This is a genomic window from Microbacterium sp. MAH-37 (assembly GCF_009758255.1).
In the GTDB taxonomy this organism is placed as follows: domain Bacteria; phylum Actinomycetota; class Actinomycetes; order Actinomycetales; family Microbacteriaceae; genus Microbacterium.
In genome coordinates this window covers 169,745-226,817 of sequence record NZ_WSEN01000010.1, presented here as the reverse complement: position 1 = coordinate 226,817, position 57,073 = coordinate 169,745, and the positions used below count along the sequence as shown (strand labels likewise).

50 protein-coding genes and 1 pseudogene (2 of these 51 cut by a window edge) are annotated in these 57,073 nt (G+C 69.7%); 25 read left to right on the top strand and 26 right to left on the bottom strand.

Translation table 11 applies throughout. From position 1 onward, the window contains the following. Together GON06_RS15305 and GON06_RS15300 are read left to right on the top strand one after the other, a co-directional pair. Positions 1-172, top strand: partial view of an enoyl-CoA hydratase-related protein gene (locus tag GON06_RS15305; protein ID WP_157313175.1) — the end only. It extends 605 nt beyond the left edge of the window; the window shows 172 of its 777 coding nt (coding positions 606-777); its start codon lies off the left edge, out of view; it ends in the stop codon at positions 170-172. Beyond that, on the top strand, positions 169-618 hold the full coding sequence (locus tag GON06_RS15300; RefSeq protein WP_157313174.1) for a putative immunity protein: 450 nt from the start codon (positions 169-171) through the stop codon (positions 616-618). The genes GON06_RS15305 and GON06_RS15300 overlap by 4 nt, the downstream gene beginning before the upstream one ends. Here the strand turns inward: GON06_RS15300 and GON06_RS15295 are convergent, their stop codons facing one another. The 3 genes from GON06_RS15295 to GON06_RS15285 all read right to left on the bottom strand — a co-directional run bounded on the left by GON06_RS15295 (position 619) and on the right by GON06_RS15285 (position 2,170). Next, positions 619-1,068, bottom strand: coding sequence for a YdeI/OmpD-associated family protein (locus GON06_RS15295; protein ID WP_157313173.1), 450 nt, complete (start codon positions 1,066-1,068; stop codon positions 619-621). It abuts the gene before it with no gap. A gap of 110 nt (positions 1,069-1,178) precedes the next feature. Further along, positions 1,179-1,637: an SRPBCC family protein gene (locus GON06_RS15290; RefSeq protein WP_157313172.1), complete on the bottom strand. Its 459-nt coding sequence runs from the start codon at positions 1,635-1,637 to the stop codon at positions 1,179-1,181. Beyond that, the gene (locus GON06_RS15285; RefSeq protein WP_157313171.1) at positions 1,637-2,170 is read right to left on the bottom strand and encodes a MarR family winged helix-turn-helix transcriptional regulator; all 534 of its coding nucleotides are present in this window, start codon (positions 2,168-2,170) and stop codon (positions 1,637-1,639) included. Before GON06_RS15285 ends, GON06_RS15290 begins: the two co-directional genes overlap by 1 nt. 106 nt (positions 2,171-2,276) lie before the next feature. Between GON06_RS15285 and GON06_RS15280 the strand changes: the two genes are divergently transcribed. From GON06_RS15280 to GON06_RS15270, 3 genes are read left to right on the top strand one after another with little or no spacing between them, the layout of a single operon-like run. Then, positions 2,277-3,050 (top strand): electron transfer flavoprotein subunit beta/FixA family protein, encoded by a 774-nt coding sequence (locus tag GON06_RS15280; RefSeq protein ID WP_157313170.1) that lies wholly within the window; start codon positions 2,277-2,279, stop codon positions 3,048-3,050. Positions 3,051-3,052: 2 nt separating this feature from the next. Further along, on the top strand, positions 3,053-4,021 hold the full coding sequence (locus GON06_RS15275; RefSeq protein ID WP_157313169.1) for an electron transfer flavoprotein subunit alpha/FixB family protein: 969 nt from the start codon (positions 3,053-3,055) through the stop codon (positions 4,019-4,021). Positions 4,022-4,026: 5 nt separating this feature from the next. Beyond that, on the top strand, positions 4,027-5,586 hold the full coding sequence (locus GON06_RS15270) for a cytochrome b/b6 domain-containing protein (RefSeq protein WP_157313168.1): 1,560 nt from the start codon (positions 4,027-4,029) through the stop codon (positions 5,584-5,586). A gap of 187 nt (positions 5,587-5,773) precedes the next feature. Here GON06_RS15270 and GON06_RS15265 read toward each other — a convergent pair whose 3' ends face one another. Beyond that, on the bottom strand, positions 5,774-6,280 hold the full coding sequence (locus tag GON06_RS15265) for a GNAT family N-acetyltransferase (protein WP_157313167.1): 507 nt from the start codon (positions 6,278-6,280) through the stop codon (positions 5,774-5,776). Between the two features lie 119 nt (positions 6,281-6,399). Between GON06_RS15265 and GON06_RS15260 the strand changes: the two genes are divergently transcribed. From GON06_RS15260 to pntB, 3 genes are all read left to right on the top strand, one after another. Continuing rightward, positions 6,400-6,960: an acyl-CoA thioesterase gene (locus GON06_RS15260; RefSeq protein WP_332837615.1), complete on the top strand. Its 561-nt coding sequence runs from the start codon at positions 6,400-6,402 to the stop codon at positions 6,958-6,960. A 234-nt stretch (positions 6,961-7,194) separates the two neighbouring features. After that, positions 7,195-8,721 carry a Re/Si-specific NAD(P)(+) transhydrogenase subunit alpha gene (locus GON06_RS15255; RefSeq protein ID WP_332837613.1) on the top strand — a complete coding sequence of 509 codons (1,527 nt, stop codon included), beginning with the start codon at positions 7,195-7,197 and terminating at the stop codon, positions 8,719-8,721. After that, positions 8,718-10,118 (top strand): Re/Si-specific NAD(P)(+) transhydrogenase subunit beta, encoded by a 1,401-nt coding sequence (pntB, locus tag GON06_RS15250; RefSeq protein WP_332837612.1) that lies wholly within the window; start codon positions 8,718-8,720, stop codon positions 10,116-10,118. Before GON06_RS15255 ends, pntB begins: the two co-directional genes overlap by 4 nt. A gap of 161 nt (positions 10,119-10,279) precedes the next feature. On the opposite strand, the gene GON06_RS15245 is transcribed toward pntB, so the two are convergent. Both GON06_RS15245 and GON06_RS15240 read right to left on the bottom strand, forming a co-directional pair. Further along, positions 10,280-10,936 (bottom strand): response regulator, encoded by a 657-nt coding sequence (locus GON06_RS15245; protein ID WP_157313166.1) that lies wholly within the window; start codon positions 10,934-10,936, stop codon positions 10,280-10,282. Then, complete coding sequence (locus GON06_RS15240) at positions 10,933-12,609, bottom strand: sensor histidine kinase (protein WP_198346723.1); 1,677 nt, start codon at positions 12,607-12,609, stop codon at positions 10,933-10,935. Before GON06_RS15240 ends, GON06_RS15245 begins: the two co-directional genes overlap by 4 nt. A 152-nt stretch (positions 12,610-12,761) precedes the next feature. Between GON06_RS15240 and GON06_RS15235 the strand changes: the two genes are divergently transcribed. Together GON06_RS15235 and GON06_RS15230 are read left to right on the top strand one after the other, a co-directional pair. Continuing rightward, on the top strand, positions 12,762-14,291 hold the full coding sequence (locus GON06_RS15235) for a CitMHS family transporter (protein WP_378735380.1): 1,530 nt from the start codon (positions 12,762-12,764) through the stop codon (positions 14,289-14,291). Positions 14,292-14,329: 38 nt separating this feature from the next. After that, the gene (locus GON06_RS15230; RefSeq protein ID WP_157313165.1) at positions 14,330-15,697 is read left to right on the top strand and encodes a hypothetical protein; all 1,368 of its coding nucleotides are present in this window, start codon (positions 14,330-14,332) and stop codon (positions 15,695-15,697) included. Here the strand turns inward: GON06_RS15230 and GON06_RS15225 are convergent. The 3 genes from GON06_RS15225 to GON06_RS15215 are packed head-to-tail and all read right to left on the bottom strand — an operon-like array spanning position 15,672 to position 17,424. Beyond that, on the bottom strand, positions 15,672-16,205 hold the full coding sequence (locus GON06_RS15225; protein ID WP_157313164.1) for a hypothetical protein: 534 nt from the start codon (positions 16,203-16,205) through the stop codon (positions 15,672-15,674). The genes GON06_RS15230 and GON06_RS15225 overlap by 26 nt on opposite strands. After that, the gene (locus GON06_RS15220; protein WP_157313163.1) at positions 16,193-16,738 is read right to left on the bottom strand and encodes a hypothetical protein; all 546 of its coding nucleotides are present in this window, start codon (positions 16,736-16,738) and stop codon (positions 16,193-16,195) included. The genes GON06_RS15225 and GON06_RS15220 overlap by 13 nt, the downstream gene beginning before the upstream one ends. Next, complete coding sequence (locus GON06_RS15215; protein WP_157313162.1) at positions 16,735-17,424, bottom strand: hypothetical protein; 690 nt, start codon at positions 17,422-17,424, stop codon at positions 16,735-16,737. Before GON06_RS15215 ends, GON06_RS15220 begins: the two co-directional genes overlap by 4 nt. Positions 17,425-17,608: 184 nt before the next feature. Between GON06_RS15215 and GON06_RS15210 the strand changes: the two genes are divergently transcribed. The 6 genes from GON06_RS15210 to rocD all read left to right on the top strand — a co-directional run bounded on the left by GON06_RS15210 (position 17,609) and on the right by rocD (position 25,281). Beyond that, positions 17,609-21,334 (top strand): bifunctional proline dehydrogenase/L-glutamate gamma-semialdehyde dehydrogenase, encoded by a 3,726-nt coding sequence (locus GON06_RS15210; RefSeq protein WP_157313161.1) that lies wholly within the window; start codon positions 17,609-17,611, stop codon positions 21,332-21,334. Between the two features lie 62 nt (positions 21,335-21,396). Continuing rightward, positions 21,397-21,846, top strand: a complete 450-nt coding sequence (locus GON06_RS15205; RefSeq protein WP_232528508.1) for a hypothetical protein — start codon at positions 21,397-21,399, stop codon at positions 21,844-21,846. After that, positions 21,846-22,061, top strand: a complete 216-nt coding sequence (locus tag GON06_RS15200) for a helix-turn-helix transcriptional regulator (RefSeq protein ID WP_157313160.1) — start codon at positions 21,846-21,848, stop codon at positions 22,059-22,061. The genes GON06_RS15205 and GON06_RS15200 overlap by 1 nt, the downstream gene beginning before the upstream one ends. Before the next feature lies 1 nt (position 22,062). Continuing rightward, a complete protein-coding gene (locus tag GON06_RS15195) occupies positions 22,063-23,043 on the top strand; it encodes an NAD(P)-dependent alcohol dehydrogenase (RefSeq protein ID WP_157313159.1) in 981 nt (326 codons plus the stop codon). Positions 23,044-23,201: 158 nt separating this feature from the next. Continuing rightward, entirely contained in the window at positions 23,202-24,083 is an 882-nt protein-coding gene (gene ddaH, locus GON06_RS15190) for a dimethylargininase (RefSeq protein ID WP_378734965.1), read from the top strand. A gap of 1 nt (position 24,084) precedes the next feature. After that, the gene (rocD, locus tag GON06_RS15185; protein ID WP_157313158.1) at positions 24,085-25,281 is read left to right on the top strand and encodes an ornithine--oxo-acid transaminase; all 1,197 of its coding nucleotides are present in this window, start codon (positions 24,085-24,087) and stop codon (positions 25,279-25,281) included. A gap of 40 nt (positions 25,282-25,321) precedes the next feature. On the opposite strand, the gene GON06_RS15180 is transcribed toward rocD, so the two are convergent. The 9 genes from GON06_RS15180 to GON06_RS15140 form a co-directional block, all read right to left on the bottom strand. Beyond that, entirely contained in the window at positions 25,322-25,624 is a 303-nt protein-coding gene (locus GON06_RS15180) for a hypothetical protein (protein WP_157313157.1), read from the bottom strand. A 94-nt stretch (positions 25,625-25,718) separates the two neighbouring features. Further along, positions 25,719-27,596 carry a BCCT family transporter gene (locus tag GON06_RS15175; protein WP_157313156.1) on the bottom strand — a complete coding sequence of 626 codons (1,878 nt, stop codon included), beginning with the start codon at positions 27,594-27,596 and terminating at the stop codon, positions 25,719-25,721. A 116-nt stretch (positions 27,597-27,712) separates the two neighbouring features. Beyond that, a complete protein-coding gene (locus GON06_RS15170; RefSeq protein ID WP_332837609.1) occupies positions 27,713-28,213 on the bottom strand; it encodes a GbsR/MarR family transcriptional regulator in 501 nt (166 codons plus the stop codon). Between the two features lie 90 nt (positions 28,214-28,303). Continuing rightward, positions 28,304-29,917: an ABC transporter permease gene (locus tag GON06_RS15165; RefSeq protein ID WP_157313154.1), complete on the bottom strand. Its 1,614-nt coding sequence runs from the start codon at positions 29,915-29,917 to the stop codon at positions 28,304-28,306. Beyond that, positions 29,917-30,906, bottom strand: a complete 990-nt coding sequence (locus GON06_RS15160; RefSeq protein ID WP_157313153.1) for an ABC transporter ATP-binding protein — start codon at positions 30,904-30,906, stop codon at positions 29,917-29,919. The genes GON06_RS15165 and GON06_RS15160 overlap by 1 nt, the downstream gene beginning before the upstream one ends. Positions 30,907-30,960: 54 nt before the next feature. Then, positions 30,961-32,544, bottom strand: coding sequence for a molybdopterin-dependent oxidoreductase (locus GON06_RS15155; RefSeq protein WP_157313152.1), 1,584 nt, complete (start codon positions 32,542-32,544; stop codon positions 30,961-30,963). Positions 32,545-32,688: 144 nt separating this feature from the next. Further along, entirely contained in the window at positions 32,689-33,879 is a 1,191-nt protein-coding gene (locus GON06_RS15150) for a multidrug effflux MFS transporter (RefSeq protein ID WP_157313151.1), read from the bottom strand. 3 nt (positions 33,880-33,882) lie between these two features. After that, a complete protein-coding gene (locus GON06_RS15145; protein ID WP_157313769.1) occupies positions 33,883-35,253 on the bottom strand; it encodes an MFS transporter in 1,371 nt (456 codons plus the stop codon). Positions 35,254-35,270: 17 nt separating this feature from the next. Next, entirely contained in the window at positions 35,271-35,711 is a 441-nt protein-coding gene (locus GON06_RS15140; protein ID WP_332837607.1) for a MarR family winged helix-turn-helix transcriptional regulator, read from the bottom strand. Between the two features lie 105 nt (positions 35,712-35,816). Here GON06_RS15140 and GON06_RS15135 point away from each other — a divergent pair, with 105 nt between their 5' ends. The 4 genes from GON06_RS15135 to GON06_RS15120 are packed head-to-tail and all read left to right on the top strand — an operon-like array spanning position 35,817 to position 40,061. After that, entirely contained in the window at positions 35,817-37,352 is a 1,536-nt protein-coding gene (locus GON06_RS15135) for a glycoside hydrolase family 43 protein (RefSeq protein WP_157313150.1), read from the top strand. 2 nt (positions 37,353-37,354) lie between these two features. Beyond that, positions 37,355-38,371: a LacI family DNA-binding transcriptional regulator gene (locus GON06_RS15130; protein WP_198346722.1), complete on the top strand. Its 1,017-nt coding sequence runs from the start codon at positions 37,355-37,357 to the stop codon at positions 38,369-38,371. Next, on the top strand, positions 38,368-39,177 hold the full coding sequence (locus GON06_RS15125; protein WP_157313148.1) for a DUF6807 family protein: 810 nt from the start codon (positions 38,368-38,370) through the stop codon (positions 39,175-39,177). Before GON06_RS15130 ends, GON06_RS15125 begins: the two co-directional genes overlap by 4 nt. Next, positions 39,174-40,061 (top strand): serine hydrolase domain-containing protein, encoded by an 888-nt coding sequence (locus GON06_RS15120; RefSeq protein WP_157313147.1) that lies wholly within the window; start codon positions 39,174-39,176, stop codon positions 40,059-40,061. Before GON06_RS15125 ends, GON06_RS15120 begins: the two co-directional genes overlap by 4 nt. Here the strand turns inward: GON06_RS15120 and GON06_RS15115 are convergent. The 6 genes and pseudogenes from GON06_RS15115 to GON06_RS15090 all read right to left on the bottom strand — a co-directional run bounded on the left by GON06_RS15115 (position 40,051) and on the right by GON06_RS15090 (position 47,927). Beyond that, positions 40,051-40,986 carry a carbohydrate ABC transporter permease gene (locus GON06_RS15115; RefSeq protein ID WP_157313146.1) on the bottom strand — a complete coding sequence of 312 codons (936 nt, stop codon included), beginning with the start codon at positions 40,984-40,986 and terminating at the stop codon, positions 40,051-40,053. The genes GON06_RS15120 and GON06_RS15115 overlap by 11 nt on opposite strands. A gap of 79 nt (positions 40,987-41,065) precedes the next feature. Next, positions 41,066-42,586 carry an extracellular solute-binding protein gene (locus GON06_RS15110; protein WP_157313145.1) on the bottom strand — a complete coding sequence of 507 codons (1,521 nt, stop codon included), beginning with the start codon at positions 42,584-42,586 and terminating at the stop codon, positions 41,066-41,068. Continuing rightward, entirely contained in the window at positions 42,583-43,260 is a 678-nt protein-coding gene (locus tag GON06_RS15105; RefSeq protein ID WP_157313144.1) for a YesL family protein, read from the bottom strand. The genes GON06_RS15110 and GON06_RS15105 overlap by 4 nt, the downstream gene beginning before the upstream one ends. After that, on the bottom strand, positions 43,260-44,264 hold the full coding sequence (locus GON06_RS15100) for an ABC transporter permease (RefSeq protein ID WP_198346721.1): 1,005 nt from the start codon (positions 44,262-44,264) through the stop codon (positions 43,260-43,262). Before GON06_RS15100 ends, GON06_RS15105 begins: the two co-directional genes overlap by 1 nt. A gap of 176 nt (positions 44,265-44,440) precedes the next feature. Next, positions 44,441-46,473 (bottom strand): annotated as a pseudogene (locus GON06_RS15095) (pectinesterase family protein). Continuing rightward, on the bottom strand, positions 46,470-47,927 hold the full coding sequence (locus GON06_RS15090; protein WP_198346720.1) for a pectinesterase family protein: 1,458 nt from the start codon (positions 47,925-47,927) through the stop codon (positions 46,470-46,472). Before GON06_RS15090 ends, GON06_RS15095 begins: the two are co-directional and overlap by 4 nt. 226 nt (positions 47,928-48,153) lie before the next feature. On the opposite strand from GON06_RS15090, the gene GON06_RS15085 reads away from it, so the two are divergent. Genes GON06_RS15085 through GON06_RS15070 form a run of 4 tightly spaced genes read left to right on the top strand, consistent with a single transcriptional unit; the run spans position 48,154 to position 51,784 of the window. Next, positions 48,154-48,876, top strand: coding sequence for a copper homeostasis protein CutC (locus GON06_RS15085; protein ID WP_157313141.1), 723 nt, complete (start codon positions 48,154-48,156; stop codon positions 48,874-48,876). 44 nt (positions 48,877-48,920) lie between these two features. Continuing rightward, positions 48,921-49,787, top strand: coding sequence for an alpha/beta hydrolase (locus tag GON06_RS15080; protein WP_157313140.1), 867 nt, complete (start codon positions 48,921-48,923; stop codon positions 49,785-49,787). 9 nt (positions 49,788-49,796) lie between these two features. Next, positions 49,797-50,846, top strand: coding sequence for a lipoate--protein ligase family protein (locus tag GON06_RS15075; protein ID WP_157313139.1), 1,050 nt, complete (start codon positions 49,797-49,799; stop codon positions 50,844-50,846). Beyond that, positions 50,843-51,784, top strand: coding sequence for a DNA-methyltransferase (locus tag GON06_RS15070; RefSeq protein WP_378734950.1), 942 nt, complete (start codon positions 50,843-50,845; stop codon positions 51,782-51,784). Before GON06_RS15075 ends, GON06_RS15070 begins: the two co-directional genes overlap by 4 nt. A gap of 84 nt (positions 51,785-51,868) precedes the next feature. On the opposite strand, the gene GON06_RS15065 is transcribed toward GON06_RS15070, so the two are convergent. Both GON06_RS15065 and GON06_RS15060 read right to left on the bottom strand, forming a co-directional pair. Continuing rightward, positions 51,869-53,614 carry a PHP domain-containing protein gene (locus GON06_RS15065; RefSeq protein ID WP_157313138.1) on the bottom strand — a complete coding sequence of 582 codons (1,746 nt, stop codon included), beginning with the start codon at positions 53,612-53,614 and terminating at the stop codon, positions 51,869-51,871. Between the two features lie 104 nt (positions 53,615-53,718). After that, positions 53,719-54,600 carry a LysR substrate-binding domain-containing protein gene (locus GON06_RS15060; RefSeq protein ID WP_157313137.1) on the bottom strand — a complete coding sequence of 294 codons (882 nt, stop codon included), beginning with the start codon at positions 54,598-54,600 and terminating at the stop codon, positions 53,719-53,721. Between the two features lie 159 nt (positions 54,601-54,759). Here GON06_RS15060 and GON06_RS15055 point away from each other — a divergent pair, with 159 nt between their 5' ends. Next, positions 54,760-57,073 carry the 5' portion of a bifunctional proline dehydrogenase/L-glutamate gamma-semialdehyde dehydrogenase gene (locus tag GON06_RS15055; RefSeq protein ID WP_157313136.1) on the top strand. The gene runs 1,127 nt beyond the window's last position, so the window shows 2,314 of its 3,441 coding nt (coding positions 1-2,314); its start codon is at positions 54,760-54,762; the stop codon falls past the right edge of the window.

The window sequence follows — 57,073 nt, the reverse complement described above, 5'->3', positions numbered from 1 at the left end:
TCCGTCGGTGTACGCCGCGAAGGCGACGCTGGATGCCGCGATGGAGACGCCGCTCGCCGAGGGGCTCGAGATCGAGCGGGCGCAGTTCGCCGCGCTGTTCGACACCGCGGATCAGAAGGAGGGCATGGCCGCCTTCCGCGAGAAGCGCGAGCCGGACTTCGTGCACCGATGAGCGAGCGCACCGAGACCGCACCGGATGACGCGGATCTGAAGCTCTCAGAGCAGGACCGGCGAGAGCTGGTGGCGTGGACCCTGGCATGTGCCGAGCGGATGCTGCCGATGTTCCTCGCCGAGCATCCGGAGGACGCGCGTCCGCGCGCGGCGCTGGATGCCGCGTACGCGTTCCTGCGCGGCGACATGGACATCGACGACGTGCGCAACTGGGCGTTCGCGTGCCATGCCGCAGCGCGCGAGGCGACGGATGCCGCGGCCGTGGCGGCCGCCCGCGTGTGCGGGCAGGCCGCGGGCGTCGCGCACATGGCCGCGCACGCCAGGCAGGTGCCGCGGCACACGGCGAAGGCGTTCCCCGGCGACCGCGAGCGCCGAGACGAGGAGCTGGCCTGGCAGCGCGCGCAGATCCCGCCGCGCTTCGAGCACTACGTCTACGACGGGGACTGATCAGGGCTGCGCGCGCAACTCGTCGAGCGCCTTCTGCAGACGTCGCTCACGAGTGTCCTCCTGCTTCGCCTCGGCGATCGACCTTGCCATCTCCTTCCGGCGAGAGAACGACAGGTTCTCGAACTCGGCGCGGATGGCGGGGTCGGATGCCAGGGCGTCGGCGAGCTCCTGGGGGAGTTCGACTGTGCGCTCGGCCGTGTCGGGGGCGATGATCACGTCGAACTCGTCGCCGAGCTCGACGGCCATCTCCTGGCGCACAGCCTTGCTGAACCCGATGAGGTTCTGCCCGCCCATGCGGGCCAGGCGCAGCCGCGCCGTGCGGCCGGCGATGGTGACGGTGACGGGGAACGCCTTGGCGCTGCTGAGCGTCGCGACCTGTTCCTCGTCGAGCACGATCGCGCCGGCCGGTCCCATCGGCTGAAGTGTGGTGTGCAGTCTCAACTCGCTCATCCCGCCACACTAGGCGCGCACCGATCCGTGAGGAAGGTCTCCCGGGATGAGAAACGTGCTCCTGCGCCGTTTCCCATCCCGGGAGGCGTTTCTCACGGGCGGAGGACGTGTCAGGCGTCGGGGCCGGAGAAGTGTGCGCTGATGCCGTCGTTGCGCTCGGTGATCACGCGGATCAGGTGGCGGCGCATGACCAGGGCGTCGACGAGCCGACCGACGATCCAGAACGGCGAGCGGAACACGAGCTCGTCGCGCATCAGCGTCCCTCCCGCCGCCGGGGAGAACTCGTGCGTGTGCTGGAACTGCGCGAACGGGCCGCGCACCTGCCGGTCGCGGAACCGGTGCGGCCGATCGACGTCGTAGACGAGCGAGGTCATCCGGAACCGCACGCCGAAGTGCCGGGCGCTCCAGGTGATGCGGTCGCCCTCGGTGAGCATTCCCGAGGTCGGGCCGCCGGCGACGCGCTCGCCGTGGGACCTCTGCGAGTCGACATGCAGCCCGACGTCGAGCGAGATGTCGAAGACCTCTTCCGGGGCCGCCGGCACCACCCGCTCCAGCACGAACGACGCCATCAGAGCGGGTCGGGCACCGGGCGGGGGTCGGCGAAGTCGCCGGCGTTCTTGCGCAGGCGGGCGACGATCGAGACCAGGTCCGAGGCGTCCTCGGAGGTCAGGCCCGGGCGTGAGAAGACCTCGCCGTTCAGTGCATCCGTCGCGCGGGCCACGAGGTCGCGCCCGGCATCCGTCAGGGAGAGCAGCGCGGCGCGACCGTCGTGCGGATGCGGCTCTCGCAGAGCCAGCCCGTCGCGCACCAGGCGCTCGGCGGTGCTGGACAGGCTGGTCGGATGCACCTGCAGACGCGCCACGATGCTCGACAACGGCATCGATCCGGTGCGGGTGAAGGCAAGCAGGCGCAGCACCTCGTAGCGGGCGAAGGTGAGGCGGAACGGCTTGAGTGTGGCATCCACCCGTGCCAGCAGCAGCTGCTGCGCACGCATCACGGAGGTCACGACGGCCATGCCGTCGGCGGCTTCGGTCCAGCCGTGCGCAAGCCACTGTCTCCTCGCCTCGGCGAGGGGATCGATCGGCAGGGGGCGGTGCGCCATGGTCCTACGGTACTGTGTACTCGAGGGTGACACTCAATTTCACGGGTGGTGGGATTCAATCCCATGGAATTGCCCCGCTAGGATCAAGTCAGGCATAGGAGGTTCGATGAAGATCTACGTCCTGGTGAAGGAAGTGCCCGACACCTACGGTGACCGCAAGCTGGACCTGGAGACGGGACTGGCCGATCGAGGCGGCGACATGGTGCTCGACGAGATCACCGAGCGTGCGCTCGAGGTCGCCCTCGCGTACGCAGACAAGAACGCCGGCACCGAGGTGGTCGCGCTGTCGATGTCGCCCGAGTCGGCCACGGCCTCCGTGCGCCGCGCGCTCGCGATCGGCGCGGCATCCGCTGTGCACGTCGTCGACGAGGAGCTGCGGGGCGCCGACCTCACGCTGACCGCCGAGGCGCTCGCCGCAGCCGTCCGGCGCGGTGAGCCCGACCTGGTGATCACCGGCAACCTGTCCACAGACGGTTCGGGCGGCGTCATCCCCGCGATGCTCGCCGAGCACCTCGGTTACGCGCAGGCCACCGCGCTCAACGCGGTCGAGATCGGCGAGGGCCAGGTCTCCGGCACGCGCGCGGCGGATGCCGGGAACCAGCAGGTCACGGCTTCGCTTCCGGCGGTCATCTCGATCACCGAGGCGCTGCCGGATGCCCGGTTCCCCAACTTCAAGGGCATCATGGCCGCGAAGAAGAAGCCCCTCGAGGTGCTCTCGCTCGCCGATCTCGGCGTCTCCGCCGACCCGGCCGCGGCACCCCGCGCGATCATGACCACGGTGGCCGAGAAGCCGCCGCGGGCGGCGGGCGTGAAGATCGTCGATGAGGGGGACGCCGGCACGCAGCTGGCGGAGTTCCTTGTGCAGAACAGGCTGGTGTGATCATGGCTTACCCCGAGAACCCGATCCTCGTCCTCGCCGACCTCGAGCCGTCCGGCGAACTGGCCGGCAGCACCGCCGGGCTCATCGGCGCCGCCGCACAGGTCGGTGCGCCGGTCGTGCTGGTCGTCGGCGGAACCCCGGCTGCCGCTGAGGCCGCCGCGACCATGGGCGCGCAGGCAGTGCTCACCGCCGAGGGCGACGCCGGCGCGCTGACCGTCCCGGTCGTCGACGCGCTGCAGGCCGCCTACGCGCAGGTGCACCCCGACGCCGTGCTGATCTCGAACTCGATCGCAGGGCGCGACGTCGCCGGGCGCCTCGCGGTGCGCGAGAAGCTCGCCCTCTCGGTCGACGCCGTCGGCGTCTCCCGAGACGACGAGGGCGTCGTGGCACACCACTCCGTATTCGGCGGATCGTTCCTCACCCAGTCCGCTCCGACGTTCGGCGCACCGGTGATCACGGTGCGTCTCGGCGCGATCGATGCCCGCGCCGAGGCTGCTTCGGCGGCTCCAGAGGCGCTCTCCGTCACCGCATCCGGGGCCGTCGCCGCGACGGCGGGCCCCGTCGACGCCGTCGAGCAGACCTCGTCCCGCCCCGATCTGCGCGGTGCGGCCAAGGTCGTCTCGGGCGGACGAGGCCTGGGCTCGAAGGAGCAGTTCGTGCTCGTCGAGCAGCTCGCCGACGCGCTCGGCGCCGCGATCGGCGCCTCCCGCGCCGCGGTCGACGCGGGCTACATCCCCTACGCGCACCAGGTCGGCCAGACCGGCGTCTCGGTGTCGCCCCAGCTCTACGTGGCCCTCGGCATCTCCGGTGCGATCCAGCACCGCGCCGGCATGCAGACCGCGAAGACCATCGTCGCGATCAACAAGGACGGTGACGCGCCCATCTTCGACATCGCCGACTTCGGCATCGTGGGTGACGTGTTCACGGTCGTCCCGCAGCTGATCGAGGCGCTCGAAGCGCGGAAGAAGTAGTCACGATGGCGGAGAGGATGCTGCGCCGCGGACTGCCGCGGGTGAAGGGCGGCGAGCCCTGGCCCGCCGCTGTCTCGGTCGAGGTCGCTGCCCCCGCGGTCGCTGCGCCGTCGGCGGCCGGTCACGGATCGGTGGCCGACACGCCAGATGTCGCACCGATTGCGGCATCCGGGCCTGCAACCGGCGTGTCTGCCCCCGAAGTGTCCGTCTCTGCCGTCGAGGCATCGGCGGCTCCGAGCGGAGTCGCGCTGCGCCGCGGCCTGCCGCGCGTCGCCGGCGGCGAGGCCTGGCCTCCTGCCGCGGCCGCAGCAGCACCTGCTGCGGCCGCTCCCGCAGCAGCGGCGGCCAGCTCGGCCGCCGAGAGTGTGCAGCGGGTCGAAGCGCCCGCTGCCCCCGCAACCGCCGCACCCGCTGTCACCGCAGCAGCCGCCACCGACGGTTCCGTGCTGCGCCGCGGCCTGCCGCGTACTGCGGGCGGCGATCCGTGGCCCCCGGCCGGCACTCTCGTGGCCGTCCCGGCGGCCGTGGCGCCCGCCGTCGAGGTGGAGGTCGTCGACGACACCCCGGTCGCCACGCTGGTGCCCGCCGGCCCCGACGTCTCCACGCCGCTGCCGTTCACGCGCACCGTCTGGGCGGGCACGGCTCCGCGCCGTGTCGCAGAGCCCGCCGCGTCCCGCCGCCCGACCTGGACCCAGGCCATCGCCGGACTCTTCGGCGCAGCCGGACTCGGTCTCGTGGCGATCGCCGGCATCTTCCTGGTGCGCGCGTTCCTCAGCCTGCCCTTCATGCAGGACTTCCTCGCAGCGTTCCCGGGGGAGTACCACACCGAGGCGGCGCCCGGCATCCCCGGCTGGGTGGGGTGGCAGCACTTCTTCAACATGTTCCTGATGCTGCTGATCATCCGCTCCGGTCTGCGGGTGCGCACCGAGAAGCGCCCCGAGGCGTTCTGGGCACCGCGCAACAATCCGAAGGGCAAGACCAGTCTGACGATCTGGTTCCATCAGTCGCTCGATCTCCTGTGGATGATCAACGGCGTGGTCTTCGTCGTGCTGCTGTTCGTCAGCGGGCACTGGATGCGGATCGTGCCGACGAGCTGGGAGGTCTTCCCCAACGCGCTGTCGGCGCTGCTGCAGTACGTCTCCTTCGACTGGCCGACGGAGAACGGCTGGGTGAACTACAACAGCCTGCAGGTGCTGGCGTACTTCACCACCGTGTTCATCGCCGCACCGCTGGCCGCGATCACCGGATTCCGGATGTCGGGGCTCTGGCCGAAGAACGCCGAGGGCCTCTCGAAGGCGTACAAGATCGAATGGGCGCGCAAGCTGCACTTCCCGATCATGCTGTACTTCGTCGCGTTCATCGTCGTGCACGTCGCGCTGGTGTTCCTCACCGGGTTCCAGGCCAACCTCAACCACATGTTCGCGTCGAGCGACAGCACGACCTCGTGGGCCGGATTCTGGTTCTTCGTGCTGGCTCTGGTGGTCATGGCCGGCGGCTGGATCGCCGCCCGCCCGCTGGTGCTCGCGCCGATCGCGCGGCTGTTCGGCACAGTCTCCGGGCGCTGACGTGCTCGTGGCGGCCCGGTGGGTCGTTGGTGTGCTCAATTTCGGATGCCGCGGGTGACACCCCGCGGCATCCGCTGTGTGGCCCGGCGCGTCGCGCCTGAGACCCGAAGTTGGGCACGCAGACCGACCTCCCGAACACGAAGAAGCCCCCTCCGGCCGGAGGGGGCTTCTTCGTGAAGACCGCGGATCAGCGCACGAAGCGCACCTCGGTGAGCGTCTCGCCGAGGAAGGGCTCGGTGTGGCTCGCGCCGTCGAGTGCGAACCCGTTGCGCACGTAGAAACGGTGCGCGCGGGGGTTGTCGTCGGCGACCCAGAGGTAGACCTCCTCGCCCTCGTCGACGGCGGCGTCGAACAGGCGCTGACCGAGGCCGGTGCCGTGCCACTTGTCGAGCAGGTAGATGAAGTAGAGCTCGCGGTTGCGCGGGGCGTCCTTGTCGCGGGCCGGGCCGGAGCCGACGAAGCCGACGATCTCTCCGTCGACGAGCGCGGCGCTCATCCGGAAGTCGTCGCCCTGACGGGCCCAGTTGACCCAGAGTTCGGCGAGGCGCTTGGGCGACACCTTCTCCAGGGCGGCCTTGCTGATGAGGTGATCGTAGGTCTCGTGCCAGGTCTGTGCGTGGACGCGGCCGAGTGCTTCCGCGTCCGCATCGCGGACCGGTCGGACGATGGTCTCGGGCTGGGCTTCGGCGCTCATGCCGCGACTCTACGCGCGGTCGCCGTAGAGGTGAAATCGACCAGGACACACAGGGTCCGAATGTGCCCCTCCTACAACCGCTTTGCGGCAACCGTTGCCGATAGCTACTGTCGAACCTCGTGAACGTGATCTGGCGCACCCTCCTCGTCATCCTGCAGGCCCGGCGCCGGGTGCGCCGCGGTGCGGTCCTCGAGCCTGCCGAGGTGGGCCGCGTCCGGCTCACCACGCTCCCCACGGACATCGACATCCTGCGGCACATGAACAACGGCCGGTACCTGTCGCTGTTCGATCTGGGTCGCTGGGATCTCCTGATCCGCACCGGCCTGTTCGACGAGATGAAGCGCCGCGGCTGGTACGCGGTGGTCTCCAGCGAGACCGTCACCTTCCGCAAATCGCTCGAGCTCTGGCAGCGCTTCGACGTCGAGTCTCGCCTGATCGGTCACGACGACAAGGCCATCTTCCTCGAGCACAGGGCCGTCGTCGACGGCGAGGTCTACGCGCGCGTCATCGTCCGGGCCCGGATGCTGCGCCGCAGCGGCGGCACGGTGTCGCACGACGAGCTGTTCGCCGCGGTCGGGCATCCGGAGGGCGTGCCGGGCGTCGACGAATGGATCCACGACTGGGCGGGCGCTTCCGCGCTACCGCCGACGAAGGCCGCGGCACCCAGCATCTGGCGTTGACAGATTGCAGATTGCGTAAGTTTCCTCGTTCTTTCCCCGTCATACGTGGCGGAATGCGCGCTGACGATCAAACGCGTCAGTAACCTGAGCACACCCCCGACACCGCTATTGGCGGCGGTTCCCCGATGCTGCGTGCTGCGTGCAGCCGGGGGTGACGGAAGGAACACTGTGGTTCAAGATGACAACGTGGTTCACGACCACGTGACACCAGCGCGAGGAACACGGCTCGGTGTCGTGCGTGAAACCGGCGGTGAGGCGCGCGTCGCCGCGACGCCCGCCACGGTGCGCACGCTGCAGGCGCTCGGCTATCGCGTCGTCGTCGAGAAGGATGCCGGCGCCGCCGCCTCCTACCCCGACGACGCGTACGTCGAAGCGGGCGCGACGATCGTCGATCGCGAGCCGGCCTGGGGGAGCGACGTGGTGCTCGGCATCAACGCCCCCGGTCCCGACGAGATCGCGCTGCTCGCCGACGATGCGACCGTGGTCGCGCTGCTCTCACCGGCGCTGCGACCCGACCTCGTCGAGGCGCTGGCGCAGCGCGGCATCACCGCGGTCGCGCTCGACGCGGTGCCACGGATCTCGCGCGCCCAGTCGATGGACGTGCTGAGCTCGATGGCGAACATCGCCGGCTACCGCGCGGTGGTCGAGGCCGCCCACGAGTTCGGCCGGTTTTTCACCGGACAGGTCACTGCCGCGGGCAAGGTGCCCCCGGCCAAGGTCCTCGTCGCCGGTGCGGGCGTCGCAGGACTCGCGGCGATCGGCGCGGCATCCAGCCTCGGCGCGATCGTGCGCGCGACCGACCCCCGGCCGGAAGTCGCCGACCAGGTCACGTCGATCGGCGGCACCTATCTGCCCGTCGACGTCGAGGTCGCGGCATCCACAGACGGGTACGCGAAGGCGACCAGCGCCGACTACGATCGCCGCGCCGCGGAGATCTACACGGAGCAGGCGGCGGACGTCGACATCATCATCACCACCGCGCTCATCCCGGGGCGCGCAGCGCCCCGCCTGATCACCGCCTCTGATGTCGCACTGATGAAGCCCGGCAGCGTGATCGTCGACATGGCAGCCGCCCAGGGCGGCAACGTCGAGGGGTCGGTCGCAGGGGAGCGGATCGTCACAGCGAACGGCGTGATCATCCTCGGCTACACCGATCTTGCCTCGCGGTTGGCGGCGCAGGCGTCCCAGCTGTACGGCACGAACGTGGCCAACCTCGTCGCCCTGCTCACGCCGGGCAAGGACGGCGCACTGACACTCGACTTCGACGATGTCGTGCAGCGCTCGGTCACTGTCGTCCGCGACGGGGAGGTCACCTGGCCGCCGCCGGCGGTGCAGGTCGCTGCGGCGCCTGCCAAGCCTGCGCCGGCTCAGGACGCCGCGCCCGCGGCCGCTCCTGACAAGAAGATGAGCGTCGGACGCAAGGCTCTGCTGATCGGCGCCGGCATCGTCGCGCTCTTCGTCGTGAACCTGTTCGCGCCGCCCCCGCTGCCGCAGCACTTCACCGTGCTGATGCTCTCCGTCGTGATCGGGTTCTACGTGATCGGCAAGGTGCACCACGCCCTGCACACGCCGCTGATGTCGGTGACCAACGCCATCTCGGGCGTGATCGTCGTCGGCGCGATGCTGCAGGTGACGAGCGCGAACCCGGTCGTGCAGGTGCTCGCCGCGATCGCGATCCTGCTCGCCAGCATCAACATCTTCGGAGGCTTCGCGGTGACCCGCCGAATGCTCGCCATGTTCACCAAGGGAGCCGACAAGTGACCGTCGACGCCCTCGCCGGCGCGGCCTACATCGTCGCTGCGCTGCTGTTCATCCTGAGCCTCGCGGGGCTCAGCCGCCACGAGTCGGCCCGCGCGGGCGTGATCTACGGCATCGCCGGCATGGCGATCGCCCTGCTCTCGACGCTCGCGCTGACCATCGCCGACGCCTGGGGCGGATCGGGATCCACCCTCGGGCTGATCCTGCTCGTGGTCGCCGTGATCGTCGGCGGCGCCATCGGCCTGTGGCGCGCCCGCGTCGTGCAGATGACCGGAATGCCGGAGCTCATCGCCCTGCTGCACAGCTTCGTCGGCCTCGCCGCGGTGCTCGTCGGCTGGAACGGCTACCTCGCGCACGAGGCGATCGCACCCGAGCTGGTCGGCATCCACAACGCCGAGGTGTTCATCGGCATCTTCATCGGCGGCGTGACCTTCACCGGGTCGATCGTCGCCTACCTGAAGCTGTCCGCGAAGATGTCGTCGAAGCCCCTCATGCTGCCGGGCAAGAACGCGCTGAACATCGGCGCCCTGGTGGCCTTCGTCGCGCTGACCGTGTGGTTCGTCGCAGACCAGCAGCTCTGGCTGCTGATCGCCGTCACGCTGCTGTCGTTCGCGCTCGGATGGCACCTGGTGGCCTCGATCGGCGGCGGCGACATGCCGGTGGTCGTGTCGATGCTGAACAGCTACTCCGGCTGGGCGGCGGCCGCGGCGGGCTTCCTGCTGAACAACGACCTGCTGATCGTCACCGGCGCTCTCGTCGGCTCCTCCGGTGCCTATCTGTCGTACATCATGTGCAAGGCGATGAACCGGTCGTTCCTGTCGGTGATCGCCGGAGGCTTCGGCATCGTGGCATCCAGCTCGGGTGACGAGGAGTACGGCGAGCATCGCGAGGTCACCGCCGACGCGGCGGCCGGCATGCTGGCCGACGCGCAGAGCGTGATCATCACACCCGGCTACGGCATGGCCGTCGCGAAGGCGCAGTACCCGGTGGCCGACCTGGTCGCCAAGCTTCGCGAGCGCGGCGTGGACGTGCGGTTCGGCATCCACCCCGTCGCCGGCCGTCTGCCGGGGCACATGAACGTGCTGCTCGCCGAGGCGAAGGTGCCCTACGACATCGTGCTGAGCATGGAGGAGATCAACGACGACTTCGCGAAGACGTCGGTGGTGCTCGTGATCGGTGCGAACGACACCGTGAACCCCGCCGCCGCGGAGGATCCGGGCAGCCCGATCGCCGGCATGCCCGTGTTGCGGGTCTGGGAGGCCGAGAACGTGATCGTGTTCAAGCGCTCGATGGCCGCCGGCTACGCGGGTGTGCAGAATCCGCTGTTCTTCCGCGACAACGCGCAGATGCTGTTCGGCGACGCCAAGGAGCGGGTGGAGGACATCATCCGGGCGCTGTGACGCGAGACCCCGACTGCCGCATGAGACCCACGTCCAGGACGTGGGTCTCATGCGAAAGTGGGGAGGTCGCGTGGGCCTCAGTCGACCTGGATGCCGGGGTGAGGGCCATTCCGGGGCGAACTGCGACCGGGATGGGCGGGGGAAGGGAGCCGCCAGGCGGCTCAGGACCCGGGGCGGATGTACCGGTGCTCAGGGCGGCCGGTCGAGCCGTAGCGCAGACGCACGTCGATCAGCCCACGGGTCGCGAGCCCGGCGAGATGCCGCTGCGCGGTGGCCCGTGAGACGCCGGCGCGTTCGGCGACCTCGGCCGCGGATGCCTCGTCGCCGCCGAGATGGGAGAGGATCAGCGTCTCGGTGGCCGAGCGCCCGACCGAGGCGGAGTCGCCGCCACCGTGCAGGATCGCGAGGGCGCGGTCGATCTGCTCCTGGTTCGTGGAGCGGTCCTCGGGGAGCAGGTTGCGGAACCGCGCATATGCATCCAGCCGGGCCTCGAGCACGCGTGCCTCGAAGGGCTTGGTCAGCACCGACAGCGCTCCCGCGCGCAGCGCCCGGCGCACGGTGCTGCCGTCGGTCGCGGCCGAGATGAGGATCGCGTCGATCCGCTGGGAGGCGATGAACTGCACGCCGTCGCCGTCCGGCAGGTAGGCGTCGACGAGCAGCAGGTCGGGGGAGTGCTCCTGCACTCCGCGCACCGCGGCGGCGAGAGTCGGCGCCGTGCCGACGGTCTGGAAGCCGGGGCGTGCGTCGACGATGTCGCGGTGCAGGCCGGCGACGCGGAAGTCGTCGTCGACGATCAGGACGCGAAGCGGATCGGTCATTCTTCCTCCTGATCGCGGATGGCGGGATCACCGGCGTCGGTTCGGTCGAGGTCGTCGGACGTGCCCTGGATGCCGGACGGAGCCAGCGCACCGGGGATGCGGGCGCCGAACACCGCGCCGCCGTCCTGGCCGCCGCGATCGATGATCCAGACGTCGCCGCCGCGGCGCCTGGCCAGGTCGCGGGACAGCGCGAGCCCGAACCCGCGCCCGTGTACGGCATCCGGACCGAGCCCGGTGCGCTCGCCGCGGGTGAAGGGATCGACGCCCTCATCGATCCCGGTGCCGGAGTCGGAGACGGTCATGACGAGCTCCGCGCCGTCAGCGAACAGTCCGACCTCGACCCATGGCTCTGCCGCGGAACGAGCCGCCCGCACCGCGTTGTCCACGAGATTCCCCAACACCGCGGCGACATCCTCGACGGCCAGTACGGCACCGGGCACGAGTGTGTCCTCGGACACGCGCACCTGCACGCCGCGCTCGCGCGCGGCATCAGCTTTGGCGCCGAGGACCGACTGCAGGAACGCATCGGGCACGCGCTCGATGCCGGGGACCGCCGGGTCGACGGCTCCGCGGGAGAGCAGCTCGCCGAGAAACGCCCTCGCGTCTGGTGCGCGCTGCGCATCGAGCAGGCCTGCGGCCACATGCATCCGATTCGCGAACTCGTGCCGCTGCACGCGCAGCGCCTCCGTCATCGCCTGGACGGAGGCGAGTCGTGCGGCCAGCGCCTCCACATCGGTGCGGTCGCGCAGTACGATCACCTCGCCGAGGTCGCGGCCGTTGCGAACGACCGGATGCACGTCCAGGTAGGCGACACGTCCGCCGATCACCGTCTCGATGCCGTCGCGATCTCGTGCCGCATCGAGCAGCTCGGCATCGAGCCCCAGATCCGCGAGCGGGCGGCCGACGGCGTCGGAGCCCAGCATCCGCTCCGCCGCGCGGTTGCACACGCGGACCGTGCCCTCCGGGTCGGCCGCGACGACTCCGTCGCCCACGCCGTCGAGGACTGCGGCCTGGTTCTGCACCAGGGCGACGAGCTCCTCCGGCTGAAGGTCCAGGGTCAGACGCCTGAACCGGCGGCGCACCAGTGCCGCCGCGATCGCCGCCAGAAGCAGCGCGGCGGCGGCGGCGACCGCGATGCCGCCGACCAGCAGAGGCAGATTGCTGAACACGCTCGCCCGCTCGAAGCCGACGCTGACCTCTCCGATCGGCTCACCGCCGCCGACCGGGAAGACCGGGACCTTCGCGCGCGCGGACTCGCCGAGCGTTCCCGTCTCCCAGGCGACCACTTCGTTCCCGGCGAGGGCCTGCTGATAGCCCGTGCTGACGCGCTCGCCCAGCTGCTCGGGCCGCGGGTGCGCGAGTCGGATGCCGTGATCGTCGGTGATCACGACGAAGAGAGCTCCCGTGCGTGCCGAGACGTCCTGTGCGATGCGCTGCAGTTCGTCGTCGCGCAGATCCGCGGCGCTCGGGGTGCCGGGGTCGGCGGAGTAGTACGCCACCCGGCGCTGCACGTCGTGGTCCTCGGCGAGGGTGCGGGCGATATTCAGAGCGGACTGCTCCGCCGACGTGCGCAGCTGCTGCACGGAGATCCAGCCGAACACCAGTGAGCAGACGGCGACGACGGCGACCACGGTGATGAGCTGAGTGACCAGCATCCGGGTCGCGAAGCGCATCGGCGCACCTCCTGTCGAACACCTGAGTTTAATGCGCAGAACGCGATTCAATGCGCTCTAGCGCGCGCGGCGGATCAGCGGTTCGTACTCTCGCTCAGATGCACCACGCGGTGCACCCCGACACACACGACAAGGGAGTCGACATGCTCACGATGTCCGGCCTGCTGGCCGCCGCGGACGAGGCACCGGTCTACGACACCGCGTTCACCCCGCCGGACGGCGTGCTCGTCGTCCTCGGCTTCGCCATGGTGCTCGTCTTCATGACGCTGATCATGACCAGGCGCCTCACCCCGATGGTGGCCCTCATCCTGGTGCCCACGGTCTTCGGCCTGTTCGCCGGCGCGGGGCTCGGCCTCGGTGACATGGTGCTCGACGCGATCGGGAGCATGGCTTCCACCGCGGCGCTGCTGATGTTCGCGATCATGTTCTTCGGCCTGATGATCGACGTCGGGCTGTTCGACCCGCTCATCCGGCTCATCACCAGACTGCTGGGCGACGACCCCGCCAAGATCGTGCTGGGCACGGCCATCCTCGCGGCGGCCGTCTCGCTCGACGGCGACGGGTCGACGACCTTCATCATCACGACTTCGGCGATGCTGCCCCTTTACCTGCGTCTGGGTATGAGCCCGGTCGTGCTCACCTGCGTCGCCGGCCTCATGAACGGAACGATGAACATCGTGCCCTGGGGCGGTCCGACCGTGCGTGCGGCCACCGCCCTGAAGCTGGACGCCACGGACGTGTTCGTGCCGATGGTCCCCTCGATGATCGCCGGCATCGTCATCGCCCTCGTCTTCGCCTGGTTCCTCGGGCTGTCCGAGCGCCGTCGTCTGGCAGGCAGCGTGGACACCTCGCGCATCTCGGGCGAGCCGGGCGCCGTGACCGGCGGGGTGCAGCGGATCCTGCGCAAGGCCGACCCGAAGCCCGGCGCCCGTGCCGAGCTGCACACCGGCAACATCGTCACGATCGCCGGCGGTCATGGCGGCATCGCGACGGCGGAACTCGTCGATGCCACCGACACCGCTATGGCCGACACGATGCTCGACCCCAACCGCCCGACGCTGCGGCCCAAGCTGATCTGGTTCAACCTCGCACTCACCATCGCGGTGATGGTGCTGCTGGTGATGGACATCTTCCCGCTCGCCTACGTGTTCATGGTCGGAGTGGGCCTGGCGCTGGTGATCAACTTCCCGAAGCTGAAGAGTCAGGCGGACGAGATCGTGCAGCACGCGCCGTCGATCGTCGGCGTGGTCTCGATGGTGCTCGCCGCCGGCGTGCTGGTGGGCGTGCTGAACGGCACCGGGATGGTCGACGCCATGGCCTCGTGGATCACCACTGTCATCCCCGCATCGATGGGTCCGTACCTGGCTGTGATCACCGGCGTGCTGTCGATCCCGTTCACGTTCTTCATGTCGAACGACGCGTTCTACTACGGCATCCTGCCGGTGCTCTCGCAGAGTGCGGCGCACTTCGGCATCGACCCGGTCGAGATGGCCCGCGCCTCGATCACCGGCCAGCCGGTGCACCTGCAGTCGCCGCTGGTGCCCGCGATCCTGCTGCTGGTGTCCCTGGCGAGCGTCAACCTCGGCGACCACCACAAGAAGGTGCTGTGGCGCGCGGTCATCGTCTCGCTGGTCATGCTGGCGGTCGGCGTGCTGTTCGGCGCGATCCCGTTCGCCGCCTGATCGCCCGGCGGGGATGGCCGGCGCGCTAACGTGTTCTCGTGCTGGCCATCCTCTCCTCCACCGGGCGCGTGCTCTGGCGGCATTGGCCTGCCCTGCTGGCCTGGTACCTGGCGGGTGTTCTGGTGCAGTACGGCATCGTCGAGCTCTCGGGTTGGATCGGTGCCCGGTCCGCGACGATCGGACTGCTCATCCTGCCGATCGGCATCCTTGCGCGGCTGATCGCCTTCGTCGCGATGTTCCTCGTGCTGCGCGACGGTCTGCGCTCGCTGCAGGCGATCGCGCCCCTCCCCGAGTCCGCCGCCGCACGGCGAAACACTCTCCTCACAGCCTTGCTGGCCAGCATCCTGCCGTTCTTCGCCGTGTATCTCGGGCAGGGGATGCTGCGCGATGACGTCGCGGCGTATACGGCCAGGGCGCTCGAGGTGCGCGACATCCTGCGCAAGACGGGCGTGGAACTGGCTGAGACCGACAATGCGACCAATGTCGGCCTCACAATCTGGACGGGGGTGATCATCGTGATCGCCTTCTCCGCGCGCTGGGCCTGGTCGCGCTGGTCGGCGAAGCTCCCGCGGTCACTCGCGGTGCTCGCCGTGTACTTCGAGGTCGTGTGGGTCTTCTTCTCCGCGTTGGTGGTCAGCGACCTCGTGGACGGTGTGAACAGCTGGATCGACCACCGTGCGGCGATGGTCTGGCTCGGAGATGCGCGCGCCTGGCTGGGGGAGCATGTGCTCGCCTTGGTGTGGGTGTCGGATGCGATCGGCTGGCTGCTCGCGCAGGCCGGACCGATCCTGCTCGCGCCCCTGGTCTGGCTGACCATCGCCGGTGTGATCTACGGGCAGGCGATCGTCGCTGAGAAGCTGCAGGTCGAGCACCGGCTCCTCACCCGTCTTCGTCGACAGGCCGCCCGTGTTCCCAACCCGGTGATGCGGCGTCTGCAGGATCTCGGCGATGAGCTGAGCTCGCGGTTCAAGCCGATCGGCCGTGCGCTCCTGCTCATGTGGCGAGCCGGGCCGGTGATCATCTCGTCGTACGCCCTGATGTACGTCGCGGTTCTCGCGCTGCAGTCGTACCTGCGATTCTGGGTGACGAGGCTCGTCGGCCCGCACGATCTGCTGAGCTTCTGGATGGTGTTCGACACGGCCATCCTCCTGATCCCCGTCCTGATCATCGAGCCGCTCCGCGTCGCACTCGCTGCCGGCGCCTACGACACGACGCTCGGGATGCTGCGCCGAGCTCAGCCGTCGGCACTCGGCAGCGCCCAGGGCGATGCCGAGGCGGCGGCCGCGGCGGCGGGCGTACTCCCTGAGGACATCACGCCCGCGGCAGAGGCAATGGCCGTGGCAGGTGCGGAGCTGGACGACGAGCAGGAAGCCGGTGAGGCTACCTCTCGATCGGGAACCGCATGACCGTCGCATAGCCGTCGCCCGCTGCGATCTCGACCCAGAACGGTCCGGTCGCATCCTCGGGAATCACGTACGGCAGGATCAGCTCGTACGGTTCGACGTCACTTGTGCTGCACGACTCCGGTTCCGTCGGATCGAAGTCCAGGCCGATCTCCGTCCGCATGGGTTCCCATTGCCGGCCGGTGCCCTGTTCGATGAGCACCGGCCAGTCGCATCCGACGCCCTCATCGTCCGGTGCGACGGGGACGCCCGCGGCGAGCACGATCGCGCCTCTCGGGACGTCGAGGCCGGTGACATCCTTCAGCTCGCCCCCGCGGGCCGGCCCCCACGTCGCGCCGGCAGCGTGCACTGTCTCGCCGTCGTCAACGATCCGCACGGGATGCGAGGACGGACCGTACGCCTCGTTCCACTCGTTCCAGGTCAGCGCGCCGAACGTGAGGGGGATCAGCACGATCGCCGCAGGCAGGGCGAGGCGATTGGTGCGCCACCATCCGGCCATCAGTCCGCCCATCCGTTCGGCTGCAGCGTCGTCTCGTGCTGCACAGCGATGTCATCGAGGTCGATCGCGATCTCGAGCACGGAATCGGTGCGGGTGTCGCCCTGCGGAGCCAGCCGCAGCACGGCATCGCCGGTGCGCGCATCCGGAGCGAGCTCGAAGGCCAGGCTTCCTGACCGCGGAACGCCCGGAACGAGCTGGCTCTGGAAGAAGGTCGTCCCGCGCTCCGTCGCCCGGTAAGTGCGGCCCCCGGCGGTCAGTTCGGCGCTGCTGAGGCTGCGGCCGTACTGGTCGAGGACGGATGCCGCATCCAGATCGACGACGACCCAGGTGCCCTCCGCCGACCAGCCCTCGTCGTCGGAGATCCGATCGGCAGCGCGCACGTCGGTGACGGTGACGACCAGATTGCGGCCGGCCACCGGATCGCCCACTTCGCCCGCGGTCACGAAGCTCGCCTCGATCGAATTCTCGGGTAGCGTCACGAAGTTCAGCAGCCAAGCGCCGGCGAGGAACGCGCCGGTGAGCAGCCAGGGGAGTACGCGCTTCACGATGCAGGCACCTCCTCGATCGAAGTGAGCACACGGGCGCCGACATGGACGTCGCTCCAGTACTCCTCGCTCGTCACGAAGCTGCCGACAGTATGCTCACCGTCGGGGAGCGTGACCGTCACCTCATCCCCATCGGCGAAGTCTCCCGGTTCTACCGCCCACGACACCATGAGGCGCGCGGGCACATCGGGTTGCAGCCAGGTCGCACCATCACCGTCGTCGACACGGCTGATCTTGGGTGTCTCGTCGAGGCCCTCCACCCGGATGCTGTCCACGGCGGCGGCGGTGTCGTTGCCGCCGAAGACCGGCCGAGCCCGATCGAACAGGTTCGTCGCGTCGATGATCACGACGAGCACGCGCTGGCCCTCGTCGGGGACCACCCCGGCGGTCTGCCGGGTGTCCGACAGCTCGACCGCGACCACCGACATGTCGATGTCGGCGCCGATGAAGTGCTCGCCCGGCGCTAGCTCGACGGGCCCGGCTTCAGGAACCGTCTGGAGTCCGCCGAAGGCAGCGGTCGCACCGAGCAGGATGGCACCGGCGCCGGTGATGAGCCACCCGGTCGGCACCTTGTCGGTCGTCTTCCTCACCCAGGAGGTCAGGCGCGCCTCGGACTCCGCGCGCTTCGTCGCGCCGGCGTCCGCCGCACTCGTCGCGCCGGCGTCCGCCTCGTCGTTCTCCCCCACGGGCGCCCCTCCTTCGGCATAAGCATAAGGTTCCCGTGGCCCACCTCCTGCCGCTCCGGTCTCGACGGTTGCGGATGCTGCGGTCGAAACACCCGCAACCGTTGAGACCGGAAACAGAGGGAGCAGGTAGGAGGTGAGGCATGAGGTCCCTGATCGGAGCGAGTGCACGTCATAGGCTGGATGCATGCCAGAGCCGTCTTCGTCCGCAGGGGCCGGCCTCGCCGACTCCGCCGTCGAACTCGCCCGCCGCTGGGTGGCGGAGGAGGCCGCGGAGCAGATCGACCCTGCTGCGGCCCGCCTCGCCGGGGTGCTGCAGGACCGCAACGGGCTGCCGTTCACGCTCGGCTTCGTCGACGGCGTGATGCGCCCGGAAAGCCTCGGCGCCGCGGCATCCACCCTGCATCGGGTCGCGCCGCTCGCGCCGGACTTCCTGCCCTGGTACCTGCGCGGCGCCGTGCGCGTCGGCGGAGCCGTCGCCCCCGTGCTGCCGATGCCGACCGTGCCGATCGCCCGCCGGGTGCTGCGCGAGATGGTCGGGCACCTCATCGTCGACGCCAGGCCCGAGAAGCTGGGTCCCGCGATCGAGAAGCTCCGCGAGGACGGCTCACGGCTGAACCTCAATCTGCTCGGCGAGGCCGTGCTCGGCGAGGCAGAGGCGAAGCGCCGGCTCGACGGCATCCACGAGCTGATCCGGCGTCCCGACGTCGACTACGTCTCGGTGAAGGTCTCCGCAGTGACCAGCCGCATCTCGATGTGGGCGTTCGACCAGGTCGTCGAGGAGACCGCGAAGCGCCTGCTGCCTCTGTACGTGACCGCGGCGATGACGAACACCTTCATCAACCTCGACATGGAGGAGTGCCGCGACCTCGACCTCACGATCGCGGTGTTCACCCGCATCCTCGAGGACCCGCGGCTGCGCGACCTGGAAGCCGGGATCGTGCTGCAGGCCTACCTGCCCGACGCCCTGCCCGCGCTGCGCGAGCTGACCGCGTGGGCCCGCGAACGCGTCGCGCGCGGCGGTGCGCGCATCAAGGTGCGACTCGTCAAGGGCGCGAACCTCGCCATGGAGCACGTCGACGCCGTCATGCACGGCTGGACGCCCGCTCCCTACGACACGAAGCTCGACACCGACGCGAACTACCTGCGCTGCCTCGACGAGGCGCTGTGGCCGCGGAACACCGAAGCAGTGCGGATCGGTGTCGCCGGGCACAACCTCTTCGACATCGCCTACGCCTGGCTACTGGCGGGGGAGCGCGGAGTGCGCCCCGACATCGAGTTCGAGATGCTGCTCGGCATGGCGCAGGGGCAGGTGAAGGCCGTCTCCCGCGAGGTCGGCAACGTGCTGCTGTACGTGCCCGTCGTCGCGCCCGCCGAGTTCGACGTCGCGATCAGCTACCTGGTGCGCCGCCTCGAGGAGAACGCCTCGTCGTCGAACTTCCTCTCCGCCGCGCTCGAGCTCGGCACCGAACCGCGACTGTTCGAGCGCGAGAAGATGCGGTTCCTCGACTCCGTCACGCGTTCCCGCGATCACTCGCTGCGCATCGGCCCTCGTCGCACGCAGGACAGGTCGGCTCCCGCGCACGAGTCCGTGCGCCCGGCATCCGCAGCTCCCGTCGCCGACGCCGATCTGACCGGCGTCGTGCTCGGCATCGCCGCAGGCGCCGAGACGGATGCCGAGGACGACGACTACCTGCAGACCGCCGTGTACGCGCGGCGTGAGGCGACCAGGGCGCAGACCACCGGATCGGCGGACGGCCTGCGCCGCAGTCGCGGGATCGCGGCACCGGGCGAGGGTGCTCCCGGGTTCACGAACACCGCCGACAGCGATCCGTCGCTTCCGGCGAACCGGGAGTGGGCGCGCGGCGTGTTCGAGCGCATCACCGCCGCAGGCCTGTCGCAGTTGGGGCTGTCGACGCTCGCCGCAGCGCGCATCGACGACGCCGACGTGCTCGCACGCGCCGTCGGACGGGTGCGGGATGCCGCGGCGTCGTGGGGTTCCCGCTCGGCGGCGGAGCGCGCGGAGATCCTGCTGCGCGCAGCTGCCGCCCTCGAGGCACGGCGGGCGGATCTGATCGAGGTCGCGGCGATCGAGACCGGCAAGGTGTTCTCGGAGGGGGACATCGAGGTCAGCGAGGCCGTCGACTTCGCCCGTTACTACGCGTCCACGGCCAAGGAACTCGACGCGATCGCGGGTGCCGCATTCACCCCGGCGCGCGTGACCGTCGTCACCCCGCCGTGGAACTTCCCGCTGGCCATCCCAGCCGGAGGCGTGCTGGCCGCGCTCGCCGCAGGCTCGGGCGTCGTCTTCAAGCCCGCCCGTCAGGCGCGTCGCTGCGCCGCGGTCATCGCCGAGTGCCTGTGGCAGGCCGGCGTGCCGCGCGACGTGCTGACGCTGGTGGACATCTCGGAGAGCGGGCTGGGCAAGCAGCTCATCACGCATCCTGACGTCGACCGGGTGATCCTGACCGGGTCGTGGGACACCGCTGCGCTGTTCCGCTCCTGGCGACCGGACCTGCCGCTGCTCGCCGAGACCAGCGGCAAGAACGCGATCATCATCACTCCGACGGCCGACCTCGACCTGGCAGTCGCCGACCTGGTCAAGAGCGCGTTCAGCCACGCGGGCCAGAAGTGCTCGGCAGCCTCGCTGGCGATCCTGGTAGGGCCGGTCGGGCACTCCAAGCGGTTCGCCCGGCAGCTGGTCGACGCCGTGCGGTCGCTGCACGTCGCCTGGCCGTCCGACCCTGAGGCCGAGATGGGCCCGATGATAGAGAAGCCGCAGGGCAAGCTCGAGTGGGCGCTCACCACGCTCGAGGGCGATGAGAAGTGGCTGATCGAGCCGAAGCGCGTACCGGGCGACGAGACGGGGAGGCTCTGGACACCCGGCATCCGCACGGGTGTGCGACCCGGCTCCCGCACCCACCTGGAGGAGTTCTTCGGGCCCGTGCTGGGCATCATGCACGCGCACACGCTGTCGCAGGCGATCACCCTGCAGAACCAGGTGGCTTACGGCCTGACCGCCGGCCTGCACACGCAGGATCCCGATGACCTCGCCGTCTGGCTCGACAGGGTGCAGGCCGGGAACCTCTACGTGAACCGCGGCATCACCGGTGCGATCGTGCAGCGGCAGCCGTTCGGCGGCTGGAAGCGCTCCTCTGTCGGCGCCGGTGCGAAGGCCGGCGGCCCGAACTACCTGATCGGGCTCGGCACCTGGCGGGCGCAGTCCCGCGGCAAGACCTCGAAGACCCTGCACCTGCGCGGCCTGGACAGCCGCATCTCGGCGGTGATCGAGGCCGCACAGCCCTCTCTGGAGTTCGAGCAGTTCGAGCGCCTGCGCCAGGCTGCGTTGTCCGACGCCGTCGCGTGGGACCGCGAGTTCGGCCAGGTCCGCGACGTCTCCCAGCTGGTCGTGGAGCGCAACCTGTTCCGCTACCGCCCGGTGCCCGTCGCGGTGCGTGCGACGGCGGATGCCGGGCTCGCCGACGTGCTGCGGGTCGTGATCGCCGGCATCCGCGCCGGCGCGCCGTTCCTGCTGTCCGTCCCCGACGGCCTGCCGGCCGCGGTGCGCCGCTTCCTCGGCATCCTCGATCTGCCGATCTCGGTCGAGACGGATGCCGAGTGGATCGATCGCATGCGCGGAGCGGATGCTGCGGAGGAGGAAGGCGTCGAGGCCGTGATCGAGCAGACGCCGATGCCGGGCCGGGTGCGGCTGGTCGGCGGACGCGACGCGGTCGCCGAGTTGCACGCGGCGCTCGCGACGGCAGTCGCGGGCGACCCGGACATCGCGGTGTACGACGGCGAGGTCACGACGGCCGGACGCATCGAGCTTCTGCCCTTCGTGCACGAGCAGTCGGTGACGATCACCGCGCACCGCTTCGGCAACCCCGACGACTGGAGCGCCGGCATCATCTGATGTAAAAAATTCTTGACATCGATGATGGGGCGGGCTTACCTTCCATGTAAAGAATCTTTGACATGGAGGTGCCGGTCATGGTGTACCAGGAACGCGTCGCGTGGGCCCAGCTGATCGCTTCGGTCCTCACACTCGCGGGCTACGTCGTCATGGTGCTCGTCCAGGCCGACGGCGCCGAGCTCACGACGGTCGACTGGCTGCCGCTGATGCTCTGGACGATCGGTGCGGGCATCGTGCTGAGCATCGTCATCTCCGTCGGGTGGGGGATCATCGCCGGGATGCGCGACCGTGAGGCCACCACGGCATCCGACATCCGTGATCGCGACATCAGCCGGCTCGGCGGCCGGGTGGAGCATGCGTTCCTCGTGATCGCAGGTCTCGGCGTGATCGTGCTGTGCGGGATCAGCGCCGACCTGTTCTGGATCGCGAACACGATGTTCCTCGGCTTCGCGGTGTCCGCCCTCATCGGCGGCATCGCGCGCGTCATCGCATACCGCCGCGGGCTGGTCTGATGGTCAAGCCCACCCTCGTCACCAACACGATCCGCGCTCAGCGCGAGCAGGTCGGGATGACCCAGGCCGAGCTCGCCCGCCTGATCGGCGTCACCCGGCAGACGCTCATCGCGATCGAGCAGGGGAAGTACTCGCCCACGCTCGAGCTCGCCTTCCAGATCGCGCGCGCGTTCGACGTGCGCCTCGAGGACCTGTTCCAGTACCCGGAGGGGTGACATGAACGAGACGATGAACGCGTGGGTGCAGAACGCCTACGGCCCCGCGTCGGGGGTCCACCGCGCCGAGCTGCCGACACCCGTCCCGCGCACGGGGGAGGTGCTGCTCAAGGTGCGCGCCACCGCGCTCAACGCCGGTGACGTGCGGATCATGCAGGGCGACCCGCTGCTGGTGCGCCCGGTGTTCGGGCTGCGGCACCCGAAGCAGCCGGTTCGGGGGATGGACGTGAGCGGCACGGTGGTCGCCGTCGGGCCCGATGCCACTGCCGAGCTCGGAGACGAGGTCGTCGTCGAACTGCCCGGCGGGGGAGGACTCGCCGAGTACGCCGTGGCACCCGTTGCACGCCTGGTGCCACGGCCGGCGACGGTGTCGCCGGCGGACGCCGCCTGCCTTCCCATCGCGGCCGGCACGGCGCGTCAGGCGCTCGACGCCGCGGGCGTCGCAGACGGCACCCGTGTGCTCGTCATCGCCGCCTCCGGCGGTGTCGGCACCTTCGCCGTGCAACTGGCCGCGGCCGCCGGCGCCGAGGTGCACGCGACCTGCTCCGCCCTCAACGCCGCGTCGATCGGGCGACTCGGCGTGACGACGGTGCTCGATCGCGACCAGCCGCTGCGCGAGCTCCCCGCCGGGAGCTACGACGCCGTGATCGACATCGCCGGCACGGCGCCGCTGCGCGACCTGCAGCGGCTGGTCGCCGATGGCGGCCGTGTCGTCCTCGTCTCGGGGCATGGCGGCCGTGTGCTCGGCCCTGTCGCACGGATGCTGGGCGCGGCCGTGCTCTCTGTCGGTTCGCGGCGCCGCATCCGTCCGCTCGCCGCCGTCGCGAAGCCCGGGATGCTGCGCGAACTGCTGTCACTCGTCGAGACCGGCACGATCTCCCCGCTGATCGAGGCCGAGTACCCGTTCGAGGAGGCCGGGGCGGCGCTCGCGCGGGTCGAGGCCGGTCACGTCGTCGGTAAGGTCGTCGTCCACGGAGCATGAGCTCGGCCGGCCGGGCGTTGGCGCGCGGAGCATCCGGCGTGCGAAAATAGAGTATGGCGTGCCCTCGCGCATCTTCCCCGGCTCTGAGTCGAGTACGGGTCGAACTTCCGCCGGGCCCCTGGACAGCGTCCGCCGCATCCTGATTTCGAGGAGCACCCATGTCCACGCCTGAGACCGCGACACTGATGAACTCGGTCCCTGAGCCCGCCGAAGGGCGCGTCGCCCACCACCGCCGTTACTTGATGTGCCGTCCTGAGCACTTCACGGTGAACTACAGCATCAACCCGTGGATGGAGCCGGCCAATCCGACCGACACGGCCAAGGCCGTCGAACAGTGGCAGAAGCTGTACGACCTGTACCTCGAGCTGGGCCACGAGGTGGAGCTCATCGAGCCGCTCGCCGGCTATCCCGACATGGTCTACACGGCCAACGGCGGCTTCGTCATCGACGGTCGCGCCTACGTGCCGTCTTTCTACTACGAGGAGCGCAAGGGCGAGGCACCTGCGTTCGCCGACTGGTTCCGGGCCAACGGCTTCGACACCGTCATGCCCAAGGAGATCAACGAGGGCGAGGGCGACTTCCTGCTCGCCGGCGACGTGATCCTGGCCGGCACCGGCTTCCGCTCCGCCGGTGACAGCCACCGCGAGGTGCACGAGGTCTTCGGCCGCGAGGTCATCACGCTCAAACTCGTCGACGCCCGGTTCTACCACCTCGACACCGCGCTGACGATCCTCGACCCCGTCGTCGAGCCCGGCCAGACCGCGGGCATCGCCTACCTGCCGCACGCCTTCGACGAGGCATCCCAGAAGATCCTCGCCGAGCGCTTCCCCGACGCGATCCTCGTCGCCGATGAGGACGGCGCGGTGTTCGGCCTGAACTCCGCCAGCGACGGCTACAACGTGATCATCTCGCCGCGCGCGACCGGCTTCGAGAAGCAGCTGCGCGAGCGCGGCTACAACCCGCTCATGGTCGACCTGTCCGAGCTGCTGCTCGGCGGCGGCGGCATCAAGTGCTGCACGCTCGAACTGCGCGGTGCCTGACATGGGCGGCATCGTGGACACGACACTCGAGCCTCATGTCGCCACCAACTACGCGCCGTTGCCGGTCGTCATCGCGCGCGCTGAGGGCGCGTGGGTGACCGATGTCGAGGGCAAGCGCTACCTCGACCTGCTGGCCGCCTACTCGGCCGTGAACTTCGGCCACCAGCATCCGGCCGTCGTCGCCGCTCTCACCGAGCAGCTCGGACGCGTGGCGCTCACCAGCCGCGCGTTCATGAACGACCGGCTCGAGCCGTTCGCCGAGGCACTGGCCCGGCTGAGCGGCAAGGAGATGGTCCTGCCGATGAACACCGGCGCCGAGGCCGTCGAGACCGGCATCAAGGTCGCGCGCGCCTGGGGGTACCGGGTCAAGGGTGTCGAGGACGGCAAGGCCCGCGTCGTCGTCGCGAAGGGCAACTTCCACGGCCGCACCACCACGATCGTCAGCTTCAGCGACGACGAGGAGGCGCGTGCGCCGTTCGGACCGTTCACGCCCGGTTTCGACCAGGTGCCGTACGGCGACGCGGAGGCCATCGCCGGCGCCATCACCGACGACACGGTCGCTGTGCTCGTCGAGCCGATCCAGGGCGAGGCCGGTGTCATCATCCCGCCGGAGGGCTATCTGCGCCGCATCCGCGAGATCTGCGACGAGCGCAACGTGCTGTTCATCGCCGACGAGATCCAGTCCGGCCTCGGCCGTGTCGGCGAGACCTTCGCCTGCGACCGCGAGGGCGTCGTGCCCGACCTGTACCTGCTGGGTAAGGCGCTCGGCGGCGGCATCCTGCCGGTGTCGGCCGTCGTGGGGAACCGCGACGTGCTGGGCGTGATCCGACCCGGCGAACACGGCTCGACCTTCGGCGGCAACCCGCTGTCGGCTGCCGTCGGCCTGCGCGTGGTCGAGATGCTCGAGACCGGTGAGTTCCAGGAGCGCGCCCGCGCGCTCGGTGACCATCTTGCCCGCGCTCTGCAGCCGCTGATCGGCCACGGCGTGACCGCAGTGCGCATCGCCGGCCTGTGGGCCGGCGTCGACATCGACCCGGCGCAGGGCACCGGCCGCGAGGTGGCGGAGAAGCTCATGGAGCGCGGCGTGCTCGTCAAGGACACCCACGGACAGACCATCCGCATCGCGCCGCCGCTGGTGGTGCGCGCGACGGAACTGGACTGGGCTGTCGAGCAGCTCCGCCTGGTCCTGGGGGCCTGAGCCTCCGGCATTCCTCCGCTCGGCCAGGCGCGGCGGTCGTTCAGGCCGGGGTGTCGTCGGGGTCGAGGCTCTTCAGAGCATCGGCCTCGACGGCGGTGTCCGCCTCGAGCTGCTCCTCGGTGGTCTCGTCGCCCCCGAGCGGCGCGTCGTGCTCGTCGCCGGGAAGCTCTTCCTGACCTCCGCCGTACCGTCCGTCCGGGGCGGTGTTGTGCGCGGGGTTGTCCTCGGGCACGCCGGAGTGGCTGCCGGGAAGGCGGGGCTCGCCGCTGCCAAGCGGATCCTGGCCCGGGGTGTGCGGATACTGACCGGCATCCCGGCTTCCGTTGCTCTGCTGATCACTCATGCCAGGACGGTAACCGCGGTCGCCGGGGTCGGAAAGGGCGTTGACAACGTGCATCCGCCCGCCCGCCGATCTTGTGCGTCCCCGTCCGCCGCGCTCAGTCCTTGAGGAAGGGGCCGGTGTCCTGCTGCGGAACGGTCGGATCGTCGAGGCCCGCCAGCTCGTCCTCTCCGACGAGCTCGTCGACGTCGAGCGTCGACGGCGAAGCGTCGCCGTGGCTCTCGGCCGACAGCGCTCCCGTGGTGATGCGGATCGGCTCGGTCGGTGCCACGGGCAGGCCGAAGCGTCGCTGGATCCTGCGCATCCACCGCGGCTGTGCGCCCAGTACACCCTTCTCGTCGTGCGATTCGACCTCGAGGCCGTAGTACTCGCCGATCCTGTCGATGAACTGCGCGCGCTCCGCCTTCGCGTACGCGCGCCGCTCGCGGGTGAATGCGACGACCGTCGACCAGCACATCAGCAGCATCACCACGCTGAACGGCAGGGCGATCGTGATCGCCGCCGTCTGCAGCGCGGTCAGGCCGCCCGAGAGCAGCAGCGAGATCGCGAGCAGCGCGGTGATCACGACGAAGAAGGTGCGGATCCAGCGCTTCGGCTCCGGCTTGCCGCCGGTGGCGATCATCCCCATCACGAGCGCGCCGGAATCGGCCGAGGTGATGAAGAAGATCGCGAGCAGCAGGATCGCGCCGACGCTGACGATCGCGGAACCGGGCACGTTCTGCAGCATCTCGAACAGCGCGCCCTGCAGATCGACCGAGCCGTCCGGCCCGGTCAGGGTGCCCGGGTTCGCGAGCTCCATCGCGAGCGCGGAACCGCCCAGCACCGAGAACCAGAGGATGCCGATCAGAGTCGGCACGAGGATGACGCCGACAACGAACTCGCGCACCGTGCGGCCCTTCGAGACCCGCGCGATGAAGATGCCGACGAACGGCGCCCATGAGATCCACCAGCCCCAGTAGAACGAGGTCCAGGACGCCTGCCACTGCTCGCCCGCCTCGCCCTGGAAGGCGCTGACGTTGAACGACAGCCCGACGAAGTTCTGGATGTAGTACCCGATCGACTGCACGAAGTCGCGCAGCAGGAACTCGGTGGGACCGACCGCGAGCAGGTACAGCACGAGAAGTCCGGCGAGCACGAGGTTCGCGTTCGAGAGCCACTTCATGCCCTTGGTCACACCGGACAGCACCGACATCAGCACGAACACCGAGATGATCAGGATGAGGATGACCTGCGTCGTCTCGTCGGGGTCGGCGATGCCGGCGGTGTGCAGGCCCGAACTCATCTGCAGCACGCCGAGGCCGAGCGAGGTCGCGACGCCGAAGAGCGTGCCGACCAGCGCGATCACGTCGATCGCATGCCCCCAGCCGCCCTCGACCCGCTTGCCGAGCAGCGGCTCGAGCGTCCACCGGATCGACACCGGGCGGCGTCGGCGGTGGATCGCGTACGCGAGTGCCAGGCCTATCACGACGTAGATCGACCAGGCGTGCACGCCCCAGTGCAGGTAGGTCTGTCCCAGCGCGGCCTGGGCCAGCTGCTCGGGGGTGCCGGTGACGCCGGGGCGCGGATTCGCGAAGTGGCTGAGCGGTTCGCTGACGCCGTAGAACACCAGACCGATGCCCATGCCCGCGGCGAACAGCAGTGAGAACCAGCTCATCAGCGAGAACTCGGGCTCTTCGTCGTCGCGCCCGAGCTTGATGTCACCGAACCGGCTGAAGCCCAGGAACAGGCAGAACGCGACGAAGAACGCCGCGATCAGGACGTAGTACCAGTTGAAGGCGTTCACGATCGTGGTCTGGATCGTCTGGAACAGCGCCTCGGCGATCTTCGGAGTGACCAGTGCGAACAGCACGAAGAGCACGACGATCGCCGCGGATGGCCAGAACACCCACCCCAGCACCTGTGGGCTGCGCTTCGCGCTGCCCTTCGTGCTCGCCGCCGTGCCCCTCGGATCAGCCCCGCCTGTGTCTCCGGTCATGGCTCCACGCTATCCGGGGCCTCACCACAGCGACAGGCCACCCGGGGAGTGTCGCAGATGGTCGCGTCGGAGCGCCGGATGCGGCAATCTGCGACATTCCTCAGCGAGGAGAGAGCTCAGGGCTTGCGGCGCTCGGCGCGCAGCGCCTCCCACTCGTCGATGAGCTCCGGCATCCGCCTGGCCATATAGCGGAAGAACTCGGCCATCTCCGCCGCGCGGTCGCGAGCGGCGTGCTCGTCGGCGTGCGCCGCGCCGATCGCCTCGATGTGCGTGGCGAGGCTCTCGTAGATCGGGCCGTTGTTGGTCATCAGGCCGTACCAGGTGTCGGGGATGATCACGTAGTGGTCGCGACGCCGGTCGGGCCGGGCGACACGGCGCACGACCTGGATCGTCTGCAGATAGCGGACCGCGCCGGAGACGGCGGCGGCGCTCACGCCGAGTCTGGCGGCGAGGTCTCCCGCGGTGTATCCGTCAGCGGGCGCGGCGATGAGCGCCATCATCACGCGTGCCGGCATCCTCGGGAATCCGACGACCGTGATCATCGCGGCAGCGCTCTCGGCGGCGTCGACGCCCAGGTGCTCCTGCGCGCCGTCGTCGGTCGTCGTCTCGTCTGCCACGGTTCGATCCTCCCAAACATTCCGCTCCGGTCGCACGGATGGCCGGTCCTGCGCCCCCGCGCCGGCCATCCGTACGACCGGAGGCGCCGATCACCCCACCGGATGCAGCTCGCGGCGGCGCATCAGCGACAGGGATGCCACGGCGCCGACCGCCACCGCGAGGACGAGCCACCACAGGCCGCGCAGGTCGACGTCGCCGTTCGACACGATCGGCGAGACCGCGAACGGGGAGAACCTCGTGGTCCATTCCGGCAGCCCGAACAGCGGGCCGAACATGCCGAACACCGTCGCCAGCAGCACGGCGGCCCAGGCCAGCGGGATCGCCGCCCGCGGGATCAGCACGAACAGCACGGCGGCGATGACGGTGAAGACGCAGGCAGCGAGGGCCTGCCCGAGTCCCACCACGGTGACCACGCGGAACAGGTCCGCCTCGCCGTCGTTCGCGGCGAGCCCGAGGTAGGCCGCTGCCATCGCGCTGGCCGCGATGATGAGCACCGCGAGCGTGGCGACGAGCACGTAATCGGCGAGCCAGCGCACCCGTCCGACGGGCTGCGCGAGCACGCTCTCCGCGGTGCCGTGCGCCTCCTCCTGCCGTGCCCTGACCACGATCTGCACGGCTGCGCACGCGGCGAGCACCCCCAGCATGGTGAAGAACACCGTGATCAGGGTCTCGTCGATCGAGCCCGCCTTGGCGATCTTCTCCAGGATGTCGGCCACCGCCGGGTTCTCGCCGGAGATCTCGCCGGCGAGGCCGCTCAGGGTGGTCGCCAGGATGCCGAGCAGGGCACCGCCGATGGCCCAGCCGATGATGCCGCCATAGGTGAGCCGCCACACCAGCGCGTGCGGTCCGGCCAGGGCAGGGCGGGCATAGCGGCGTCCGGGGCGGGCGGGCACGAAGCCCTCGCCCATGTCGCGCACCGACTGCAGCGCGATGGCGAGGATCGCCAGGACCAGGCCGAACGCGAGCCCGAGCAGCGCCGGCCACCAGTTGTCGGTGTCGTACGGGCGGGCCTGCTCTGCCCAGCCGAACGGCGACAGCCACACCGGCCAGGCGCTGTCGATGCGGGTGAGGTCGTCGCTGGGCGTGCCCGCGACGTTGCCGATCCCGTTCACGAGGAACGTGGCGACCAGGATCCAGATGGTGAGGGCGTTCGCGCCGCGCGAGGTGCGCATCAGCTGGGCGGCCATGAGTCCGATGCCGAGGAACGCGATGCCCGCCGTCGCCGTGACGGCGCCGGTGAGCCAGGAGCCCTCCGCGTCGAGGCCGGAACCGATCAGGGATGCGGCGATGAGCAGCCCGAGCACGACATTCGCGGCAAGGCCGAGGAGGAGCGTCGCGGTGGTCGGCCTGGTGCGTCCGGCAGGAGTGGCGGCGACGAGCTCGGAGCGTCCGGCCTCCTCGTCGCCGCGTGTGTGCCGCACGGCGAGGAAGGCGCTCATGAGCGCCGCGAGCATGGTCAGCCACGGCAGGATCTCGAACGAGAGGAACGCGCCCTCGGATGCCCCGGAGGGCAGACCCCGGAACATCATGATGACAGGGTTGGCCATCACCGCGGCGAGGACCTCGACGCGGTCGGTGTGCGTGCTGTACGACTGGGTGACGCCGGCGAAGCCGGCGTAGGCCATCATCACGGTGGCGAGGATCCAGAGCAGCAGCTGCAGCCAGTCGCGGCGCAGACGCTGCCGGAACAGGGTGGGGAACATCAGTGGGACACCTTCTCCTGGGCGCGACGAGACGCGCGCGAGGCGGTCCCTGAGCCTGAGGAAGGGTCCTCCTCGGCGGCGCGCAGAGCGGCGAGGTCGTCGCCGTAGTGGCGCAGGAACAGCTCCTCGAGGGAGGGCGGCTCGATGCGCAGACCCTCGACCGACCGCTGTGCGAGCACAGGGAGGACGGCGGGGATCGCATCGCTGTCGACGGTGAACCTGGCGCGGCCGTCCTCGACGGTGCCGTCGTGCGCCTCGGAGATGCCGGCGAGCGCCGCGGCATCCGTCGCTGCGAACGAGACCTCGGTGCGCGTCAGGTGGCGCAGTTCGGAGAGCGTGCCGGACTCGACGATCCTCCCCGCGCGGATGATGCTGACGCGGTCGCAGAGCAGTTCCACCTCGGAGAGGATGTGGCTGGACAGCAGCATGGTCGCACCGGCCCTGTGCAGTCGCTGCACCTCCTCGCGGAACACGACCTCCATCAGCGGGTCCAGCCCGCTGGTCGGCTCGTCGAGGATGTACAGGTCGGCGGGGACGGCGAAGGCGGCGATCAGCGCGACCTTCTGCCGGTTGCCCTTCGAGTACGCGCGGCCCTTCTTGCGCGGGTCGAACTGGAAGGCGGTCATGAGGCGTTCGCGCTCGGCGCGGTAGGCGGCTGACTTGGTCTTCGCGCCGCGCAGGCGCGCGAGGAAGTCGATCGCCTCGCCGCCGGACAGGTTCGGCCAGACGCTGACGTCGCCCGGCACGTAGGCGATGCGCCGGTGCAGGCGGGATGCCGCGTGCCACGGCTCTTCGCCGAACACGGAGGCCTCCCCGCCGGACTTGCGGGCGAGCCCCAGCAGGATGCGGATGGTGGTGGACTTTCCCGCGCCGTTCGGGCCGAGGAAGCCGTGCACCTGGCCGGCTTCCACCTCGAGGTCGAGTCCGTCGAGGGCGTGCACGCGACCGTAGGTCTTCGTCAGACCGCGCGTGCTGATGATGGTGTTCATGAGAGGCGACGGTACACCTTTTTCACGAATTCGTGAACTATGTGAATGCGATCCTCACGAAACGCTCACGGCCACCGTGTGCCAGCCCGTGGCGCCGTCCGGCGCCGGGGGAGCGGATGCCCCGGTCTGCGGCTCTCCGTCGGAGCCGATCGCGCGGCAGCGGAGCTCGTGCTCACCGGCATCCGCCTGCCAGGGCAGCAGCCACTGCACCCAAGTGTCGTCCGAGATCGCCGTGGCCAGCTCGGCGCGCTGCCAGGGACCGTCGTCGATCTGCACCTCGACGCCGGAGACGCCGGAGTGCGGCTGCCAGGCGACGCCCGCGATCACCGTGTCGCCGGACGGGATCGGCGTGCGTGCGCGCGGCACGTCGATGCGGGACTGCAGCTTGATCGGCCCCTTCGCCGACCAGCCGCGGTCGGTCCAGTAGGCCGTCGCGCGGTCGTATCGGGTGACCTCGAGGTCGGTGACCCACTTCGTCGCAGACACGTAGCCGTACAGGCCAGGCACGACCATCCGCACCGGGAAGCCGTGCTCGAGCGGCAGCGGCTCACCGTTCATGCCGATTGCGAGCAGCGCGTCGCGGTCGTCGGTGAGCGCCTCGAGCGGAGTGCCCGCGGTGAACCCGTCGACCGAGGTGGAGAGCACCATGTCGGCGTCGGCATCCGGCTGCGCCCGCTTCAGCAGTTCGCGGATCGGGTAGCCGAGCCACACGGCGTTCCCGACCAGGTCTCCGCCGACGATGTTCGACACGCACGACAGAGTGACGGCCGACTCCTGGAGCGGCAGCGCGAGCAGGTCGTCCCAGGTCAGGGTCACCTCATGGGCGACCATGCCGTGGATGCGCAGTCGCCAGTCCGCGGGATCCACGGAGGGCACGACGAGGGCGGTGTCGATCCGGTAGAAGTCCTGGTTCGGCGTGATCACCGGTGTGAGGCCGGGGGTGCCGAGTTCGGCGTCCGCCGGGATCGCCGGGGCGGGAACTGCCGCGCGGGGAAGGCGGATGGCGTCGCGGACCGCCGTCACGGCGGTCGATCCGGCGCGTGCCAGCGACCCGGCCGCGGCGAGGACGACCCCGGCCACTGCGGTGCCGGCCACCCACACCAGGAACCTGCGGCGGGAGACACCGTCGCCGGAGACGGATGCAGGCACGCTGTCACGTTCGTCGGCGGACACGCCGGGGGTGCGGCCTGCAGGCGTGCTCTCGGCCTGCATCCGTACGCGGTTCAGCAGCCGCAGGGCGATCGCGGCGACCGCGCCGGCGAGCACAGACGGTACCCAGGCCGTGAATCCGGCATCCGGCCTGGTGAGCGCCAGAACGCCGACGCCGACCCCGAGAACGGCGAACGCGATCACTCCGGACCGAGCCCAGCGCGCCTCGCAGAGACCGGCGATGGCGGATGCCGCGAGCAGCACGATCGCGATGCCGACCAGCAGCGCGGCCTTGTCGTTCGTGCCGAACCACGCGATCGCGGTGTCCTTCGCCCAGGCGGGTGCGACGTCGATGAGTGCGCCGCCGACGACCGCGAACGGGCTCGATGACGGTGCGAACAGCGCGGCGACGAGTTCGCCGGCCCCCGCGCCGAGCAACGCCGCCGCGACTCCTGCCGCCGCGGCCGCCCAGCGCATCGTTCGGCTCATGACCTCAGCGTACGAGCGCTCGGCACCGCCATCCCCGTTTCTCACGGATCCGTAAGCTCCGGTCCCAACGGATGCGGGTGCGCCCGGACCTGGCACCCGCAACGAGTGGGACCGGAACCGGGGAGAGACGAGCCCTGAGCAGAGTCAGTCTCGCGCCTCAGGGCGCAGCGCCGGGGAGAGCATCGCCATCAGCAGTGCCGCGGCGAACGCCGCGAGCATCGTCGCGCCGAGCAGCGTCGCCGAGACACCGAACGCCGACACCAGTGGCGGCACGAGCGCGCCGACCAGCAGCGTCATCGTGCCCAGCACGGCCGATGCCGATCCCGCTCCACGGGTGATCCGCGCGAGTGCGAGGGCCGTCAGCGCCGGGTTGTTCACGCCGTGCGCCGACACCGCGATGAACAGTGGCACGAGCAGCCACGGCAGCGCAGAGGACGTCACCGCGGCGAGCACCACCGCGATCGCGGCGGCGAGGCCGACCGAGATCGCCAGACGCACCATCCGTGCGCCGGGCGCCCGCCCGGCCATCCGCCGGTTCAGCTGGGCCGCGCCGAGGATGCCGAGCGCGTTCACCGCGAACACCGCGGCGAAGCCCTGCGGGCTCAGCCCGTACTGCTGCTGCAGCACGAACGGCGACAGCTGCAAGTAGACGAACAGCACGACTCCAGCCAGCGAGAGCGTCAGCGCGGTCAGCATGAATCCGCGGTTGCCGAGGGCGGCGCCGATCCCGCGGAAGTCGTTGCGGATGCCGCCGCTGGTGCGTTCGTCGCGGGGCAGCGACTCCGGTACGAACAGCGCAGACACCAGCAACAGGAGCACGCCGACCACTGCGAGCGTGACGAAGACGCCGCGCCAGTCGCTGAGCGTCAAGACGGCGCCGCCGATCAGCGGGGCGAGCACCGGCGCCACGCCCATCACCGCGGCGAGCGTCGAGAAGGCGACCATGGCCTCGGCGCCGGAGAACAGGTCGTGCACGACCGCCCTGGCGATCACCATGCCGCCGGCGCCGCACAGACCCTGCACCAGGCGGATCGCGATCAGCACTCCGATCGTCGGGGCGAAAGCGCAGAGCACCGAGGTGATCACGAATCCGGCGACGGCGATGATCAGCGGCATCCGCCGGCCGTAGCGGTCGCTGATCGGTCCCCACAGCAGCTGCCCGATCGCGAGGCCGATCATGCAGGCGCTCATCGTGAACTGCGTGAGCGACTCGGATGCGCCGAGATCGGCGCCCAGCTGCGGCAGCGAGGGCAGATACACATCGAGCGAGATCGGGCCGAAGGCCGTCAGCGCGCCGAGCGCGAGCATGAGGGAGCGCGGATGCCCGTTCGCCATCCGTCAGGCCTCGGACGGCTCTGCGCCGGGCCGCGGTGCACGTCCCGGCTCCGGCTCCGGAAGGCGCAGCGGCGTGGTCGAGGCGGCGGGGTCGCTGTACGAGGTCGGCTCCATCGCCCGCACCACCGAGACCGGCCTGGTCTCGTCGAGGGTCAGCAGGAACCGCCTGTCCTCATGGCGGTGCAGGCGGCCCGACCACAGCATCCAGCTCACGCCGATCGCACAGGCCAGCAGGCCCGCGACTCCGCCGACGTCGATCGCGGCACGCGGACCGAACGTGTCGGAGACCCAGCCGGCGATCGGCGCACCGATCGGAGTCGATCCCATCACGACGGCCATGTACAGGGCGAGCACCCGCCCGCGCAGGGCCGGGTCGGTCGTGGTCTGCACGTACCCGTTGGCCGTGGTCAGCATGGTCACGGTCGAGAATCCGACGAACACCAGCATCACCGCGTAGAGCGCGTACGCGGGCATCAGTGACGAGATGACGGATGCCACGCCGAACCCGCCCGCGGCGATCACGAGCACCCGTACCCGGGCGCGGTCGCGCCGCGCGGCGAGCAGGGCGCCGGCCAGTGATCCGATCGCGAGCACCGAGCTGAGCAGGCCGTAGCCGTCGGCTCCGCGGTCGAATTCGAGCGCCATGGTCGAGGCGAAGATCGGGAAGTTCATGCCGAACGCGCCGATCAGGAAGACCATCACGAACACGACCTTCAGGTCGCTGCGGCCCATCACGTAGCGGAAGCCGGCGGCGAGACCGCCTCCGCCGCGGCGGCCCTTGGCCCGCGGGATCAGCTCATTCCTTCGCATCAGCATCAGCGCGATGAGCATCGCCAGGAATGTAACGGCGTTCGCCACGAACACCCAACCAGACCCGATCGCGACGATCAGCACGCCGCCGACAGCCGGTCCGATCATGCGGGCCATGTTGAACGACGCCGAGTTCAGCGCGACCGCGTTCGAGGCATCCTCCATGCTGACCATGTCGGAGACGAAGGCCTGCCTGGCCGGCGCGTCGAACGCGTTCGTGATCCCGAAGCACAGCGCGAAGCCGAACATCATCGGCAGGGTCAGCACCCCGGTGAGCAGCGTCCCGGCGACGCCGAGCGCCAGCAGCATCAGCACCGTCTGCGTGATCAGCAGCACTTTGCGCCGGTCGAAGCGGTCGGCGACGTAGCCGGTCAGTCCGACCAGCAGCAGCGGCGGCCCGAACTGCAGCGCCATCGTGATGCCCATGGCCGAGGCGTCGTTGTCGGTGAGCTCGGTGAGCACGACCCAGTCCTGCGCGGTGGACTGCATCCAGCCGCCGATGTTCGAGATGACGGCGCCGATGAACCACGTGCGGTAGTTGAAGTTCGCGAAGGAGCGGAACATCGGTGACGTCGTGAGGCTCATCGCTCGGCCACCTTCCGCATCAGGGCGCTGGCGTCGCGCAGGGTCTGCAGCTCGTCCTCGGTGAAGTCGAGTCCGGCGAGGGCGACGGCGAGTGCGGTGTCGCGCCTGCTGATCGTGTCGGCGACGACGGCGTTGCCCTCGGGGGTGATGTCGATCTGCACGCGGCGGCGGTCGTCCTCGTCGGGTACGCGCACCACCAGGCCGGACTCCTCGAGGCAGTTCACGGTGCGATTCATCGACGGGGCCGAGACGTGCTCGCGCTCGGCGAGTGACCCGAGCGTCGCGCGACCGTGGGCGCGGAGTGTGGCCAGCACGGCGAACTGCGCGTCGCTCATCGAGTCGACGGCGCGCTCGCGGCGCAGCCGCCTGGCCAGGCGGAAGGTCGCCAGCCGAAGGTCGACGGCGGCGGCGTGGAACGAATCTTCGGAGGCAGTCACTATTTAGCTAGTCTAACTAAATGTCGACAGGAAAGCGATGTCCAATCTCGGACCCGGCTGCCGGTCACGTGGACAGGAACCGGTTTCTCGACTAGCGTGGTGCGGGTGAACCTCGTCGACGATGCGAGCCGATACCGCAACCCGATCATCGATTCCGACATGCCCGATCCGGATGCGATCCGCGTGGGGGACCGGTTCTATCTCGTCGCGTCGAGCTTCCACCGCGCGCCGGGGCTGCCCGTCTTCGAGTCGCGTGATCTGGTCGACTGGACCCGCATCGGGTACGCGCTGGAGCGCAACGAACCGGCTGCCTGGTTCGGGCTGCCGCGGCACGGCTGCGGCGTCTGGGCGCCCTCGATCCGCCACCACGACGGACGGTTCCACATCGTCTTCCCCGACCCCGATCAGGGCATCTTCGTCGTCACGGCCGAGAACCCCGCGGGTCCGTGGACGCCGCCGCGCCTGCTGCTGGCGGGACTCGGCCTGATCGACCCGTGCCCGCTGTGGGACGACGACGGACGCACCTACCTCGTGCACGGCTGGGCCCGCTCGCGGGCCGGACGCAAGAACGTGCTGACGGTGGTCCCTGTCGACGCCGGGCTCACCACCGCCACCGGCCCAGCGGTCGACGTCATCGACGGCGACCTGCTCGACGGGTTCGCGACGCTCGAGGGGCCGAAGTTCCACAAGCGCGACGGGGAGTACTGGATCCTCGCCCCCGCCGGCGGCGTGGCCACCGGTTGGCAGACGGCCTTCCGCGCCGACAGTCCGTACGGGCCGTACCGGCACCGGATCGTGCTCAGCCAGGGCGACACCCCGGTCAACGGACCTCATCAGGGAGCCTGGGTCGATGACGGCGAGGACGGTGACTGGTTCCTGCACTTCCAGGATCGAGGCGTGTTCGGACGGGTGCTGCATCTGCAGCCGATGGCGTGGGATGCCGACGGCTGGCCGCTCATGGGCCGCGCCGTCGCCGGCGGCCCGGCGGAACCCGTGCTCGATCACCCGGCACCGCTGCGGGGCAGGCAGGGCGCACGCAGCCTCGCCCGCTCCGACGACTTCGCCGACGGACTGCCGGGCGCCCACTGGCAGTGGGAGGCCGACCCCGACCCGCGCGCGATCGTAACCCCGGAGGACGGCGGGACCGGCGACGCCCTCACTCTGCGCGGCAGCCCCGACGGCGGCAGCATCCGCACCCTTCCGCGCGTGCTCTCGCAGCCGCTGCCCGGCTGGAGCAGCTCGTCCTCCGTGGATGTCGAACTGCCGGATGCTGCACCCGGCGCCCGCGCCGGGATCGCCGTGCTCGGCCTCGACTACGCCTGGGCCGGTGTGCGGCGCACCGCCGCGGGCGACGTCGCGGTCGTCGCTGTGCGCGGCCGCGATGACCAGGAGGAGCGGGTCGTGGCATCCGTGCCGCTGCGCGAGCCGCGCGTGCGCGCGACGCTCGCCGTGAGCGACGACGCCCGCGTCCGCGTGATTCTCCACGCCGACGGTGCGAGGATCGACGTGGATCCGCAGTTCCACGCGGTCCAGGGGCAGTGGGTCGGCGCGGCGATCTCCCTGTTCGCGGCTGGGGCTCACGGCGCGGACGAGACGATCGCCCGGTTCGCCGGCTTCCGCATCACGACGGGGGATCGATGACGATGGCAGGCAAGCGCGCACGGACGACGCCGACTCGCGAGACGACGATCATGGACATCGCCCGCGCCGCCGGGGTGTCCAAGGCCACGGTGTCGCGGGTGCTGAACTCGGTACCGACGGTGAACGAGGAGATCGCGCAGCGAGTGCGGCAGGTGATCGACGAGCTCGGCTACACGCCCAGCCAGACGGCCCGCTCGCTCTCGCTCGGCGTCAGCCGCACAGTCGGCGTGCTGGTGCCCGATCTGGGCAACCCGATGTTCCACCAGGTGCTGCACGGCTTCAACCGCGCCGCAGCCCGCGACGGCTACCGGGTCGTCGTCGCCGACGCGTTCGAGGATGCCGACAGCGAGGCCGAGCTCGCCAGGGACCTGCGCGATCGCACCGACGCCGTTGCCCTGTTCTCGCCGCGGATGACGCGGGCCGAACTGCTCGAACTGCTGCCGCGGGTCGGGCCGGTGGCGGTGTTCAACCGCACCACCGGCCTGAACGCCGGCTCGGTGCTGATCGACTACCACGAGGGCGTCATGGTGCTCGCCGGGCACCTGATCGAGCTCGGCCACCGCAGGATCGCGTTCCTCGTCGGGCCCGCCTACGCGCGGGCCAACTGGGAGCGGGAGCGCGGACTGCAGGAGATCCGCGAGCAGCACCCCGAGGTCGAGATCGTGGACGTGCCCTGCGGGCACTCCTTCGAGGACGGCTACACCTCGTGGCCGGCGATCCGCGAGACCGGCGCGACCGCGGTGATCGCGTACAACGACGTGGTGGCCCTCGGCCTCCTCGGACGGCTCTCCGAGGAGGGCGTCGCCGTCCCGGCGGAGCTGTCGGTCGCCGGCTTCGACGACATCCCGTTCGCGCGCTATTCGTCGCCGTCGCTGACTACCATGACCTCGCGGCTGGCCGAGATCGGCGAGCGGATCTGGACCGTGCTGCGAGCAGAGATGACGGATGCACCAGAGCGCGAGCCGATCATGTTCTCGCCCGAGCTCGCCGTGCGCGGCAGCACGAAGGAGCGCCCATGACGATCGACCTGCTGCCCTCCGGCGCGGTCCGCTATCACGAGGGAGCCGCGGTGCGGCGGGGGCTGTCCCCGCGTCCCTATCTCACCGCGACCGCACCGGGCGGTGCTCCCGCCACCGAGGTGTCGCCGGATGATCACCTCCACCACCTCGGGCTCAGCCTGGCGCTGCCCGATGTGAGCGGCGCATCCTTCTGGGGCGGCAGCACGTATCGGCGCGGCGAGGGCTCCGTGATGCTCGACAACCACGGCATCCAGCAGGTGACGGGCCGCGAGAGCGCGCCGGGCCGCGTCGACGAGCGCCTGACCTGGCGGGCCAGGGACGGGAGCGCGCTGCTGCATGAGGAGCGCACGATCAGCGCGCAGGCGGATGCCGGTCAGGTGACGGTCTCGTGGACCACCCGGCTCAGCCCGGCCGCCGGAGAGGTCACGTTCGGCAGCCCCCAGACCAACGGGAGGCCCGGTGCCTTCTACGGCGGCCTGTTCTGGCGCACCGCGCTGCGCAGCGCGCATGTCCGCACGGCGGACGGCGACGGCGTCGACGCCGCACACGGCTCGACGTCGCCGTGGATCGCGCTGGACGGCGACGACGTGTCATTCGTCGCGGCGACCAGCACCGGGATGCCGTGGTTCGTGCGCTCCGAGGGGTATGTCGGCTTCCTGCCCGCCGTCGCCGTGGAGGAGCGCAGGGCGCTCGCCCCGGGGGAGACCCTGCTGCTGGACCTGGTCGTCGCGATCGCGGATGGCCCGTTCACCGATTCGGCGGATGTCGCCGGTCGGCTGCTCTCCGGCATCCGCGACGCGGTATGAGTCCGTCCGACTTCATCGACGGGGCCGCGCACCTCGGCATCGCGGTGCGCCACCTCTCGGTGAGCGTCGGCGGTCGGTGTGTCGTGCGCTTCGGCTCGGACGAGCCGCACCGGATGTACTCGGTGTCGAAGTCGATCACCGGGCTCGCGATCCTGCTGCTCGCCGAAGAGCGGATGCTGCGCCTCGACGATCCGATCATCACGCACTTCCCGGAGATGGCGCCGGTTCATCCCTGGCTCGCCGCGACCCGCATCGACGACATGCTCGCCATGACCGGCCCCCACCAGCGGACGACCTACGACGAGGGCGCCGGGGGCTGGCTGGAGTCGTACTTCCGGGTGCCGCCGGTGCGGCCGCCCGGCATCCGGTTCACCTACGACACCAGCGCGTCGTACACGCTGGCCGCGCTGGTGGAGCGCCTGGCCGGCATGCCGCTGCTGGACTACCTGCGCCCGCGGCTGCTCGATCCGCTCGGCATCGGGGCGGATGCACGGTTCGTCACCGGACCCGAGGGCATCAGCCACGGCGGATCGGGGCTGATCGTCCCGCCCGGTGACCTGCTGCCGGTCGCCGAACTGCTGAACGCGGGTGGGGGTGACTTGCTGCCGGCCGCCGTCGTCTCCGCGCTGCTCGAGCGCCGCAGTGACCCGTCGCCGCAGGACTGGGGCATCCCGTTCCTCGCCGGCTACGGCCGGCAGACGTGGCTGCCCGGCGACGACGCCTGGATGATGTTCGGCATGCACGGGCAGTTCGTCTACGGCGATCCGGCCCGCGAGATGGCAGTCGTCGTGGCATCCGATCCGCTGCCGGGGATGGCGCCCGGCGCCGACCGGGAGGTCGCGCGGATGCTGTGCGATGCGCTCGCGGAGCCGATCAGCCCTTGACCGACCCGATCATCGCGCCCTTCACGAAGAAGCGCTGCACGAACGGGTAGACGATCAGCATCGGCAGAGTGGCGATGAAGATCACGGCCATTCGCACCGACTGCGCGGGCGGCACGACGTCCACCGCGGAGTCGTCAGCGTTCATGCCGCTCGCGACGATGACGATCTGGCGCAGCAGCACCTGGATCGGCCACTTCTCGGAGCTGTTGATGTACAGGATCGCGCTCTGGTAGGTGTTCCAGTAGTACACGGCGTAGAACAGGCCGATCGTCGCGAGCGATGCCATCGACAGCGGCAGCACGATGCGCCAGAAGACGCCCATCTCGGTGCATCCGTCGATGCGGGCAGCCTCTTCGAGGCTCTCCGGCATGGCCTGGAAGAAGCTGCGCATGATCACGAAGTTGAACGCGTTGATCGCGACCGGGATGATCAGCGACCACAGCGAGTCGATCATGCCCAGGCTCTTCACCACGATGAACGTGGGGATCATGCCCCCGCTGAAGAGCATGGTGAACACGACCAGGAAGTTGATGACCCGTCGCCCCTTGAGGTGCTTCTTCGACAGCGCGTAGGCCATGAAGGCGGTGAGGATCAGGCTGATCATCGTGCCGCCGATCGTGACGACCGCCGAGACGCCGAGCGCCCGGAAGATCGTCGGCGTCGACAGGATGTACTTGTACGCGTCCAGCGAGAACGTGTGCGGCCACAGGATGAACGGGCGCGTGGCCAGTTCGCCCGGCGTGGACAGTGAACTCGCCAGCACGTTCACGAACGGCAGCACGCAGACCAGCGCGAACGCGGTCAGCAGCAGCGCGTTGACCACGACGAACACGCGGCGGCCGGGGGTGATCCGGCGGCGCTTGCGGTTCTCGCGGCGCACCTGGATCGGGATGGTCGCGCTGTCCACGCGAGGGGTGCTGGTCATCTCGGTCTCCGCTCTGCGGCGGGGCGCAGGCGCGCAGCGGCTTCGGGTGCCGTGCTGTGCGCCTGCGTCCCGGTCTCGGTCACTTCTTCTTGCTGTCCTTGTACGACGCGGTGAACTCGTCGACGACCTTGTCCAGGCCCTTGCCGCCGAGGTCCTCGATCGCCGCCTCGTAGCCGTCCATGTCGAGCTGGCCGACCATGAACTTGTTGTACGCGTCATTCGCGCCCTGGGCGATCGTCGACCAGCTCTGGTCGAAGGTCGCCGACGAGAGCGGCAGCGACGGGTCGACGATCGCGAACTCGGTGTTCTCGTCCATCAGCTTCTGCGCCTCGTCGACGTAGGGCGTGCTGCTCTTGAACGTCGTGACGATGTCGGACGGGCGGGACGACGAGTAGGGCTGCACCTCCGCCTCCCAGGTGGGCTGGTCGCTGATGGTGATCACGCCGTCCGAGTCGATCGTGTAGTGCTCGTCCTCGATGCCGTTGGTCATCAGGCCGAACGCCTTCTCGTCGAGGAGCTTGTCGATGAACGCGAGCACAGACTTCAGCTCGTCCTCGGACTTCACCTTGGTGGTGGAGATGCCCAGCCAGCCGCCGAAGCCGCCGTTGGTGTCGGACAGGGTGCGGCGCGGCACGTCGTCGTAGGTCATGTCGTTGACCAGGGCCCAGGCCATCGGGGTGTTCGGGTCCGCGCTGGTGGCGAGGTTCATGTAGTTCTTCGCCTCGAACAGGCCGGTCACCACGATGCCGCCCTTGCCCTGGGCGATGGCGTCCTGCTGGTTCTGCTTCTGCATCGTGACGAACTCGTTGTTCACCGCGCCCTGGTCGTACAGGTCGCGGTACCACTCCATGGCGTCCTTGAAAGCGTCCGTGGTGAACGAGGGAACGACCTCGCCGTCGTCGTTCACCTCGAAGTTGTTGCCGGCGCCGAAGTAGCCGGCCAACATCTTGAAGCCGAGCTTGAAGCTCTCGGCGCGGTCGATGAATCCGGTGGTGTCGTTCTGGCCGTTGCCGTCAGGGTCGTCGTTCGTGAACGCGACGGCGACCTTCGCGAGGTCCTCCAGGGTGTGCGGTGTCTCGAGGCCGAGGTTGTCGAGCCAGTCCTGTCGGATCAGCACGCCGTAGCGGGCCATCTGCTTCTGGAACGGCACGCCGTACAGGTGTCCGTCGACGCGTGCCGAGGCGATGGTCTGCTCGTCGATCTTCGACAGGTTGGGGTAGTCCTTCAGGTACTTCTCGACGTCCCAGAACTGGCCGGACTTCAGCGCCTGGCGCACCGAGGTGTTGGAGATGTTGGTGAGCGAGGTGATGTCGGCGAGCGAGTCCGATGCCAGTGCGGCGTTGATCTTCTCGTCCTTCGAGGCGTCGGGCACCCACTGGAACTCCAGAGTCGAGCCGGTGTACTTCTCGAGCGCCGTCTGGATCGGGCCGTCGGACTCAGGGGTGGTCGGCGTGTGCAGCATCGCCATCCAGCTGATCTTCTCGGCGGTCTTCGGCTTCTCCGCGCTCGTGTCCGCGTCGGCCGATCCGCACGCGGTGAGCGCGAGTGCGGCGACGGCGACGGAAGCGACGGCGATTCCGAGCCTGCTGTGGTTCCTCATTCTGATGTTCCTCTCGCAAGGTGGACACGGGCATGCGCGCTTTCGCGAGCCCTGGGGGGTGAGGTCTGGGGGTCGTCCTCGGTGAGCGCGCCGAACACGACGCGGGTGACGAATCCGATCGCGGCGGCCGGGATGCCGATCCCGAACAGCATCAGCGCCGGGAGGGCGTAGGTGGCCAGCAGCCACATGGCGCCGGCGACGGCGGCTCCGGCGATGATGGTCCACTGCAGTGAGCCGATGCCGAGCATCAGCGCCGCCGCGATCTGGCGGAGCGGGCCGCGGATGTCGGTGGCGACCATCACCGGGAAGACGTAGGCGGTGATGATGCAGATCACCACCAGCGCGACGATGTTGGCGAAGCGCAGCATCCAGGTGCCGGCGCCGAGGATGTTGGTGCTCACGATCAGCGCCGCCGCGGTGAGGATCCAGCCCATCGCCGCGGCGCGCCAGTACTGCGCGCGGAAGTGCGTGATGAACGCCCGGGTGACCGGCGGCGTCTCACCGAACCGGAACCAGCGGTCGACGTAGGCCGCGACGGCGTAGGAGGCGGGGCCGATGCCGAACAGCACGAGCCCGGCCAGCGTCGCGGCGATCCAGAGCAGGTTCAGGTAGGCGAGGCGGTAGACGCCGCGCAGGAAGAGGTTGAGCTTGACGAAGGCGTCGAACGAGAACATCAGAACACGCCCTCCTCGCCGAACTTCTTCGCCATCCGGTTCGCGCCGACCACGAGCACCAGGCCGACGAGTCCCTTGAACAGGCCGACGGCGGTGGCGTAGCTGAGCTGCCCGTTCTGGATGCCGGCGGTGTAGACGTAGGTGTCGAAGATCTCGCCGACCTCGCGGTTGAGCGAGTTCAGCATGAGGAACATGTGCTCGAAGCCGAGTTCGAGGAAGTCGCCGATCGCCAGGATGAACATGACGATGATGACGGGGCGGATGGCCGGCAGCGTGATGTGCCAGGTCTGCGACCATCGGCCGGCGCCGTCGATCTCGGCGGCTTCGTAGAGCTGCAGGTCGACGCCGGTCATGGCGGCGAGGTAGATGATGGTGCCCCAGCCGGCCGTCTTCCAGATCTCCTGCATCGTGTAGAGCGGACGCAGCCAGTTCGGGTCGGTGAGGAACGGGATCGCGGGCAGCCCCCAGGACTGCAGCAGCTGGTTGATGCTGCCGCCGTCCGTGGTCAGCAGCACGTAGAACAGAGACACGACGATCACCCACGACATGAAGTGCGGCAGGTAGATGACGGTCTGGATGCTGCGCTGGAAGAACTTCAGGCGCAGCTCGTTCAGCATGAGGGCCAGGATGATCGGCACCGGGAACGAGAAGATCAGCAGCAGCAGCGAGATGACGACCGTGTTGGTCAGCAGCATCCCGAAGGTGTCCTCGGTGAAGAACCGCACGAAGTGGTCGAAGCCGACCCACGGGCTGCCGGTGATGCCGCGGAACGGAGAGTAGTCCTGGAACGCGATCACGAGGCCGGCCATCGGCACGTACTTGAAGATGATGAAGTACGCGATGCCGGGCAGCGCCATCAGGTACAGCGCCTTGTGACGCCAGATGTGCTGCCACCAGGTGCGGCGGCGCTGCGGGGGCAGATCGACCGGCGGCTGCTCCACATCGGTGCGGACGCTGATCGGTGCGAGATCGATCGCCATCGAGGTGCCTCTTCCTGCGCTCATCTTCGAGTCGGGTTGCGGGGTGCGGTACTGAGAAAACGCTTCTTCAGTAACCGGTTTCCCGAGATTAGCACGGGACGGAGGTGGCGACAACCGTGAGGTTTCCAACGATTGATGAGAGCGTTCCCACCTCCGCCCCGCCGACGCCCGCTCTGAGTGCCGAGCGTCTATCGTGCTGCTCAGCTCCAGGGAGTCCAGCCGTCTGCGCCCGAGAGGTAGGCCTCGCGGGTGTGCGCCCTCGATTCTTCGTCGGTCAGCTGCGGGCGGCCGGCATCCTCCCCGATGGCCGCGCCCGCGCCGGTGTTGCGATACTCGCGGAAGAAGTCCTCCTGCCAGCGCCACCCGCTCATGTCCGACCAGGCGGGCGTGCGCACGTGCGCTCCGAGTTCCGAGTCGCGAACCACCATCCGAGGGTCGACGTTCGGGTTGCTGCTCGGGTGCCACGGGCGGCCGAGCGAGACGGTCCCGGCCGCGGCATCCGAGGTGAACACAGAATCGACGAAGAGGAACCCCTTGCCGCCGGGTACGGTCGCGGGAGCGGCGACATAGCCGTTGTTGGTGGTGGATGCCCGGTCGAGGGAGTGGATCTCCGAGTTCTCGACGACGAGCGTTCCGCCGCCGTAGATGAAGTCGACGTCACCGGCGACGTACGAGTCGGTCATCCAGACCCGCGACTGCTGGGTCTTCGATATCGGGTCGACCAAGTACGTGTCCTGGTTTCCGAGCAGCCGCACACCATCGAGGACGGTGCGGTCGGCCGCGTACGCAACGCCAGCGCCTGGCTGCTGCCGTTGACAGCCTCGTCGTACGCGTTCTCGATCGTGATGTCGCGCAGCGTGACGTCGTCTGCGAGCACCGACAGCACGGGCGAACCGGTGTGGCCCCACGTTCCGCCGTAGAACTTCGCCTGTCCGGCGGCGAGGTCGTAGGTGATCACCACATCCGCCGCGTTGCCGGTGGAGCTACGGATGGTCACGCCGTCGGCATCCGGCCAAACGCGCACGATCTCGCGATACACCCCGGGCGAGACGATGATCTCGACCGGATGCTTCGCACGAGTCGCCGCCCCGACGGCGGCGACGACGCTGGCGTAGTCGCCCGTGCCGTCGAGCGCGACGGTGACCTGCTTGCCGACCGTCTCCTCCTTTCCGAGCGGGCCGCTGCCGCTGTCCAGGATCGCGATGACGTCGCCGGTGGCATCCGGGGTGTAGGAGTAGAACGCCCTGGGGTCGAATGTCGTCCCGGTGCTGTCCTTGCGTCCGCGGATGTTCGTGAAGGTGTTGCCGCGGGACTCGACCCGCGACTCCGGATCCTTCGCGACGATGGCGTCCTCGCCGTTCTCATACACGCTTGACTCGATCACCAGCTGTGCGGCGCCGCGCGACATCGTGCCGTAGTGCGCCTGTCCCTCGAACCAGTTGTTGTACAGGTGGCCGGCGGCGACGTTGTCGATGCTGGCGTTGCGCTGGTAGGTGTTCGCGAAGTGGTTGTGGTGCATTGTGATGGTGGTCACGACGTTCTTGGTCCAGCCGACGCCCACCGTCTTGTTGTGGTCGTGGAAGTGGTTCCACGAGAGCGTCACCGCCGTGGAGTCCTTGCGCACATCGACCAGACCATCGCCGAGGCGGGTGAATTCGTTGTGATCGATCCACACGTGATCCGAGGTGTCGACGCGGATGCCGTCGTTGTCGTTGTCCTCGCTCTTGCCGTCCCAGTCGCCGGGAACATAGGAGTCGCGGAACGTGAGGTTGCGCACGATCACGTTGGACACCTTGTCGAGGAACAGCCCGCCCCCGACGAGCTCGGCATCTCGGCCGGCCCCCGCGATGGTCTTGTCGGAGGCGACCCTGATCTGCGAGCCGAACGGTTCCACATCGAGGCTGCCCTTGACGAGGATCGTCAGCGGCTCCTCGAGTGCGGCGTACTCGGCGAGCTCGGCCGCGTCGTCCGCGACGACCAGGCGGCCGTCCGCGCCGCCGGTGGTGCCCTCGGGCAGCTCAGCGGTCGGCGTCGCGGCGAATCCGGTGGCGGTCGGCGACCACACCGGACCGTCGGCAGTTTTCGTGGTTGGCGCCTCGATGCGAGCCAGCAGGCCGGCCCCGTCAACGGACTCCGGCAGTTCGTCGGCATGCGCGGGAGCGTTCAGCAGGGTCAGCGCCAGCAGTGGTGCGCCGGCGAGGACGGTGGCGCGGGTCAGGGTGCGGGTCTTCATCGGTCTTCTCCTTCGACGAGGGTGTCGCCGTGCACCACGACGTTCTCGAGGTTCGTGCCGGCGCCGGCATCCCGCAGGGCCAGTGCCTGCTTGGGCGGGTCGACGGCGAGCGGGTTCTCGAGCGTGATGCTCTGCAGGGTCACGTCGTCGGCGAACACGTTGACGGTCGGCCATTCGCTGCTCGACTTGTCGTAGGTGATCACGACGTCGGCCGGGTCGCCGGTGGCGCCGCGGATGGTCAGGCGATCGGCGTCCGGCCAGATCGAGACGACTTCGCGGTAAGTGCCCGGCTGCACCACGATCTCGACCGTGTGCGTGGAACGGGATGCGGCGCCGACAGCCGCATGGATCGATCGGTAGTCGCCGGTTCCGTCCTGGGCGACCGTCACCCGACGCTCGGCGTCGTCGGCGATGCGGATGGCCGGTCCGGCATCCTTCCGCAGCAGCTTGCGCACATCGGAAGCAGCGTCGGCGCTGTAGGCGTAGTAGGAGGCCGGGTCGAATGTCGGGCCGGTGTCGCGGGGAGCTTCGCCCCAGACATCCTCGAAGATGTTGTCCTTTTGAAACACCGAGCCGGTGCCGATCAGCGGGTTGCGTGCGTGCTCGAACACGTTGCCCTCGACGACTAGCTGCGTCTCCTCACCCCGGGAGTTCATGCCGTACGAGCTCACTCCGGACAGCCAGTTGTTGTACACGTGGCCTGCGGCGACGTTGTCGAGGCTGCCGTTGCGCTGGTGCACGTTCGAGAACCGGTTGTGGTGCAGAGTCAGCGTGGTCACCACGTTGTCGGTCCAGCCGACGCCGAGCGTCTTGTTGTGGTCACGGAAGTAGTTCCACGATGCCGTGACGGCGGTGGAGTCTTTGCGCACATCGAGCTGGCCGTCGCCGAGGCGGGTGAACTCGTTGTGGTCGACCCAGACGTGATCCGAGGTGTCGATGCGGATGCCGTCGTTGTCGTTCTCGGGCGACTTGCCGTCCCAGTCCGCGCCGATGAACGAGTCTCGGAAGGTGAGGTTGCGTATGATCACGTTCGAGACGCGGTTGACGTAGAGGCCGCCGTTCACGATCTCGCCGCCCGCTGCGCCGCCGATGATCGTCTTGTTCGCGGCGACGGTGATCATGCTGCCGTCGCCGACGTCGATGCTTCCGTCGACGAGGATCGTCAACGGATCGGCGGATGCCGCGGCCGCGGCGAGCTCGTCGCGTTCGTCCACCGTCACCAGATCGCCGCCTGCGCCGCCGGTGGTGCCGTTGGGCAGCGTGGCGGTGGGGACGGATGCGAAGCCGGTCGCGGTCGGAGACCAGACCGGACCGTCGGCGGTGGTGGTCGTCGCCACACGGATCTGCCGCAGCAGCGCGGCGCCGTCGGTGGCGTCCGCAGCGGTGGAGTCTGCGGCGGTTGCTGTCGGCGCCAGGGTGCCGAGGATCAGCAGTGGAGCGCCGAGAACGGCCATCGCCGCAACGCGGCGCCCGCGATGAGATCGAGGGGGAGATTCCGGCAGAGTGGGCGCGCCGGAGTGAGTGGGCATCAAGGACATCGTCGTTCCTCTCGCAGATGTGACCGGTAGATGGGGAACCGGTTTCCGAAACCTAACCAGGAAATGTTGCACCTGTCAACGAATATGGGGAAGCGTTCCCCGAGGTCGGTCGCGTCGTTGTGTGTGGAGCAGAATGGTGAGCATGTCGATCGCGCTCGAACTCGCCGTCCAGGACACCGCCGGAGTGCGCATCGCGCGTGAGATCGGCGCCGCGCGCGTCGAGCTCACGCAGGCGCTCGCGCTGGGCGGCCTCACCCCCTCGCCCGCGACCCTCGATCGCGCTGTCGAGGAAGCAGCCGGCGAGGTCGAGGTGCATGTGCTGGTGCGCCCTCGCGCCGGGGGATTCCGCTACGACCGTGACGAGGTCGCCCTGATGACGCACGATGTCCGGCACGCGATCGCGGCCGGCGCCGCGGGCGTCGTGATCGGATGCCAGGCAGCTGACGGCGCTCTCGACCGAGACGCGGTCGCGCGACTGGCGGATGCCGCAGGCGGCGCCTCCGTCACCCTGCATCGCGTGATCGACGTGACCCCCGACCCGCTGGAGAGCCTGCGTGTCGCGCGGGAGCTCGGCGTGCGTCGCGTGCTCACCTCGGGCGGCCGATCTGCCGCGATCGACGGCGTCGACCTGCTCGGCGACCTGGTCGCCGAGGCGGCCGGCGGCATCCAGATCATGGCCGGAGGCGGCATCGACGCGACCAACGTCGTCGAGATCGCCCGGACGGGTGTGGACGCCGTGCACTTCTCGGCGAAGAGGACGGTGTTCGCGAACGACGACGTGAAGCTGGGGGCCTCCGACGACGGCGGCCACGAGGTCACCGATCCGCAGGCCGCTCTGGCCATCGTGCGCGCGCTCGGCCTCTGACGCCCTTCGACGAAGGGCGTGCCGGCATCCGTAGACTCTTCGGCATGGCAGTTGAGGCGAGGACGACGGAGTTCATCGACGGTGACGGCATCGCGATCGTCTATGACGTGTACCAGGCGCAGGGTGTCGCGCGGGGTGTCGTGCAGCTGCTGCACGGGGTCGGCGAGCACGCCGGTCGCTACGGCGGCCTGATCGAGGCGCTCACCGGCGCCGGATTCCACGTCTACGCCGACGACCACCGCGGGCACGGGCGCACCGGTATCCGGCAATGGGGCGGCCCGGCCAAGCTGGGTCGCCTCGGCAAGGGCGGGATGCGGGCCGCCGTCGACGCGCTCTGGCAGCTGACCGGGATCATCAAGGCGGAGCATCCGGATCTCCCGCTCGTGCTGCTCGGCCACTCCTGGGGGTCCTTCCTCTCGCAGAAGCTGCTGAACGCGCACCCCGAGGCCTATGACGCGGTGATCCTCAGCGGCTCCGCGCACCTCACGCCGCTCGACCTGAACGCACTCCCGCTGAACGCGAAGTGGAACGGGCCGGACGCCGACGGACTGGAGTGGCTCTCGCGCGACCCGGAGGTGTGGCGCGACTTCCACGACGACCCGCTCACCACCGAGGTTCCGCTGCTGAAGCTGTTCGGATTCGTCGACGCGGCGCGGCTGTACGGCAGGCCGGGCAAGGATCTGGGGCACGACATGCCGGTGCTGCTGATGGTCGGTCGCGACGACCCGGTCGGCGGGCCGCACAGCGTGCACAAGCTGGCGGACGGCTACCGGAAGCGGTCCGGGCTGACGGATGTCACGACGCTGGTCTACCCCGACGGCAGGCACGAGATCTTCAACGACCTCGATCAGGAGCAGGCCCGCGCCGACGTGCTCGCCTGGCTCGAGAAGCACTTCCCGCGCGCTCAGTAGGCTGGGACCATGCACGGTGAGTACAAGGTCCCCGGGGGAAAGCTGGTCGTCGTCGACCTCGAGGTGCGCGATGACGTGATCCGCGACTTCCGCCTCGCCGGCGACTTCTTCCTCGAGCCCGACACCGCTCTCGACGACATCAACGCCGCCGTCGAGGGGATGCCGGTCGAGGCGGATGCCTCCACCATCGCCGCCGCGGTCCGCGGCGCCCTGCCCGTCGGGGCTCAGCTGCTGGGCTTCTCGCCCGAGGCGGTCGGCACCGCAGTCCGCCGCGCCCTCGTCACCGCGCCCGGCTGGCGCGACTTCGACTGGGAGATCGTGCATGAGAAGGCCGTGTCGCCGCGGATGAACCTCGCGCTCGACGAGGTGCTCACCGGCCGCGTCGGCGAGGGCCGCCGCAAGCCCACGCTGCGCATCTGGGAATGGGACGAGTCCGCCGTCGTGATCGGGTCGTTCCAGTCGTACCGCAACGAGGTCGACCCCGAGGGCGCCGCCCGGCACGGGTTCGACGTCGTGCGCCGCATCTCCGGCGGCGGGGCGATGCTGATGGGCTCGGGCCAGATCATCACCTACTCGCTCTACGTGCCGGCATCCCTCGTGCAGGGCATGACGTTCGCCGATTCGTACGCGTTCCTCGACGACTGGGTGCTGCAGGCGCTGCGGTCGCTCGGCATCGACGCGACCTACCAGCCGCTGAACGACATCGCCTCGCCGACCGGAAAGATCGGCGGCGCGGCGCAGAAGCGCCTCGCCAACGGCGGCGTGCTGCACCACGCGACGCTGTCGTACGACATCGACGGCCAGATGATGACCGAGGTGCTGCGCATCGGCCGGGAGAAGCTCAGTGACAAGGGCACCACCTCGGCCGCCAAGCGCGTCGATCCGCTGCGCAGCCAGACCGGCCTGCCCCGCGCCGAGATCATCGAGCGCTTCAAGGACACCTTCCGCTCGCTGACCGGCGCCGAGGACGGCAGCATCACGCCGGAGGAGTACGCCGACGCCGAGGCGCTCGTGGAGTCGAAGTTCTCCACCGACGCGTGGCTGCATCGGGTGCCGTGACGCCGCACGTTGAGCGCCCTTCGTCTCGTCGCTCCGCTCCTCGCTCAGGATCCGCGGAGCGAGACGAAACGCCCGGACCGGTCGAGATCATCGAGGGCGACAATCTCGCGGTCGCCGAGTCTCTGGCATCCGGCTCGTTCACGCTGATCTACCTCGACCCGCCGTTCAACACCGGCCGCGCGCAGACGCGCGAGCGCGTCGTCGCGACGCGCTCAGCGGACGAGGAGGAGACGGATGCCGCATCCGCTCCGCGCGCCGAGATCAGTCGTGGCTTCCACGGCCACCGCTACGAGAAGGTGCGCAGCATGCTGCACGCCTACGACGACAGCTTCGACGACTACGGCGACTTCCTGATGCCGCGGCTGCAGGAGGCGTGGCGGCTGCTCGCCGACGACGGCACGCTCTACCTGCATCTGGACTACCGCGAGGCGCACTACGCGAAGGTCATGCTGGACGCCGTGTTCGGGCGCGACGCCTTCCTGAACGAGCTGATCTGGGCCTACGACTACGGCGCGAAGTCGCGCCGGCGCTGGCCGACCAAGCACGACACGATCCTGGTCTACGCGAAGACGCCCGGCGGGCACTTCTTCGATTCGGAGGCCGTGGACCGCGAGCCGTACATGGCGCCGGGCCTGGTCACCCCGGAGAAGGCGGCCCGCGGCAAGCTGCCCACGGATGTCTGGTGGCACACGATCGTGCCGACCACCGGCCGGGAGAAGACCGGCTACCCGACGCAGAAGCCCGAGGGCGTGCTGCGCCGCATCGTGCAGGCGTCCAGCAGGCCGGGGGACCGGGTGCTCGACCTGTTCGCCGGGTCGGGGACGACCGGTGCCGTGGCATCCTCTCTCGGGCGCTCGGCAGTGCTCGTCGACTGCAACCCCGAGGCGATCCGCGTCATGCGCGAGCGGATGCCGCACGCGGAGGTCCGCACCGTCTGACGCTCTTCGTCTCGCTTCGCGGGTCCTGACCGAGAAGCGGAGGGCCGCAGCGGCGCCAGGAACTGCTCGATACCCCAGTGGCCGTCAGCGCACGTCGACGAAGATCGGGTTCGCGTAGAACCAGGTGTCCTTCCACGGGTCGGCGTCGGTGTCGCCGTGGCGCAGCGGACCCGACGGGTCGACGGCCGCGCCGTGATAACCGGCACCGTTGCGGTTGCCGTCGCTGCCGCGGAAGCGCACGTAGAACGGCCGGTCGACCTTCTCGAACACGTGCGTCAGCGTGAACGTGCCGCGAGTGCCGGTCGTGTCGAACTGCCGCACCACACGCGTCCCGGGGGCTCGCACGGCATCGGCATCCGCCGTCGGGCCCGTGACCGGGCCCGCGATCAGGTCGACGTGGGCGAGTTCGGGGCGGATGCCGGCGGCGTTGACGTATCCGGTCGTCGTAACGGTGATCGTCACCACGACGTTCTGCCCGCGGCGAGCGGTCAGGCGACCGCCGAGAGTGATGGCCTCGCCGGAGGAGTTGCCCCAGCCTCCGCCCGCGCCGTTGCCGCGGCCGTTGCCCTTGCCGGGCATGGTCGCCCGTGCCCGCACGTCGAAGCCGCTGAGCAGATGTCCGTGGTCGACCCACATGCGCCCGCGACGCATCGCCTCGAGCACGCCCGCATAGGAGCGCGAAACGACGCCGGTGTGCAGCCGGGAGAACTGGCCAGGCCAGAAGTCGCTCCCGCCCTGCGGCACTCCGGTGTCCACCGGGTCGGGGCGCTGTCCGCGCACGGCCCAGCGATCGAACTCGTTCGGCAGGCTGTCGTAGGGCTCACCGGCCGGGTAGGCACCGGTCTTCCAGGTGTCCCTGACGGTGAGGTGGTTGTCAGAGTTCGAGGTGATCCAGAACGGCTTGCCCTCGGCGAGCATGGAGTCCCAGACCCCGCCCACCGTGGCCGTCACCCAGTCGAAGCCGCCGTAGACGCGGTAGGCATCGGCCGGATACCCGGACCAGCTGTCCGGGCGCGGGGCGTTGACGTACTCACCGCGCTGATCGCCTGGCCCGCCGTAGGTGCCGACCGGCGAGCCCTGAGCGCCGGGGGCGCCCTCCATGCCGATCATGATCTGCGGATCCGCGTCGCGCCAGGCTCGCAGCTCGTGCGGCGAATCGATACCCAGGCGCATCGGGTGATTGGCCAGGACGACGGCGTCGCCGATCGCGCCCGCGCGCCTCTGCGCGCCGAGCCAGGCGATCGCCTCCGTGGCGCGCCGCTCGTACTCGGCCGCCTGCGCGGCGTCGGCTGGACGCTCCCAGCCGTTGAGCTTTCCATCGAAGGCCAGCTCGAACGCGCGTAGGGTGCGGATGTCGCCGGGGCCGGGCGCGACGAGGACCGTGGCGTGCTCGGCCGCGGGGATGTACCACTCCAGTCCTTGGAAGATCAGCAGGTCCCGCGAGTCGCGCTCGCGCTGGAGCTGCTCCCGCTCGGCGGGGAGCCCGCGGTCGGCGTGCGCGAAGTTGCTGTGCTCGGTGATCGCGACCCAGTCCACGCCGTAGTGCTGGGCTGCGTCGAGCTGCTGAGCGATCCGGTACTTCGCATCGTGGCTGAACTGCGTGTGCACGTGGTGGTCACCGACCAGCCAGGACAGCTCCGGATCCCCCGAGGGTCGGCCCGCGAAGGTGCTCGCCGTCGCCGAACCCGCCTGGCCGGCGTACACGGACAGTCCGCCGGCGGCGAGGGCGATGCCGGCGGCGCGGAGCATGTCACGGCGTGAAAAGCCGAGCCGGCGCAGCTCGGCGTCGGCGTCGATCGGATGGGCGCAGGGGGCGTCGTGGTCGCACATGGGTTTCCTTCGGAGTTCGGGGCTCCTCCGGACTGTAGGCACGCCGGATGGACGGCAAGGAAACATCGGATGTCCTGACCGTGCTTTTGGCACGCGTGTGCGGGTCAGCGCGCGGCGAACGCCTCTGCGAGGGCGTCGCGGACGACGCGTATGCGGTCGTCGTCGCGCGCGGCGGTGCGCACTGCCGTGAACACCTCGCGCACCGGATGCCCTGGAAGATCCGCCAGGGTCGTGGTGGGCTGCGACGACCCCCAGATCAGATCGGGGAGCATCGCCACGGCATGACCGGCCTCGACCAGCCGCACGTGCGCGGTGAGGTCATCGGCCTCGAAGCGCACGTCCGGCTCGAAGCCTGCGGCCCGGCACTGCTGCACCGCCCACTGCCGCACGGCGGTGCCGGCGGGTTCCATGACCCAGGCGCGGTCGTGCAGGGCGCGCAGCGGCGCGGGCTTCTCGGACGGTGGCATCGCGATGCGGATCGGATCCTCGCCGAGCAGATCGTGATCGACGCCGTCATGGCGCTCTCGGGTGTGGCCGGGGTACTGCTCGGCGATCACCAGGTCGAACCGCCGGGCGGCCAGCTCGAACAGGCTCTCCTCCGGGGGCAGCTCGGCGAGCTCGACGCGCAGCTGCGGCATCCGCTCGGCGAGGATCGTGAGCGCAGCGGGGACGATCGTCTCGGCCGCGGTCGGCATGGCCGCGATCCGCACCGGTTCGAGGGCCTGCAGGTCGGTGTTCAACGCGGCGCGGGCCGCCTCGTCGAGCTCCAGCGCACGGGCGGCGTGCTCGGCGAGCATCCGCCCGGCGGGGGTGAGCCGCACCCGTCGGCCGTCCGGCTCGAGCAGGGCGGCACCCGCCTCCTTCTCCAGCAAGGACAGCTGCTGCGAGACGGTCGAGGGGCTGTACGACAGCGACGCGGCCACCTCTGCGATCGTGCCGCGCAGCGCCAGCTCGTGCAGCATCCGCAGCCTGCGCAGCTCGAACATGGTGACCCCTTCCCTGCTCCGGTCTCACTCGTTGCGGGTGTCTCCGCCGCCGAACCCGCATCCGTTGAGACCGGAGCCCGAGAAGCATCGTTTATCTCGAACATTATCCATCGGAAACGGTCGCTTTTCATAGACAGTCGAAGAGCGCACACTGAGATCATGACCACCCCTGTGCCCGCTGCCGAAACATCCGTCTCCGACCTCTCGGACCTCGCCGACGACGCCGTCGCGCTGGTGCGCCAGTGGCTCGTCGAGAGTCGTGAGGTGCCGACGGATGCCGCCGGCGAGCGCCTCGCCGGCGTACTGCGCGACCCCAACGGCCTCGACTTCACCGTCGGCTTCGTCGACGGCGTCGTGCGCCCCGAGGACACCAAGGTCGCCGCCCAGAAGCTCAAGGAGCTCGTGCCGCTGACTCCGAAGTTCCTGCCCGGCGTGATGCGCGGCGCGATCGGGCTGGGTGGCGCGACCGCGACCATGCTGCCCGGCATCGTGGTGCCGTCGGCCCGGGCCGTGCTGCGCCAGATGGTGCGTCACCTCATCGTGGACGCGCGCGACGAGAAACTCGGCGCCGCGATCAAGCACATCCGCGACACGCAGGGCGTGAAGCTCAACGTCAACCTGCTCGGCGAGGCGATCCTCGGTCGGGACGAGGCCGTGCGCCGTCTGGAGGGCACCCGCCGTCTGCTGCAGCGCGACGACGTCGACTACGTCTCGATCAAGGTCTCCTCGACCGTCGCCCCGCACAGCCCCTGGGCGTTCGACCACGCCGTCGCCGACGCATCCGAGGCGCTGCTGCCGCTGTACGACATCGCTGTCAAGGGCGACAAGTTCATCAACCTGGACATGGAGGAGTACAAGGACCTCGATCTGACGATCGCGGTGTTCACCGGCATCCTCGACCGTCCGCAGTTCAAGAACCTCGAGGCCGGCATCGTGCTGCAGGCCTACCTGCCCGACGCCCTCGGCGCCATGATGCGCCTGCAGGAGTGGGCCGCGGCCCGCGTGGCCGACGGCGGGGCGCCGATCAAGGTGCGCGTCGTCAAGGGCGCCAACCTGCCGATGGAGACCGTCGACGCCGAGTCGCACGGCTGGGAGCTGGCGACCTGGTCGACCAAGCAGCAGTCGGATGCGTCGTACAAGGCCGTCCTGGAGTACGCGCTGCGACCCGACCACGTCGGCAACGTCCGCATCGGCGTCGCCGGCCACAACCTCTTCGACATCGCCCTGGCCTGGCTTCTCGCCAAGCGCCGCGGCGTCGAGAGCGGCATCGAGTTCGAGATGCTGCTCGGCATGGCCACCGCTCAGGCACAGGTCATCAAGCGCACCGTCGGCTCGCTGCTGCTCTACACGCCGGTCGTGCACCCGGACGAGTTCGACGTCGCGATCGCCTACCTGATCCGCCGCCTCGAGGAGGGCGCGAGCCAGGAGAACTTCATGTCGGCGGTCTTCGACCTCGACGAGGATCCTGCGCTGTTCGACCGTGAGAAGGAGCGCTTCCTGGCATCCATCCGCGACGTGCCCACCGAGGTGCCCGGTCCGAACCGCGTGCAGAACCGCCAGCTGGCGGCCGCACCGGCGCCGACCGACGGCTTCGTGAACACCCCTGACACCGATCCGTCGCTGTCCGCGAACCGCATCTGGGCTGACGGCATCCGCGCCCGCATGGCCGAGTCGGAGCTCGGCAACGCGACCGTCGCCGCGAACACGCTGTCGACCTCCGAGCAGGTCTCCGAGCGCATCCAGACCGCCGTCGCCGCCGGTGAGGCCTGGCGTGCACTGGGCGCCGAGGGCCGTGCGGCGATCCTGCACAAGGCCGGCGACATCCTCGAGGCGCGTCGTGCCGACCTGCTCGAGGTGATGGGCTCCGAGGCGGGCAAGGTCATCGAGCAGGGCGACCCCGAGGTCTCCGAGGCGATCGACTTCGCGCACTACTACGCCGAGAGCGCCAAGCACCTCGCGGCGGTCGACGGTGCCGAGATGCACGCGGTCGGCCTCACCGTCGTCACCCCGCCGTGGAACTTCCCTGTCGCGATCCCGGCTGGTTCCACCCTCTCGGCCCTGGCCACCGGTTCGTCGGTCATCATCAAGCCCGCACGCCAGGCCCGCCGCTCCGGTGCGGTGATGATCGAGGCGCTCTGGGAGGCCGGCGTGCCGCGCGACGTGCTGCAGTACGTGCAGCTCGACGGCCGCGACCTGGGCACCCAGCTGGTGAGCGACCCGGCCGTCGGCCGCGTCATCCTCACCGGCGGCTTCGAGACCGCCGAGCTGTTCCGCGGCTTCCGCCAGGACCTGCCGCTGCTCGCCGAGACCAGCGGCAAGAACGCCATCATCGTCACCCCGTCGGCCGATCTCGACCTCGCCGCGAAGGACGTCGCCTACTCGGCGTTCGGTCACGCCGGTCAGAAGTGCTCGGCCGCCTCGCTGGTCGTGCTCGTGGGCTCCGCCGCCAAGTCGGAGCGGTTCCGCCGCCAGC

Excerpts from the sequence above, each read along its gene's own strand:
- GON06_RS15300 (WP_157313174.1), top strand. The coding sequence starts at position 169 with ATGAGCGAGCGCACCGAGACCGCACCGGATGACGCGGATCTGAAGCTC.
- GON06_RS15295 (WP_157313173.1), bottom strand. The coding sequence starts at position 1,068 with ATGAGCGAGTTGAGACTGCACACCACACTTCAGCCGATGGGACCGGCC.
- GON06_RS15290 (WP_157313172.1), bottom strand. The coding sequence starts at position 1,637 with ATGGCGTCGTTCGTGCTGGAGCGGGTGGTGCCGGCGGCCCCGGAAGAG.
- GON06_RS15285 (WP_157313171.1), bottom strand. The coding sequence starts at position 2,170 with ATGGCGCACCGCCCCCTGCCGATCGATCCCCTCGCCGAGGCGAGGAGA.
- GON06_RS15280 (WP_157313170.1), top strand. The coding sequence starts at position 2,277 with ATGAAGATCTACGTCCTGGTGAAGGAAGTGCCCGACACCTACGGTGAC.
- GON06_RS15275 (WP_157313169.1), top strand. The coding sequence starts at position 3,053 with ATGGCTTACCCCGAGAACCCGATCCTCGTCCTCGCCGACCTCGAGCCG.
- GON06_RS15270 (WP_157313168.1), top strand. The coding sequence starts at position 4,027 with ATGGCGGAGAGGATGCTGCGCCGCGGACTGCCGCGGGTGAAGGGCGGC.
- GON06_RS15265 (WP_157313167.1), bottom strand. The coding sequence starts at position 6,280 with ATGAGCGCCGAAGCCCAGCCCGAGACCATCGTCCGACCGGTCCGCGAT.
- GON06_RS15245 (WP_157313166.1), bottom strand. The coding sequence starts at position 10,936 with ATGACCGATCCGCTTCGCGTCCTGATCGTCGACGACGACTTCCGCGTC.
- GON06_RS15240 (WP_198346723.1), bottom strand. The coding sequence starts at position 12,609 with ATGCGCTTCGCGACCCGGATGCTGGTCACTCAGCTCATCACCGTGGTC.
- GON06_RS15235 (WP_378735380.1), top strand. The coding sequence starts at position 12,762 with ATGTCCGGCCTGCTGGCCGCCGCGGACGAGGCACCGGTCTACGACACC.
- GON06_RS15225 (WP_157313164.1), bottom strand. The coding sequence starts at position 16,205 with ATGGGCGGACTGATGGCCGGATGGTGGCGCACCAATCGCCTCGCCCTG.
- GON06_RS15210 (WP_157313161.1), top strand. The coding sequence starts at position 17,609 with ATGCCAGAGCCGTCTTCGTCCGCAGGGGCCGGCCTCGCCGACTCCGCC.
- GON06_RS15205 (WP_232528508.1), top strand. The coding sequence starts at position 21,397 with ATGGAGGTGCCGGTCATGGTGTACCAGGAACGCGTCGCGTGGGCCCAG.
- GON06_RS15200 (WP_157313160.1), top strand. The coding sequence starts at position 21,846 with ATGGTCAAGCCCACCCTCGTCACCAACACGATCCGCGCTCAGCGCGAG.
- GON06_RS15195 (WP_157313159.1), top strand. The coding sequence starts at position 22,063 with ATGAACGAGACGATGAACGCGTGGGTGCAGAACGCCTACGGCCCCGCG.
- ddaH (WP_378734965.1), top strand. The coding sequence starts at position 23,202 with ATGTCCACGCCTGAGACCGCGACACTGATGAACTCGGTCCCTGAGCCC.
- rocD (WP_157313158.1), top strand. The coding sequence starts at position 24,085 with ATGGGCGGCATCGTGGACACGACACTCGAGCCTCATGTCGCCACCAAC.
- GON06_RS15180 (WP_157313157.1), bottom strand. The coding sequence starts at position 25,624 with ATGAGTGATCAGCAGAGCAACGGAAGCCGGGATGCCGGTCAGTATCCG.
- GON06_RS15175 (WP_157313156.1), bottom strand. The coding sequence starts at position 27,596 with ATGACCGGAGACACAGGCGGGGCTGATCCGAGGGGCACGGCGGCGAGC.
- GON06_RS15165 (WP_157313154.1), bottom strand. The coding sequence starts at position 29,917 with ATGTTCCCCACCCTGTTCCGGCAGCGTCTGCGCCGCGACTGGCTGCAG.
- GON06_RS15160 (WP_157313153.1), bottom strand. The coding sequence starts at position 30,906 with ATGAACACCATCATCAGCACGCGCGGTCTGACGAAGACCTACGGTCGC.
- GON06_RS15155 (WP_157313152.1), bottom strand. The coding sequence starts at position 32,544 with ATGAGCCGAACGATGCGCTGGGCGGCCGCGGCGGCAGGAGTCGCGGCG.
- GON06_RS15150 (WP_157313151.1), bottom strand. The coding sequence starts at position 33,879 with ATGGCGAACGGGCATCCGCGCTCCCTCATGCTCGCGCTCGGCGCGCTG.
- GON06_RS15145 (WP_157313769.1), bottom strand. The coding sequence starts at position 35,253 with ATGTTCCGCTCCTTCGCGAACTTCAACTACCGCACGTGGTTCATCGGC.
- GON06_RS15130 (WP_198346722.1), top strand. The coding sequence starts at position 37,355 with ATGGCAGGCAAGCGCGCACGGACGACGCCGACTCGCGAGACGACGATC.
- GON06_RS15125 (WP_157313148.1), top strand. The coding sequence starts at position 38,368 with ATGACGATCGACCTGCTGCCCTCCGGCGCGGTCCGCTATCACGAGGGA.
- GON06_RS15120 (WP_157313147.1), top strand. The coding sequence starts at position 39,174 with ATGAGTCCGTCCGACTTCATCGACGGGGCCGCGCACCTCGGCATCGCG.
- GON06_RS15115 (WP_157313146.1), bottom strand. The coding sequence starts at position 40,986 with ATGACCAGCACCCCTCGCGTGGACAGCGCGACCATCCCGATCCAGGTG.
- GON06_RS15110 (WP_157313145.1), bottom strand. The coding sequence starts at position 42,586 with ATGAGGAACCACAGCAGGCTCGGAATCGCCGTCGCTTCCGTCGCCGTC.
- GON06_RS15105 (WP_157313144.1), bottom strand. The coding sequence starts at position 43,260 with ATGTTCTCGTTCGACGCCTTCGTCAAGCTCAACCTCTTCCTGCGCGGC.
- GON06_RS15100 (WP_198346721.1), bottom strand. The coding sequence starts at position 44,264 with ATGAGCGCAGGAAGAGGCACCTCGATGGCGATCGATCTCGCACCGATC.
- GON06_RS15090 (WP_198346720.1), bottom strand. The coding sequence starts at position 47,927 with ATGGCCGTTCTCGGCGCTCCACTGCTGATCCTCGGCACCCTGGCGCCG.
- GON06_RS15085 (WP_157313141.1), top strand. The coding sequence starts at position 48,154 with ATGTCGATCGCGCTCGAACTCGCCGTCCAGGACACCGCCGGAGTGCGC.
- GON06_RS15080 (WP_157313140.1), top strand. The coding sequence starts at position 48,921 with ATGGCAGTTGAGGCGAGGACGACGGAGTTCATCGACGGTGACGGCATC.
- GON06_RS15075 (WP_157313139.1), top strand. The coding sequence starts at position 49,797 with ATGCACGGTGAGTACAAGGTCCCCGGGGGAAAGCTGGTCGTCGTCGAC.
- GON06_RS15065 (WP_157313138.1), bottom strand. The coding sequence starts at position 53,614 with ATGTGCGACCACGACGCCCCCTGCGCCCATCCGATCGACGCCGACGCC.
- GON06_RS15060 (WP_157313137.1), bottom strand. The coding sequence starts at position 54,600 with ATGTTCGAGCTGCGCAGGCTGCGGATGCTGCACGAGCTGGCGCTGCGC.